Annotated in this window: 51 protein-coding genes, 1 tRNA gene and 1 pseudogene (2 of these 53 cut by a window edge); 9 read left to right on the forward strand and 44 right to left on the reverse strand. The window is 37.1% G+C overall.

Features of this window, described 5'->3' with window-relative positions:
- From H344_RS0100210 to H344_RS0100235, 6 genes are all read right to left on the reverse strand, one after another.
- On the reverse strand, positions 1–360 hold the 5' portion of the coding sequence (locus H344_RS0100210; protein ID WP_026808437.1) for an efflux RND transporter permease subunit. 3,441 nt of this gene lie to the left of the window's left edge; 360 of the gene's 3,801 nt are visible here — the first part of the coding sequence; its start codon is at positions 358–360; its stop codon lies off the left edge, out of view.
- Positions 361–506: 146 nt separating this feature from the next.
- Positions 507–923: an HYC_CC_PP family protein gene (locus H344_RS0100215; protein ID WP_026808438.1), complete on the reverse strand. Its 417-nt coding sequence runs from the start codon at positions 921–923 to the stop codon at positions 507–509.
- A gap of 139 nt (positions 924–1,062) precedes the next feature.
- A complete protein-coding gene (locus H344_RS19450; RefSeq protein ID WP_026808439.1) occupies positions 1,063–2,169 on the reverse strand; it encodes an ABC transporter ATP-binding protein in 1,107 nt (368 codons plus the stop codon).
- Positions 2,170–2,285: 116 nt separating this feature from the next.
- Entirely contained in the window at positions 2,286–3,911 is a 1,626-nt protein-coding gene (locus H344_RS0100225; RefSeq protein ID WP_026808440.1) for an ABC transporter permease, read from the reverse strand.
- Positions 3,912–4,061: 150 nt separating this feature from the next.
- Complete coding sequence (locus H344_RS0100230) at positions 4,062–5,099, reverse strand: Fe(3+) ABC transporter substrate-binding protein (protein WP_026808441.1); 1,038 nt, start codon at positions 5,097–5,099, stop codon at positions 4,062–4,064.
- A 251-nt stretch (positions 5,100–5,350) separates the two neighbouring features.
- Positions 5,351–6,247, reverse strand: a complete 897-nt coding sequence (locus H344_RS0100235; protein ID WP_026808442.1) for an EamA family transporter — start codon at positions 6,245–6,247, stop codon at positions 5,351–5,353.
- Positions 6,248–6,630: 383 nt separating this feature from the next.
- On the opposite strand from H344_RS0100235, the gene H344_RS19455 reads away from it, so the two are divergent.
- Positions 6,631–8,172 (forward strand): pyruvate kinase, encoded by a 1,542-nt coding sequence (locus tag H344_RS19455; RefSeq protein WP_051253973.1) that lies wholly within the window; start codon positions 6,631–6,633, stop codon positions 8,170–8,172.
- A gap of 14 nt (positions 8,173–8,186) precedes the next feature.
- On the opposite strand, the gene H344_RS0100245 is transcribed toward H344_RS19455, so the two are convergent.
- Positions 8,187–8,759, reverse strand: coding sequence for a sugar O-acetyltransferase (locus tag H344_RS0100245; RefSeq protein WP_026808443.1), 573 nt, complete (start codon positions 8,757–8,759; stop codon positions 8,187–8,189).
- Between the two features lie 481 nt (positions 8,760–9,240).
- On the opposite strand from H344_RS0100245, the gene H344_RS19460 reads away from it, so the two are divergent.
- Both H344_RS19460 and H344_RS0100255 read left to right on the forward strand, forming a co-directional pair.
- Complete coding sequence (locus tag H344_RS19460; RefSeq protein ID WP_051253975.1) at positions 9,241–12,252, forward strand: SusC/RagA family TonB-linked outer membrane protein; 3,012 nt, start codon at positions 9,241–9,243, stop codon at positions 12,250–12,252.
- Positions 12,253–12,267: 15 nt separating this feature from the next.
- Positions 12,268–13,863: a RagB/SusD family nutrient uptake outer membrane protein gene (locus tag H344_RS0100255; protein ID WP_026808444.1), complete on the forward strand. Its 1,596-nt coding sequence runs from the start codon at positions 12,268–12,270 to the stop codon at positions 13,861–13,863.
- A 1,178-nt stretch (positions 13,864–15,041) separates the two neighbouring features.
- Here the strand turns inward: H344_RS0100255 and H344_RS0100270 are convergent.
- The 15 genes from H344_RS0100270 to mraZ form a co-directional block, all read right to left on the reverse strand.
- A tRNA-Arg gene (locus H344_RS0100270) sits at positions 15,042–15,115 on the reverse strand.
- A 34-nt stretch (positions 15,116–15,149) separates the two neighbouring features.
- Positions 15,150–15,602 (reverse strand): GatB/YqeY domain-containing protein, encoded by a 453-nt coding sequence (locus H344_RS0100275; RefSeq protein ID WP_026808447.1) that lies wholly within the window; start codon positions 15,600–15,602, stop codon positions 15,150–15,152.
- Between the two features lie 92 nt (positions 15,603–15,694).
- A complete protein-coding gene (gene ftsZ / locus H344_RS0100280; RefSeq protein ID WP_026808448.1) occupies positions 15,695–17,827 on the reverse strand; it encodes a cell division protein FtsZ in 2,133 nt (710 codons plus the stop codon).
- Positions 17,828–17,873: 46 nt separating this feature from the next.
- Positions 17,874–19,211, reverse strand: coding sequence for a cell division protein FtsA (gene ftsA, locus H344_RS0100285; RefSeq protein WP_026808449.1), 1,338 nt, complete (start codon positions 19,209–19,211; stop codon positions 17,874–17,876).
- Between the two features lie 3 nt (positions 19,212–19,214).
- Positions 19,215–19,934 (reverse strand): cell division protein FtsQ/DivIB, encoded by a 720-nt coding sequence (locus H344_RS0100290; protein WP_026808450.1) that lies wholly within the window; start codon positions 19,932–19,934, stop codon positions 19,215–19,217.
- Positions 19,931–21,274 (reverse strand): UDP-N-acetylmuramate--L-alanine ligase, encoded by a 1,344-nt coding sequence (gene murC, locus H344_RS0100295; protein ID WP_026808451.1) that lies wholly within the window; start codon positions 21,272–21,274, stop codon positions 19,931–19,933. Before murC ends, H344_RS0100290 begins: the two co-directional genes overlap by 4 nt.
- A 30-nt stretch (positions 21,275–21,304) precedes the next feature.
- Positions 21,305–22,399 carry an undecaprenyldiphospho-muramoylpentapeptide beta-N-acetylglucosaminyltransferase gene (gene murG / locus H344_RS0100300; protein ID WP_026808452.1) on the reverse strand — a complete coding sequence of 365 codons (1,095 nt, stop codon included), beginning with the start codon at positions 22,397–22,399 and terminating at the stop codon, positions 21,305–21,307.
- A complete protein-coding gene (locus H344_RS0100305) occupies positions 22,386–23,579 on the reverse strand; it encodes an FtsW/RodA/SpoVE family cell cycle protein (RefSeq protein WP_026808453.1) in 1,194 nt (397 codons plus the stop codon). The genes murG and H344_RS0100305 overlap by 14 nt, the downstream gene beginning before the upstream one ends.
- 3 nt (positions 23,580–23,582) lie before the next feature.
- On the reverse strand, positions 23,583–24,917 hold the full coding sequence (gene murD / locus H344_RS0100310; protein WP_026808454.1) for a UDP-N-acetylmuramoyl-L-alanine--D-glutamate ligase: 1,335 nt from the start codon (positions 24,915–24,917) through the stop codon (positions 23,583–23,585).
- 1 nt (position 24,918) lies between these two features.
- Complete coding sequence (gene mraY, locus H344_RS0100315; RefSeq protein ID WP_026808455.1) at positions 24,919–26,139, reverse strand: phospho-N-acetylmuramoyl-pentapeptide-transferase; 1,221 nt, start codon at positions 26,137–26,139, stop codon at positions 24,919–24,921.
- 91 nt (positions 26,140–26,230) lie between these two features.
- Positions 26,231–27,694, reverse strand: coding sequence for a UDP-N-acetylmuramoyl-L-alanyl-D-glutamate--2,6-diaminopimelate ligase (locus tag H344_RS0100320; RefSeq protein WP_026808456.1), 1,464 nt, complete (start codon positions 27,692–27,694; stop codon positions 26,231–26,233).
- Positions 27,691–29,697, reverse strand: coding sequence for a penicillin-binding protein (locus H344_RS0100325; RefSeq protein ID WP_026808457.1), 2,007 nt, complete (start codon positions 29,695–29,697; stop codon positions 27,691–27,693). The genes H344_RS0100320 and H344_RS0100325 overlap by 4 nt, the downstream gene beginning before the upstream one ends.
- A complete protein-coding gene (locus tag H344_RS0100330) occupies positions 29,697–30,020 on the reverse strand; it encodes an FtsL-like putative cell division protein (protein ID WP_026808458.1) in 324 nt (107 codons plus the stop codon). Before H344_RS0100330 ends, H344_RS0100325 begins: the two co-directional genes overlap by 1 nt.
- A gap of 80 nt (positions 30,021–30,100) precedes the next feature.
- Entirely contained in the window at positions 30,101–30,997 is an 897-nt protein-coding gene (rsmH, locus tag H344_RS0100335; protein WP_026808459.1) for a 16S rRNA (cytosine(1402)-N(4))-methyltransferase RsmH, read from the reverse strand.
- Positions 30,984–31,448, reverse strand: a complete 465-nt coding sequence (mraZ, locus tag H344_RS0100340) for a division/cell wall cluster transcriptional repressor MraZ (RefSeq protein WP_026808460.1) — start codon at positions 31,446–31,448, stop codon at positions 30,984–30,986. Before mraZ ends, rsmH begins: the two co-directional genes overlap by 14 nt.
- 262 nt (positions 31,449–31,710) lie before the next feature.
- Here mraZ and H344_RS0100350 point away from each other — a divergent pair, with 262 nt between their 5' ends.
- Positions 31,711–32,475: an alpha/beta fold hydrolase gene (locus tag H344_RS0100350; RefSeq protein ID WP_026808461.1), complete on the forward strand. Its 765-nt coding sequence runs from the start codon at positions 31,711–31,713 to the stop codon at positions 32,473–32,475.
- 77 nt (positions 32,476–32,552) lie between these two features.
- Positions 32,553–33,167: a ribosome biogenesis GTP-binding protein YihA/YsxC gene (gene yihA / locus H344_RS0100355; protein WP_026808462.1), complete on the forward strand. Its 615-nt coding sequence runs from the start codon at positions 32,553–32,555 to the stop codon at positions 33,165–33,167.
- An 82-nt stretch (positions 33,168–33,249) separates the two neighbouring features.
- On the opposite strand, the gene H344_RS0100360 is transcribed toward yihA, so the two are convergent.
- The 3 genes from H344_RS0100360 to gldB form a co-directional block, all read right to left on the reverse strand.
- Positions 33,250–33,639: a hypothetical protein gene (locus tag H344_RS0100360; protein ID WP_026808463.1), complete on the reverse strand. Its 390-nt coding sequence runs from the start codon at positions 33,637–33,639 to the stop codon at positions 33,250–33,252.
- 205 nt (positions 33,640–33,844) lie between these two features.
- Entirely contained in the window at positions 33,845–34,180 is a 336-nt protein-coding gene (gene gldC, locus H344_RS0100365) for a gliding motility protein GldC (RefSeq protein ID WP_026808464.1), read from the reverse strand.
- Between the two features lie 29 nt (positions 34,181–34,209).
- The gene (gene gldB, locus H344_RS0100370) at positions 34,210–35,178 is read right to left on the reverse strand and encodes a gliding motility lipoprotein GldB (protein WP_026808465.1); all 969 of its coding nucleotides are present in this window, start codon (positions 35,176–35,178) and stop codon (positions 34,210–34,212) included.
- A 93-nt stretch (positions 35,179–35,271) separates the two neighbouring features.
- Between gldB and nadE the strand changes: the two genes are divergently transcribed.
- Together nadE and H344_RS0100380 are read left to right on the forward strand one after the other, a co-directional pair.
- Positions 35,272–36,060 carry an NAD(+) synthase gene (gene nadE, locus H344_RS0100375; protein ID WP_026808466.1) on the forward strand — a complete coding sequence of 263 codons (789 nt, stop codon included), beginning with the start codon at positions 35,272–35,274 and terminating at the stop codon, positions 36,058–36,060.
- A 167-nt stretch (positions 36,061–36,227) separates the two neighbouring features.
- Positions 36,228–36,857: a response regulator gene (locus tag H344_RS0100380; RefSeq protein ID WP_026808467.1), complete on the forward strand. Its 630-nt coding sequence runs from the start codon at positions 36,228–36,230 to the stop codon at positions 36,855–36,857.
- A gap of 48 nt (positions 36,858–36,905) precedes the next feature.
- Here the strand turns inward: H344_RS0100380 and dnaG are convergent, their stop codons facing one another.
- The gene (gene dnaG, locus H344_RS0100385) at positions 36,906–38,882 is read right to left on the reverse strand and encodes a DNA primase (RefSeq protein ID WP_026808468.1); all 1,977 of its coding nucleotides are present in this window, start codon (positions 38,880–38,882) and stop codon (positions 36,906–36,908) included.
- Between the two features lie 113 nt (positions 38,883–38,995).
- On the opposite strand from dnaG, the gene H344_RS19465 reads away from it, so the two are divergent.
- Positions 38,996–39,274 (forward strand): zinc-ribbon domain-containing protein, encoded by a 279-nt coding sequence (locus tag H344_RS19465; protein ID WP_051253977.1) that lies wholly within the window; start codon positions 38,996–38,998, stop codon positions 39,272–39,274.
- A gap of 17 nt (positions 39,275–39,291) precedes the next feature.
- Here the strand turns inward: H344_RS19465 and H344_RS0100395 are convergent, their stop codons facing one another.
- The 12 genes from H344_RS0100395 to H344_RS0100450 form a co-directional block, all read right to left on the reverse strand.
- Positions 39,292–40,227, reverse strand: a complete 936-nt coding sequence (locus H344_RS0100395) for a polyprenyl synthetase family protein (RefSeq protein WP_051253980.1) — start codon at positions 40,225–40,227, stop codon at positions 39,292–39,294.
- Between the two features lie 190 nt (positions 40,228–40,417).
- Positions 40,418–41,458, reverse strand: a complete 1,041-nt coding sequence (gene rlmN, locus H344_RS0100400) for a 23S rRNA (adenine(2503)-C(2))-methyltransferase RlmN (RefSeq protein WP_205667105.1) — start codon at positions 41,456–41,458, stop codon at positions 40,418–40,420.
- Positions 41,459–41,553: 95 nt separating this feature from the next.
- Complete coding sequence (gene queA / locus H344_RS0100405; RefSeq protein WP_026808471.1) at positions 41,554–42,603, reverse strand: tRNA preQ1(34) S-adenosylmethionine ribosyltransferase-isomerase QueA; 1,050 nt, start codon at positions 42,601–42,603, stop codon at positions 41,554–41,556.
- A gap of 99 nt (positions 42,604–42,702) precedes the next feature.
- Positions 42,703–43,929 carry a 3-phosphoshikimate 1-carboxyvinyltransferase gene (locus H344_RS0100410; protein ID WP_026808472.1) on the reverse strand — a complete coding sequence of 409 codons (1,227 nt, stop codon included), beginning with the start codon at positions 43,927–43,929 and terminating at the stop codon, positions 42,703–42,705.
- Between the two features lie 80 nt (positions 43,930–44,009).
- A complete protein-coding gene (locus tag H344_RS0100415) occupies positions 44,010–44,336 on the reverse strand; it encodes a nucleotide pyrophosphohydrolase (RefSeq protein ID WP_026808473.1) in 327 nt (108 codons plus the stop codon).
- A 70-nt stretch (positions 44,337–44,406) separates the two neighbouring features.
- Positions 44,407–44,859: a D-aminoacyl-tRNA deacylase gene (dtd, locus tag H344_RS0100420; protein ID WP_026808474.1), complete on the reverse strand. Its 453-nt coding sequence runs from the start codon at positions 44,857–44,859 to the stop codon at positions 44,407–44,409.
- Positions 44,856–45,809: a ribosome small subunit-dependent GTPase A gene (rsgA, locus tag H344_RS0100425; RefSeq protein ID WP_026808475.1), complete on the reverse strand. Its 954-nt coding sequence runs from the start codon at positions 45,807–45,809 to the stop codon at positions 44,856–44,858. Before rsgA ends, dtd begins: the two co-directional genes overlap by 4 nt.
- 331 nt (positions 45,810–46,140) lie before the next feature.
- A complete protein-coding gene (locus tag H344_RS0100430) occupies positions 46,141–46,821 on the reverse strand; it encodes a head GIN domain-containing protein (protein WP_034255906.1) in 681 nt (226 codons plus the stop codon).
- 299 nt (positions 46,822–47,120) lie between these two features.
- The gene (locus H344_RS0100435) at positions 47,121–48,203 is read right to left on the reverse strand and encodes a bifunctional 3-deoxy-7-phosphoheptulonate synthase/chorismate mutase type II (protein WP_026808477.1); all 1,083 of its coding nucleotides are present in this window, start codon (positions 48,201–48,203) and stop codon (positions 47,121–47,123) included.
- A gap of 11 nt (positions 48,204–48,214) precedes the next feature.
- Positions 48,215–49,072 (reverse strand): prephenate dehydrogenase, encoded by an 858-nt coding sequence (locus H344_RS0100440; protein ID WP_026808478.1) that lies wholly within the window; start codon positions 49,070–49,072, stop codon positions 48,215–48,217.
- An 85-nt stretch (positions 49,073–49,157) separates the two neighbouring features.
- Positions 49,158–50,300, reverse strand: coding sequence for a pyridoxal phosphate-dependent aminotransferase (locus H344_RS0100445; protein WP_026808479.1), 1,143 nt, complete (start codon positions 50,298–50,300; stop codon positions 49,158–49,160).
- Positions 50,297–51,127, reverse strand: coding sequence for a prephenate dehydratase (locus tag H344_RS0100450; RefSeq protein WP_026808480.1), 831 nt, complete (start codon positions 51,125–51,127; stop codon positions 50,297–50,299). The genes H344_RS0100445 and H344_RS0100450 overlap by 4 nt, the downstream gene beginning before the upstream one ends.
- Before the next feature lie 436 nt (positions 51,128–51,563).
- Here H344_RS0100450 and gldA point away from each other — a divergent pair, with 436 nt between their 5' ends.
- Positions 51,564–52,460 carry a gliding motility-associated ABC transporter ATP-binding subunit GldA gene (gene gldA, locus H344_RS0100460; RefSeq protein ID WP_026808481.1) on the forward strand — a complete coding sequence of 299 codons (897 nt, stop codon included), beginning with the start codon at positions 51,564–51,566 and terminating at the stop codon, positions 52,458–52,460.
- Between the two features lie 92 nt (positions 52,461–52,552).
- Here the strand turns inward: gldA and H344_RS20930 are convergent, their stop codons facing one another.
- The 6 genes and pseudogenes from H344_RS20930 to H344_RS0100490 all read right to left on the reverse strand — a co-directional run.
- Positions 52,553–52,984, reverse strand: a complete 432-nt coding sequence (locus tag H344_RS20930; RefSeq protein WP_051253982.1) for a BLUF domain-containing protein — start codon at positions 52,982–52,984, stop codon at positions 52,553–52,555.
- A 182-nt stretch (positions 52,985–53,166) separates the two neighbouring features.
- Complete coding sequence (locus H344_RS0100470) at positions 53,167–54,504, reverse strand: Gfo/Idh/MocA family protein (protein WP_026808482.1); 1,338 nt, start codon at positions 54,502–54,504, stop codon at positions 53,167–53,169.
- A gap of 113 nt (positions 54,505–54,617) precedes the next feature.
- The gene (locus H344_RS0100475) at positions 54,618–55,427 is read right to left on the reverse strand and encodes a 3-keto-disaccharide hydrolase (protein WP_026808483.1); all 810 of its coding nucleotides are present in this window, start codon (positions 55,425–55,427) and stop codon (positions 54,618–54,620) included.
- 152 nt (positions 55,428–55,579) lie between these two features.
- Entirely contained in the window at positions 55,580–56,092 is a 513-nt protein-coding gene (locus H344_RS0100480) for a hypothetical protein (protein WP_026808484.1), read from the reverse strand.
- Between the two features lie 203 nt (positions 56,093–56,295).
- Positions 56,296–57,366: pseudogene (locus tag H344_RS19475) on the reverse strand (serine hydrolase domain-containing protein).
- 154 nt (positions 57,367–57,520) lie between these two features.
- On the reverse strand, positions 57,521–57,671 hold the 3' portion of the coding sequence (locus H344_RS0100490) for a head GIN domain-containing protein (protein WP_051253984.1). The gene runs 629 nt beyond the window's last position; only the last 151 of its 780 coding nucleotides appear in the window; its start codon lies off the right edge, out of view — the gene reads right to left on this strand; the stop codon is at positions 57,521–57,523.

Raw genomic sequence — 57,671 nt, forward strand, 5'->3', positions numbered from 1 at the left:
TCGACTACGACTCCAGTAGAATTCCACATCCTCCTCAAAAATGATATAGATACTAGAAAAACCAAACATAGAAGAGCTACGAATAGTCTTCACACCTGGAATTCCCAATAAAGTGGTGGTTAGCGGATAGCTAATTTGATCTTCTATATCTTGTGGAGAACGGCCTTCCCACTGGGTATAAACGATTTGTTGATTTTCACCAATATCGGGAATGGCATCAACAGCCACTGGGTTGGTAGGGAGAAAACCTGTATCCCAATTAAAAGGTGCATTTACAACACCCCAACCTACGAATAGAACGAGCATTAATACTGCTACCAGTTTATTCTCTATGAGAAATTTTATGCTTTTATTTAGCATTTGTATTGATTGTTAAACAGTGAAACATTGAATAAAATTCTGATAACATCAGAAAATTAAAGACAACGAAATAAACCCAGAATGGTAGTTACCATAGGGCATAATTCTCCGGCCCGATGACTATCGGAAACGGAAACTGTTTAAAATCAAATTAAATAAGTCTCGTGAAGCTTCTGTATATCACGTATGAGAAAAGGAGGTTTATAATTCCTAAAAGGAACTATATTTTCATCCAGATCGTCAAAGAGGTTTATATAAGTATAGAAAAAAGTGGCAACAAAGACTTGTTGCTCAAAAGATAATTTATCAAATGATAACTTAAGATTATCCTGCCCTTCAACAACTATTTGTTTATCTGAACAGCAAGATTGCTCGGGGACCACAGTTTCGCAATCATTGTTAGATTGTGGCACTTCCATCCCGCAGGTATGCGCGTTTTGAGCCAAAGAGAAATCTACTAAAGTTTCTCCACAATAATGCATATCCAATGTAAACGACATAGTGGTAAATAACACTAAGGTCGCCATAACTGCGGATAACATTTTATGGAAAAATGATTTCATGACGTTGCAAAGCTATAAAATATATCCATAGGTAGCTGATTTTGCATTTAAAACCAATGAATTTTATCGATTTTTTGGGAATAACTGTTAAAAAACTAGTAAAAACAACCTTCTAGTATACTTTAATAATTGTCCATACCTAAAGTAGTTCCTCAGAATCGGTTTCTTTTACTTTAAAGTTTTTAAGTTTAAAGCGCACTATATCTCCTGGCTTCCATGTTTGCACCGAAGACCTTAATAAAATACGTTGGGTATCTTCCACAGCTCCTTTTTCACAATCATTTGCACAACTAGTACAACGGTTACAACAAACTTTTAATTGCATGTGATCTCCAAGGTACATACATTGCTCTACCATCCCACAAAGATGTGGTTCCTCAGCATTACAAAAATCAGTTTCCTCGGCCCTAAAAAATAAGTTCACCTTATCCTTATTAACAGACATAGGACAATCCTTTGGTCCTGTAACAAATCCGAAAGGTGTTTTAAACCCTCCCGGTTCTACAGTAGCCACAACATTGTTAGATTTTCCAAAAAGTTCTGCTACATAAGAAGAATTAGGGTCGTTATATAACGCATCAGGAGTATCTATCTGCAGTAATTTACCGTTAAGCATAACTGCAATTTTATCGGCAGTAGTAAAGGCATCTTTAGTATCATGGGTTACTAAAATAGCGGTAATCCCCATGGCTTTGATTATCTGTCTTACTTCCTCGCGTACTTGGTCTCGCAGAATAGTGTCTAGGTTACTAAATGGCTCATCCATCAATAGCAATTCTGGCCGTGGAGCAAGTGCTCTCGCTAGTGCAACTCGCTGTTGCTGTCCTCCAGAAAGTTGATGTGGGTATTTTTTAACATCCTCCTTTAATCCTGTAAGGTTAATAGTCTCATGCACCCTTTTCTCTACCTCTTTTTTATTAAGACCTTTTAAACCAAAGGCTACATTTTCAAAGATGGTTAAGTGTGGAAATAAGGCATAGTCCTGAAAGACCATTCCCGTTTGTCGTTTATTAGCTGGTAAAGATTTGCGACCGCTAACAATCACTTCTCCGTCCAATTTTATTATGCCCGAATTTGGATGCTCTAGTCCTGCAATTAAACGCAACAAAGTTGTTTTTCCTGAACCACTTTCCCCAACTAGCGCCAATATCTCCCCTTTCTCCAATGAAAAAGAAACATCCTCCACCGCACAAGTGTCGGCCTTCCGATATCGTTTACTAATATTGTTTAATTCAATAATCGCCATGTTCATTCGTTTTATCTGCTTTTATTTACTGATTACAAAGCATGATGGCTTTAAAAATCGTCTTACATAAAAGCTATTATCACTCTTTCTCCTCCAGTCAATCTTTCAACTCCTATTTATTCTTTTCTACTTATCATATTATTCAGCACTATAATTGGTATAACTCCTGTTAAAACCACAACAAGGGAAGCGTTTGCTGATTCCGCTATCATCTCATTTGTTGCCATATCAAAGGCTTTAGTCGCCAAGGTATGGAAATTAAAAGGACGCAAAATTAAAGTTAGGGGAAGCTCTTTTAATATATCTACAAAAGCTAATAACACCGCCCCCGCTATGCTATATTTTATCAAAGGTAAATCTATTTTCCACAAGGTCCTTGAAGAGGAAGCACCTAGAGATCTTGCCACCTCGTTTACGGAGGCCCCAGTTTTTTGAAAACCTGCGTCAATAGCATTATATCCCACGGCCATAAACCGTACTATATATGCAACAACTAAGATAAACAATGTTCCCGATAAAATCATCCCTACATTATCTGACAACAACCAGTTGATTTTCCTATCTAGACCCATCATAGGTATCATTACTCCTACTGCAATAACCGCACCAGGAATAGCATACCCCAAGGAAGCGGTTCGCGCAATATGTTTAGTCCACCACAAAGGACTTAGGCGAATGGTATATAATAAAAATATAGAGATAACTGCAATAGCCAGGGCAGAACCAATTGCCAATGAAAAACTCCTGAAAATTAAGATACCAAATTCAGAATCTACAACATTACGCCATGTTAGGGAAACCCAATAAAAAAGTTGTGACAGCGGGAAAATAAAGCTAATCAATAACACTATCATACAAAGTGCCGTATACAGCCATCTGGTGCTTTTATGTTTGGGCCAAATCCTAATTGCCGGTTTGGTATCTGCATTACCAGAATTCCAGTTGCGACTTCCTCTTTGGAAGTTCTCTAACCAAATTAAAATTAAAACTATAACGGTTAAAATTGCGGAGAGATAAATAGCAGTATTAATATCACCAAAAGAAAACCAAGCCCTAAATATCCCTGAGGTAAACGTATCTACTCCAAAATATTTAACCGTACCATAGTCATTTAAAACTTCCATACCTACCAAGGCTATACCCCCAGCTACAGCTGGTCTGGCCATAGGTAGCGCAATCTTTGTAAACATCTGCATGCGATTACTACCTAATAGAAAGGCTGCCTCTTGCATAGCACTAGATTGTCGCATAAAAGAGGCCCTACAGATTACATAAACATAGGGGAATAAACTTATAGAAAGAATAAATATGGCACCTGGCATATTCATTATATCAACTATAGGCCCCTTAAATTTTATATCGAAGTTATTCCGCAAAAATGCCTGTATTGGACCGGTATATTCCAAAATTCCCACATAGCTATATCCCATCATATAAGAAGGAAATGCTAGAGGAAGAATTAATAGCCATTCAAAATACTTACGCCCGGGAAAATTATACACCGAGACCAACCATGCCATACTTACTCCAATAACAAAGGTAACTACTCCTACCCCAAACAGTAATAGGAAAGAATTAATAAAGTAAGAAGGCAATAAAGTTGATGAAATATGCCTCCAATGTTCTCCCGGCTTATCGAAGAGCTTAAATAAAATGGTGAATATTGGAGTTAAGACCAAGAGCAATATCACTATTGCCCCAGCTGTCCATTTATTCCACCAATAGGTGGTTCTTTTTGCCATCTAATAACACATTTCATTGTTTTGGATTCGTTTACAAATCCAAAACATTTATACATATAGAATTAGAATAAGGGAGTGCTAAAAAATTAAATTGAAGAAATAAATTGGACCTTCTGCATCCTTTTCCTAGATCTAATTCCTATCAATCAATTATCTCCAACCCGCCTCATCAAAGATCATAACAGCTTTGCTATTATACTCTCCTAACTTATAAAGCTCTACGGAATCTGTCTTAAAATCGCCCCACGTTTTTAAAACGGAGGCTTTAGTTGCCTTCGGATTAATTGGGTATTCGTAATTTAAGTTTGCCAATGTCTGTTGCGATTTTTCTTCCGATAAGAACTCCATTAACTTCACTGCGTTATCCTTATTTGGGGCATATTTAGCCACACCAATACCACTCACATTTATATGGGTACCTCTTCCGTCCTGATTTGGGAAGATAATTCCAACGCTCTCTCCTGCCTTACGTTCCTCCACGTTTTCATCATTCAACAACAACCCAATATAATAGGTGTTAACCACTGCAATATCTCCTTCTCCTGAAGCTACTGCTTTAACTTGGTCACGATCACTTCCTTTTGGGTTTCTAGCCATATTGGCTACTACTCCCTCTGCCCACTCCTTGGCCTTTTCTTCACCATCGGCCAAAATTATGGAAGCCATCAAAGATTGGTTATAAACATTTTCGGAAGAACGGATTACTATTTTACCTTTCCATTTTGGATCTGCAAGATCTTCATAGGTCTTAATTTCTTCCGGATTCACTCGGTCTTTTGCATAGGCAATTATCCTTGCACGGTAGGTTAGTCCATACCAATGTCCTTCTTTCTCCCTAAATTCAGGGGCAATATTTGCTTCAAGAATCTTAGAGCTAACAGGCTGTAACAGGTCTTTTGACTGTGCACGATATAGTCTCCCTGCATCCACAGTAATTAGGATATCTGCTTTAGAATCTTTCCCTTCTGTTTCTAGTCGTTGGATAAGTTCATCGGCACTGGCATTAACAATATTAACCTTAATACCCGTCTCTTCAGTGAATTTGGTAAAAAGCTCATCATCGGCCTTATAATGTCTATGTGTATAAACATTCACCACTTCAGAGTTGGAAGATTTTGACGAATCCCCGCACGCCACGAATAAAGTTATCAAGCTCAGTACAAAACCAAGTTTTAAGGTATTTCTCATTTGTCTTAATTTTTAGAACTGCAAAGGTAGGCTTATTTAGACTTATTACAAACAAGAAATGGAGACATTAGGAGTATAGCAATAGCAGTATATAGAATTGATAATTAAAACAGTCGCTTTACAGAATCAATTAACCATCTAAACAATCTATATAAAACGATTTCGGAACAGTTTAAGTACTATTAAGCCTTACCTGATAGGCATTAATACTCATAAAAAATGAAAACACTCACTAGTTTGTAATTCTGATATTACTCACTTTCTTTTTTGAAATTTATCAATACTACTGCGAACAAAATAATTGCAATACCAATCCATTGCAAACTGCTAATTTGCTCATTTAAAATCCAATAAGCACTTAAAACGGATACCGGAATTTCTAAGGCAGCAATAATACTCCCGAGGCCCGTACCTATTTTTGGGAATCCCTTGTTGAATAAGAGTGGCGGAAGAATTGTACCAAAAAGGCCAAGAAAACTACCCCATTTAATAAAGACATTCCAGTTAAATTCCTGTAAAATTTGAAAATTCCAAAATAACACAATCACCAAAAACCCTCCGTACACTAAATATTGAGTACGCACAAGAATAGGGAGTTGCAAACCCACCCTACTGGTAGAAAACATTACCCCGGTAAAGCTTAAAGCGGCTAAAAGCCCATATCCAATCCCTTTTAAATGGAGTTCAACATTAGACTCAAAAACCTTCGCGGCCAAAAGGGTTCCTACAATAGCCACCAACGCTCCTATTACTTTTTCTTTATTGATTAGTTCACGGGCCATAAAATAATCTAACACCACTCCCATCCAAATCGTCTGCATTAAAAGTATAATCCCAACAGATACAGGCACGTATTGAATGGATAAATAATAAAAACTACTGGTAAGCCCTAAGAAGCTTCCAAATAATATTAGTTTCAGCTTAGCCTTTTTGTTTCTTCCCGCACTATCCGCTTCGGTAGTTCTATTTCTCTTTGAGAATAGGAAGGTGAGCATACTCAATAATAAAACCCCAAACAGATATTGAGCAAAAGCAAGTCCCCCAGTTCCTAAACCTTGGTTATTAGCATATTTAACAAAAGTGGCCAGTACTCCGTAACTAGAAGCACCAAGAGCGATATATAAAACACCTTTTAGATGCGTATTCATTCCTAATCGTATAAATAAATTTAACAGGTAATTTAGTTATGTGCAGCATACAGCGCAGCAAACATAAGCAATCCAACAAACACTGCTTTCCTATTTATTTCTCATCCTCTCCATTTATGGTAGGTAGCGTTCTATGACTTTTATAAAATTAAATAACGTTTATACATGAGATTACACCAAACTCCTTAAACCTAACATTACATGTTTTACAACCTTTTCAATAATAGTTCTATTTCATACTAGGCGCTTTGTTTATGGCGCAATTAATTCAATCTCATTTTCCATATTTATACATCGTTAATATTTGTAATTTTAGACCGAAATAAGAACTGAAATTATTCTTAGGGGAAACCCAATTGATAACTCGCAATACCATACTCATTATGGAACTAGAAAAACTAGAGAACCAATTAGAGGTAATATATAATACCCTTTTAGAAAACGAAAAGATTGCCGATGGCATTGCTTCTTCCGTTCACCCCCAATATAGGGTTAGTTCTAAAAACCTATATAGGTACTTACTACTACGCAGTACTGATATAAGGGAAATTCAGGAAGGATTATCGGAATTGGGAATTTCATCATTAGGCAGCGGGGCAGGATATGTATACGATAATGTTTCTGGGGCACTAAATCTCATAAAATTATTGAACGGTAAATCTTGGAAAAAAAATACCGACATGGAAGCCATTGGCTTTTCGGGAAGTAAAAAACTTTTGGTACAACACGCCAATACCCTATTTAAATCTGAAAGCGAATCCCGGGATACCGAAATTATGGTAACCATGCCAGACGAAGCTACTACTAACGAAAACCTAATAAAACGACTTCGACTAGCGGGGATGGGCATAGCCCGACTCAACTTAAGTCATGGCGAAGAAAAGCTATGGAAAAAGATATTAAAGAATATTAAAAGTATCGAAAAGGAGTTAGAATTACCGATCCACAAATATATGGACCTCCCAGGACCTAAAATACGGATTAATTCTATTTACGCTCAAGAACTTCCCGGACTACCTTTAGATTCCATGCCTTTTATAAAGGTAGATAAGAAATCTAGATTAATGCTTATTAAAGTAGACTCTCCATTATTATCTAAAAAAAAGCAGACCAAAGGAATTCCGTTAATTGAAGTCTCACTACCGCAAATTATTGATGATCTTAAAGTAGGACAGCGCGTATTTTTTGATGACGGCACTTTTGAAGCCAAGGTAGAAACACTGAAAAACGACACAGCCATCATAAAAATAAAAAAGGCGCATAAGAAAAAATTACGCAAAGGTAAGGGCATCAATTTACCTGACACTAACTTAAATCTTCCCTCTCTTACCCCTGAAGATCTCGACTTACTACCCTTTGTTACAAAACACGCAGATATGATTGGTTATTCCTTTGTAAGAACTGCGGATGATGTTTCTCTGCTTTATAAAGAGCTCGAAAAACTTGGTGATAAAGAAACCGGAGTTATCTTTAAAATAGAAAACAGTACTGCGTTTGATAACTTACCCGCTATTCTTTTTAGGGCGATGCAAAGACCAAAGATAGGGGTGATGATTGCTAGGGGCGATTTAGCAGTAGAGATCGGTTTTGAACGGATTTCAGAGGTGCAGAATGAAATACTCTGGTTATGTGAAGCTGCCCAAATTCCGGTTATATGGGCTACACAGGTATTGGATACCATGGCAAAAAAAGGAATGGCTACTAGAGCAGAAATTTCGGATGCCACAATAAGTGCCCAAGCAGAATGCGTAATGCTAAACAAAGGTCCATTTATTGTTGAGGCCACAAAAACCCTAAAAAATGTTTTAGGAAGAATGGAGGCACATTCCCAAAAATCTAAAAATACGTTAAGAGCTTTAAAAGTGGCCAAAAAAGGCCTGAAAAACATCCATAAACAATTTCCAGAATCCCTCAAAAATGAATAACACAAAGCGTTTTCCTACAGTTTTCTTTTAATTTCACAGGGATTCCCAAAGGCCAACACATTATCGGGAAGGTTTTTAGTTACCACGCTCCCCGCCCCAATCGTTACATTATCCCCAATAGTAACCCCAGGAAAAATAACTGAATTTCCGCCAATCCAAACATTATCACCAATAATGACTGGTTTGGCGGAAGTTAGATACCTATCCCCTTTTTTGGTACTTACTATTCTTTCTTTTGCTTTTATAGGATGATTTGCCGTATAAATTTGAACATAAGGAGCTATCAATCCGTTTTTACCAATGACTATTTTATGATTATCTAAAAACATACAATTGGTATTGATAAAAGTATTTTCACCAAGAGAAATGTTCTCACCATAGTCACAATAAAAGGGGGTTTCTATCCATACTCCAGCTCCTTTATAATGAAGCAATTCAGCTAATATACGCTCACGATCTACTAAAAGCCTTGAATCTAGATTATTGTATTCCTTTAATAAATTTCGAGCCTTATGATACATTTCTATCAGTTCAGCATCTCTAGAATCATAATAATCTCCACCAAGCATTTTTTCTTTTTCAGTCATCAAAAATATTTTTTGATTATTACCTACAAATTAGGCATAGGAATTTACATTTTCTTCATCTAATTAACTTAAATAAAATATAATTATTAAAAACTATCGAGTGGTATTTCATTTTAATTAAAAGACTCTAAAAAAATTAAATACACATAACATTAAATCCACTCAACCAATTGATTTTCAGTGTTATAAATCCAAAAAAAATAAGACTTCTCGAGAACGTCAATATGTTAAATTATTATTTGAATCTGAGGATCGTTTGATGACATTAGTAATCTTTGTAGGTTTGTGCTGACAGCAAAAAATCGTACAACACCGTAAGGTTTTTACTGCACTCAGGCTAGTTAACATAGCCATTATTCACATGAAGTTTAACCCTTAAAATTACAGCCTATTATTAGAAACGAGAAACCTAAATTTTATTTCAACATCAATTTAATTAACTAAAACTAAACAAACAACTTAAACTAAACATCCATCATTCATGAGAAAAATTTTCTTATTGTGTTTCCTCTTAGTAGGGAGCTTAAATGTTTTTGCCCAAAACGGGATTACCGTTTCGGGAACGGTCACAGAAAGTGGGACCGACATGCCCATTCCGGGAGCAAGTATTGTAGAAGTAGGCACCACCAATGGAGTAGTCAGTGATTTTGACGGAAACTACTCTATCACTGTCCCTGAAGACGCTGTATTAGAAATTAGTTTTCTAGGATATGCCAAACAACAGCTACCAGTAAACGGTCAAGCGATTATCAACATTTCATTATCCGAAGATGCTGAATTTTTAGACGAGGTGGTAGTAGTGGGATTTGGTACTCAGAAAAAGATAAACCTTACCGGGTCGGTTGCTACTGTAGATAGCAAAATGTTAGAGTCCAGACCTATTACTAGTGTATCTGCGGGACTTTCCGGATTATTACCTGGGGTGTACGTAAACCAAGCTTCAGGAGCACCTGGAAACGACGGAGGTTCCATTAGAATTAGAGGTACAGGTACACTAAACCAAGCTTCACCTATGGTGTTAATAGATGGCGTTGAAGGATCGTTAAATGACGTTCAGGCAAATGATATTGCAAACATTTCAGTATTAAAGGATGCTGCTTCCGCTGCTATATATGGTTCCAAAGCAGCTAATGGCGTTATTTTAGTTACTACTAAATCTGGAAAATCTGGAGAGCCTACTGTGACTTATACTGGAGATTTTGGGTGGCAAGACCCTACTGTACTTCCAGAATACCTAGGCTCTTACGACTACGCTGTATTGTATAATGAAGCCTTAGCTAACAGTGGCAAAGCACCTAGGTTCAGCGACAATGATTTAGAGCTTTTCCGTAATGGCAGTAGTCCTTTCACCCATCCTAATACGGATTGGCACGACCTATTATATCAAGGTTCAGGATTTGTAACCACCAATAACTTTGCTGTTTCAGGCGGATCTGACTACACCTCTTATCGTGCTTCCCTGAATTATCAGAATCAGGATGGAATTATAGAGCATACCGGTAAAAAAGATTATAATGCAAGGCTTAATTTAACCGTTACTCCTAATGATTGGATTACTACCAATCTAAACATGTCATATAGTCAAATGGATCGATACGAACCAAACAACGCCTATGTAGGTGGAGGTTTAGATCAGATTATAAGACAGGTTAATAGAATTGCCCCATGGATCCCCTATAAAAACGAAGATGGGACTTACGGAACCATATCAGATGGTAACCCAATTGCTTGGTTAGATATGGGACCACAAATTAATTACCAACGCAAAACTTTTGTCGGGATAGGTTCTATACAGTTTGATTTATTCGATGGCTTTAATATAAAAGCTACCGCATCGCATAGAAATGTCGATTCTGGAAATTCTGAATTAAACAAGGAGTTGCAATACAACCCTTCTAAATATCACGGACCAACAAAATTAACCGAAAGATTTATCAATAACACTCGTAATACTTTCGATTTAACGGCTAACTACTCCACCTCATTCAATGGAGAGCATAACTTAGACTTATTAGCAGGTTACCATGCCGAGTCTTACAATTACAAAAACACATCTGCTTATAGAGAAAACTTCCCTAGTAACGAACTTACAGATTTAGATGCTGGTTCTACTAGCGGCATGTCTAACTCTGGCTATACTCGTGAATTAAATATGGTGTCTTGGTTTGGTAGAGCTAACTATAATTACTTGGGTAAATATTTAGTTGAGGCCAATGTTAGAGCAGACGGTTCTTCTCGTTTTGCTGAAGACAATAGAGTAGGTGTTTTCCCTTCCTTCTCTGCAGGATGGCGTATCTCTGAAGAGAATTTCTTTGACGGATTTAAGGATACCATGAGCAATCTAAAACTAAGGGCTTCTTGGGGACAGTTAGGAAACCAAGATGCATTGGACGACTACTACCCTACAATTCCAACCCTTGCTTTAGGAATGGATTATCCGTTTAACAGCACCATTAATTCTGGAGCGGCTATTGTAAATGCTAAAAACGCTTCATTAATTTGGGAGAAAACAACTTCTTATGGACTTGGTTTTGATGCTACACTATTGAGAAAAATAGACATTACCATCGATTTGTACAAAAAACTAACCCAAGGTATTATCATGGAAGTACCTGCTCCTAACGAGTTTGCATTAGGAAAGTTCTTTGATAACGTTGGTAAGCTAGATAACAAAGGAGTTGAATTAAATGTAAATTACCGAGATCAATTTGGGGATTTCGATTTTCAGTTTGGAGGTAACATTGCATACAACGAGAACGAGCTAGTACAATTGGCCGGAACAGATCAAGTTATAAACGGCAGAAAAATTAGAAGACTAGGCACCCCTCTAGATTCTTGGTTTGGTTATAAAACAGATGGCCTATATCAAAGCGAAGCAGATATCACTTCATGGCCTACTAATACCATTTACGGGAGTCAATTACAACCAGGAGACCTTAGATATGTAGATACTAATGGTGATGGACAAGTAGACGCAGCTGATAGAGTGCTATTAGGTAAGTCCATACCTCCAATTAACTTTGGTTTTAATTTTAGTTTAGGATATAAAAACTTTGATTTCATGGCTCTTTTCCAAGGTGCTATGGGCGCTTATGGATATATGGATTCTGATGCTATAGGTGCAGTAAACGGAGATGCTCAAAAACCGCTGAAATTATTTATGGACCGTTGGACCCCAACAAATACTAATACAGACGTTCCTCGTCTTATAGATAATATTTACGGGCCAAGTATGCCACAAAACTCAACAACAAGCTATTGGTTGAAGAGCACCGACTTTTTGAGACTAAAAAACCTTCAACTAGGATACAATCTACCAACAGATATTTTGGAAGAATGGAACATATCTCGCTTAAGAGTTTATTATAGCGCACAAAACCTATTTACCCTTACTCCTTACACCAAAGGATGGGATCCTGAAGCTCCTTCAGGTAGAGGTAGCGGATACCCTGTGGTAATGACCAATTCTATAGGAATTAACTTAACATTTTAATTTGATATGCTCAAAATGAGAAAACTAATATATTTACTAGTAATAACTGTTGTATTTAGCGCATGTGACGATTCCTTTTTGGATACCGCTCCCAATGACGCTTTATCACCTTCCACTTTTTGGAAGACTAAAAAGGATCTAGATTTAGCCCTAACTGGTTGCTATAACGGATTTGAAAGCTCGGGAAACATATTCTATCGCGATGCTGGCTCAGACAACGCATACAATAACTTCCCATGGGAAGGATGGACCAATATTGGAAATGGTATTCTATCAGCAGCAGATCCAGGATCTTCTTACTATGACTTTAGCACTATAAACAAGTGTAATGAGTTTTTAGCAAATTGCGACCATGCAACTGCAGTCCCTGAAGCTGATAGAGCTATTTATAAAGCTCAGGTTCGCTTTCTTAGAGCTTATAAGTATTATACCCTTACCGTAAATTATGGTGATGTACCATTGATTCTAGAGAACTTTAACCATCCAGAAGAAGCTAAAGTTCCCAGAAATCCTCAATCTGAAATTCGCAAATTTATTGAGGATGAGTTAAAGGACATCATTGACATTCTCCCTGAATCTTATTCAGAAGCAGATCAGGGTAAAGCTACCAAAGGTGCGGCACAAGCATTATTGATGAGATATTACCTTTATTTTGGAGAACATGAAGAGGCATTAGCTACCGCAAAAAACATTACTGGATATTCCTTATTCCCTACTTTTGAAGGTCTTTTTGACCCATCAAATGAGCAGAATAATGAGGTGATTTTATCGGTACAATATACTCCTGACTTATACAATACTAATTACACTCCATATTTACCAAATAGTATTGGAGGATGGTCATCTGTAGTACCTACCCAATCTTTAGTAGATGCTTTTGAAATGATAGATGGGAAGACTATTGAGGAGGCAAAATTGGTAGGGGAATACGATCCAACTAACCCCTATGTTAATAGAGACCCTCGTCTAAGAGCTTCCATTATTTATCCAGGTCAAGTTTTTGCCGGTAACGTTTACCGTTCTATAGAAGAGGATAGCAACGATTACTTTAATAAAGCTGATAACGCTTCTAAAACAGGGTATAACTATAAAAAATATAATACGTTCTTGGATATAAATCCAGATGCCCCCTACTGGAATATGGGGAATGATGTATTTATTTTCCGTTATGCTGAGGTATTACTAACCATTGCAGAAGCCAAAGTAGAACTCAATGAAATAGACAATGAGCTATACGAAGCTTTAGACGCTGTTCGTGAAAGAGCCGGTATGCCAAAGGTCAATAGAGTTAAATATGCTACACAATCTAGCCTAAGGGAATTGGTAAGAAACGAAAGAAGAGTAGAGTTTGTTATGGAAGGTCTTCGTAGGGACGATATTATCCGATGGGAAATCGCTGAGGAAGTACTAAATGGCGACCTGATGGGTGCAAAAAGAGGTGTAGTGCTAGAAACCACGCAGCCTAATGGAGATTACAATGTTTCCATGACACAACCAGAGAACCTAATAGAGAGTCGCTCTTTTGAAGCTCCTAAAAACAATCTGTTGCCAATACCACAGAGCGCAATTGATAAGAATCCAAAGTTAGTACCTAATAATCCAGGGTACTAATTATTAATTTGGTATTGAATAATGCACTTACCCCAATGAGCTAACGTAATGACTCGGCACATTTAGTAAGTAGTAAAGAAATCCCGAAAATCAATTTTCGGGATTTCTTGTTTCTAATAACCTTCAAAATTAGCTACCCTTCAACAGATCTCATAAACTTCCTTCCATAATAAATTACCTTGTATTAGAACACCTAGCCAAGCCTTAGCACTTCTAATCGTTCAAATAACTATGCACAAACACCCCTTAAAAGTTTTAAAGCATGACTATAGCCTTCTTTATTTAAAATCTATTTCAAACTTTTATACCATCGCAACCGCTAAAAGGAATGAATTAGCAAGACCTCTTTTAAATAAAGATAATTGGAAGTTGGGACTCCTAATACCCAAACCAAGGAGTAATAAAAATTAGCATTGTCTATAGCATATTGACCCCTCCAATAAATTAAAGAAGTGAATGGCAGACTATAGTCTGTTTAATTTTGTAAATTACATAAAAGCAATTTTCAATTAAAGCAATGTTATACAAATCACTATTATTACAATTACCAATAGGCACACCAAACCCTGATGACAACAGCCCTCTAGATCTTACAGACCCTTTTGAGATTATTGTATTTATTGTCTTACCTATACTTATGATTGTGTTTTATATCCTTTGGAGGAGAATGAAGAAAAAAGACAAAAAATAAAATATTAGGACGCTTTTATAAGAACTGAAGACAAGCTTCAAAAAAGAAGCGAGCTGATCCTCCCTCTTAAAAAAAATTCAGAAAACAAGAATAAAGGGATTGGCTGCGCACTTCCCTACAAAGCTCCGCTTTGAAAACCACAAAAAGTTGTGCGAAGACAAGCTTAAAAAAAAAGAAGCGAGATGATCCTCTCCTTAATGAAAATTCAGAAAACAAGAATAAAGGGATTGGCTGCGCACTTCCCTACAAAGCTCCGCTTTGAAAACCACAAAAAGTTGTGCGAAGACAAGCTTAAAAAAAAAGAAGCGAGATGATCCTCTCCTTAATGAAAATTCAGAAAACAAGAATAAAGGGATTGGCTGCGCACTTCCCTACAAAGCTCCGCTTTGAAAACCACAAAAAATTGTGCGAAGACAAGCTTCAAAAAAAAGAAGCGAGCTTCTTTTTTGAAGCTCGCTTGCACAACCACTTTTTTGTGGTTTATTCGTGACCCCGGAGGGATTCAAACCCCCAACCCTCAGAGCCGAAATCTGATGCGCTATTCAGTTGCGCCACGGGGCCAAATAATTCGATCGGAAAGATCGCACTAATTTATTTAACTACTTAATTTTTTCTTTACTATATTGGAAATGGTCTTTCCATCTGCCTTACCTGCCATTTCCTTAGACGCTAATCCCATTACTTTACCCATATCCTTCATTCCTGTAGCTCCTTCTGCATCAATTATCTGAGCCACTACCATTTCTATATCCTCCTCTGACAACTGCTCGGGTAAGAACTTTTCAATAACAGCGGCTTGTGCCAATTCTGGCTCTGCCAAGTCCTCACGTCCTTGCTCGGTATAGATGACGGCGCTATCCTTACGCTGTTTAACCAATCGCTGTATCAACTTTATTTCTTCCTCTTCGGAAAGTTCAGTCCCAGAACCAGTTTCGGTCTGAGCTAGTAGTAAAGCGGATTTAATAGCGCGCAATGATTCTAATGCCACCGTATCCTTGGCTCTCATTGCCGCCTTCATTTCTTCCATTAAACGCTGCTGTAATCTCATAGCTTATTTTTTCGCCCTGCGAAGATAAAAAATAAACCCGAAAACTTATAGTGTTTTCGGGTTTAAACTTTGTACAAAATTGTTCTGATAACTTAATCTACATTGTCGTGTAAATAAGAGTTATTAGATCGTAATTGGATTTCATCATTACTGTCTTCTCCCAAACTCATTCTAGATACTTTATTTTGCCTTGGATTCTCATTTAAGTCAATCCCCTGACGTTTATAAGCAGGCTGTTTAGAAATCTCATCCAAATTACTTAGGCTATTTTGGAACTTATAATTAAAATCCTTCAATTTCCTACGACGTTCATCAGCACGCTCTTTTAATAGAGTCTCTAGTGGCGTATTTATAGGGTCTATTTCTTCTCGCTCTTCTCTAACAGGAGCGGGTGCTTCCCTTTCTACCGTCTTTGTACGGAATTGTAAAGAATCATCATTTTTAATTCCAGGATTTTGATTACTAGACTTAGATTTAGCTGTAGTAAGCTTATCCTCCAACTCCATATAATCATCTAAGCTATATCTTTTTTCACCCTCTTTATTATACTCTACAACAGGAACCACCTCCACATGGTCACGCACATTCATATCCTTTATCTCATCCTCTTCTAGGTCAAAGGTAATTGTATGCTGTACTTCCTCTTCTTCCTGTGGTTTATTAGCCAAAGGCATATCAAAACTCAACTCAAACTGATCGTCGGAAACATCTCTACTCGTAACCTCTCTTGGCTCCGATACTTCTATACCTCTAATTTCATCAGTAGAATTTATTATCACGAAATCATCATGGTTTTCTTCTGAAAGCACCTCCTCATAATACACATTAAAATTTTTAATGTAACTAGAAGTTGGTATAAGATCCATATTAGATTGTGGCTTATCTACCTCCCTATTTACAGGTGTAGGGTTAACCGGATTAGATTGCGGACGCTCTACTTCCCTACTAACAGGTGCAGGATTAACTACATTAGATTGTGGACGCTCTACCTCCCTATTCACAGGTGCAGGATTAACTACATTAGATTGCGGACGCTCTACCTCTCTATTAACAGGTGCAGGATTCATTGCATTAGATTGTGGACGCTCTACCTCTTTTTTATTAGGCACAGGTTTAACTTCTTCTTCCTCCACTAATTGATGAACAACTGGCTTTGAAACCAACACATGTTCTGCTTTTTGCTCATCTTCCAACGTATGGATAATCTTCTTGGATTCTGTGTTTACAATATCATCCTGTTGGTCTATATTAAATCCTGTTGCAATGACCGTTACAGCGATCGCCTCTCCTAAACTTTCATCTTCACCTACACCCATAATGATATTGGCCCCAAAACCAGCTTCATTCTGAATATGATCGTTGATCTCTCCAATCTCATCAATTGTAATCTCTTGTGAACCGGAAACAATTAGCAATAATACATTTTTCGCTCCACAGATCTTATTGTCATTCAATAATGGTGAGTCTAATGCCTTCATAATAGCCTCATTGGCTCTGTTAGAACCCGAGGAAGTAGCCGACCCCATAATAGCAGTACCACTATTAGAAAGAACGGTTTTAGCATCACGTAAATCTATATTTTGAGTATAATGGTGAGTAATTACCTCTGCAATACCACGAGCTGCAGTAGCCAAGACCTCATCTGCTTTAGAGAAACCAGCCTTAAACCCAAGGTTACCATATACCTCCCTTAATTTGTTATTGTTAATCACAATTAAGGAATCTACATTGGCACGTAATTTTTCTATACCTACCTGAGCTTGTTGGCACCGCATTTTACCTTCAAACAAGAAAGGCATAGTAACGATCCCTACAGTAAGTACATCCATTTCCTTAGCCAACTTGGCAATAACAGGGGCAGCACCAGTACCTGTTCCCCCGCCCATACCAGCAGTAATGAATATCATTTTGGTAGTTGTTTCCAACATACCCTTAATTTCCTCTAAGCTTTCCATGGCCGCTTGTTCCCCTACCTCTGGGTTGGCACCAGCCCCCAATCCTTCGGTCAAGGAAACTCCTAATTGTATTTTGTGAGGAACGGGGCTATTATCTAAAGCCTGGGAGTCTGTATTACAAATAATGAAATCTACCCCATTTATCCCGGCTTGGAACATGTGATTAATCGCATTACTCCCTCCGCCACCGACACCGATGACCTTTATTACGTTACTTTGATTCTTGGGCAAATCAAAGGATATATTTTCAAATTCAGTGTTATTGCTCATTGTTATTATTTTACTGGTTTACTTATCTGTGTTGCTAATCTATACGTTATTCTGCGTTATCCAAAAAATCCTTGAACCTCTCAAACCATTTATCAAAAATGGTGCTTCGTTCCCTTTTTACGATCGGTTTTTCCTTAACCTCCGTTTCTTCCTTATTATCTTCAGCAGGCTTGTTATCTACCTCCTTTTTATTACTTACCTCAATCTCCTCTAAAACCTTAGGTTTATTCTGAACAGAATTCATTAATAGACCTACTGCCGTTGCATACAAAGGACTGGCAATCTCTGCATCGGAATCTCCGGCGAGATGCTCATTTGGATATCCTATCCTAGTATCCATACCAGTGATATATTCTACCAATTGTTTTAAATGTTTCAATTGGCTACCTCCTCCGGTTAGAACAATACCTCCGATTAATTTTTTCTTTTGCTCTTCATGACCGTAATTTTTTATTTCCACATACGCCTGTTCCACAATTTCAACTACACGTGCATGGATAATCTTGGAGAGGTTTTTTAAAGTAATTTCCTTTGGTTCTCTACCTCTTAATCCAGGTATAGAAACAATTTCATTATCCTTATTTTCTCCAGGCCAAGCAGATCCAAATTTAATTTTAAGTAGTTCTGCTTGCTTTTCTATAATAGAACACCCTTCTTTAATGTCTTCAGTAATTACATTACCTCCAAATGGAATAACCGCTGTATGGCGAATAATTCCATCTTTAAAAATAGCAAGGTCTGTAGTTCCACCACCTATATCAATTAAAGCCACTCCAGCCTCTTTCTCCTCCTGACTTAAAACTGCATTGGCAGATGCTAACGGCTCCAAAGTAATATTGGCCAAATTAAGACCTGCACTTTTAATACATCTACCCACATTCCTAATAGAAGATACCTGACCAACTACTACATGGAAATTAGCTTCTAACCTACCGCCGTACATTCCCATAGGTTGTTTTATCTCTGCCTGCCCATCTACTTTAAACTCCTGAGGCAAAACATGGATAATTTCTTCTCCTGGTAACATTACCAGTTTGTACACCTGGTTACATAGCTTATCTACATCATGCTCATTAATTACATCCTCAGATTTTGGTCTTGTGATATAATCACTATGCTGTAAACTTCTTATGTGTTGACCGGCAATGCCTACCACCACAGAGCTAATCTTTAAGCCAGAATTGGCTTCTGCTTGCTCTACTGACTGCTGTATAGACTTTATAGTTTGAGTAATGTTATTGACTACACCACGATGTACGCCCAAACTTTTGGACCTACCAATACCCAAAACTTCTATCTTTCCGTATTCATTCTCCTTTCCAATAATGGCTACAATCTTTGTAGTCCCTATATCCAACCCAACTGAATAATTACCTTCTTCCATAACTTAATTTTTGGTACACACTACCTGGTTGTTAAACGCTAAACTCACTGTATGATAATCTTCCAAGGATTTATCCTTATACGCCTTTACATAAAAAGCCCTAAAATTACTGAACTTCTTATCTAAACCTTCTACATTTCCCAAATCCACCACAAAATCTTCCATCCTAAATTTTAACAGATATTTTCGCTCCCCTGTAATATGAATCCCAATTATATTCTTGGTTAGGAATTCATCTGTCTCACTATATTTTAAAATTTTATAGACATCTCCAAGGGAATTTTCATTTATTTCACCAGTTATCAATGGCACCCTTGCAGAGTGGTGTCTTGAAAAAGGCATAGACTTCCCATCCTCATCCAAGTAATATTTTTTATTCCCCTCTACTCGTGCAATCGGTTTTCGTTGTGTAACCTTAGCAACAAGGTCTCCATTAACCGTTAAGAAAACTTGGGCTTTTTTGACCATTTCATTGGCCTCAATAGCTTTTTCTATATTATTCAAAGCTATATGTTCTTTTGTCAAGTTTGTTAGATCACCATAATTATGTATCAACAATTTATTAACTGTTTCATGGGTCATATACAGGTTTTGATCCCCCTCAAATTTGATCTGAAGATTTTCTACTTTTTTATTGCTATTTCTCGCATTGGAAAAGGCATAAAGTCCCATTACAACTAGTAATAAGACTCCCATTTTTATGAAACTCCAATTAATTCTCATTGTAATTCTTTTTTAATTTTTTGCACTTCCAACCCTATATCTCCGGCCCCTATAGTTACAAGAACTTCAGGGTTTTGATTTTTTATTTCAGTAATTATCGATTCTTTATCGATTAACTTTTTATTTCCTCCATCAATCTTATCGAGCAACCATTGAGAAGTAACTCCCTCAATAGGCTTTTCCCTAGCTGGATAAATATCTAATAGCAATACACCATCAAACTGAGAAAGACTACGAGCAAAATCATCTATAAAATCCCTAGTTCTAGAAAAAAGATGTGGCTGAAAAACAGCTAAAACCTTTTTTCCAGGATGCATTTCTGATATTGCCTGATATACTGCATCGATTGCCGTAGGATGATGCGCATAATCATCGATATAAGCAAACTTATCTGTTCTTATTTGATAAGAAAATCGTCTTTGCACCCCTTTAAACGTCGCTAAAGCATCTGCCAGGGATTGCAAGGAAGCCTCTGATTGTGCTGCCATAGCGAAAGCCACTAAAGCATTCAATAAGTTATGATGCCCCGGCTTTCCAAATCGCACTTGTTTTAGTGTTGTTTCTGGAGTACGGATATCAAATTCGTAAACTCCGTCTTTAATTTTCAGGTTTACAATACAATAATCAGAGTCGTCCTCAATACCATAAGTAATCCCTTCTAATGGTAGGCCATTACATACAAACAACTTACCTCCCGGCTCTATTCTATCTATAAAATCGTGAAACGATTTTTCCAATTCTTCTTTATTCCCATAAATATCCAAATGATCAGCATCCATAGAAGTGACGCAAGCGATATTTGGAGACAACCTTAAAAAGGAGCGATCAAATTCGTCCGCCTCTACAACAGAATAGTCTGTTCCTTCTAATAAAAAATTGCTATTAAAATCTTCAGATATTCCTCCCAAGAAAGCGGTTATTGGCATTCCGGTCTCTTTTAAAATATGTGCCAATATACTAGAGACTGTGGTTTTACCATGGGTTCCAGCAACTGCAAAACAGAAACTATCCTTCGTAATCATCCCTAGTACCTCTGAGCGTTTTTTAACCTGAAAGCCATTGCTCACAAAATACGTGTACTCCTTATGATCCGATGGAACTGCTGGTGTATAAACCACCAATGTTTTATTTGGATCCCTATACTCTTTGGAAATAAGATCAAGATTATCCTCATAATGCACATGAATACCGTGAGCCATTAGATCTTGAGTTAGTGGTGTACTCGTTTTATCGTACCCAGAAACCTCCTTACCAATAAACTTAAAGTATCTGGCAAGAGCAGACATACCAATACCTCCTATACCAATAAAATAGACGTTATGTATATCTTTTATATTCATTATTTCCAACTGAATTTCTACAGTGAAATTCTATTCCTTTTTTAATAATTTTTCTATTTCGTTTACAATCTCCTTAGTAGCATTAGGCATCGCTAACTTTTTTATATTTCGACTAAGGATTTCCCTATATTCTTCCGATTTTACTAGCCTAGAAAACGCCGCATCAAACTCGGCTTCTAAATTCTCTTCTTTAATCAATATAGCCGCATCTTCCTTTGCAATTGCACTAGCATTTTTTGTTTGATGATCTTCTGCCACATTAGGCGAAGGGATAAACACCACAGGCTTACCCACTATACAAAGTTCAGAAACAGAACCTGCGCCTGCTCTAGATATAATCATATTCGCAGCACTATAAGCAAGATCCATTCTATTGATGTACGGATACACTTTTACCTCTTCTCCATCATGTTTTTTATACTCCTCGTAATACAGCTTTCCACATTGCCAAATTACTTGAATCCCTAAGTTTTTAAACAACGGCAACTTTTCTGCTATAAGCTGGTTTACACGCCTTGCCCCTAAGCTACCCCCTAATACTAATAAGGTATTTTTACCAGGCTGAAGCTTAAAAAATGACATCGCCTCGGTAGTGTTAGAGTTCAAAGAAACCAGGTCACTTCTTACTGGGTTTCCCGTTTTCACTAATTTCTGGGCAGGAAAAAACGCTTCCATCCCGTCGTAGGCTACACATATTTTGCTAACCCTACTTGCTAGCAACTTATTAGTAATCCCTGCATAAGAATTCTGCTCTTGCAATAGACAAGGAATTCCTCTTCCCGCAGCAACCCGCAATAAAGGACCACTGGCAAAACCGCCAGTTCCTACTACCGCATGAGGCTTAAACCTCTTCACTATTTTAGCTGCTTTCATCAAACTACTAACTACTTTTAAGGGAAACATTAAATTTTTAAGGGTAAGTTTCCTTTGTAACCCACTTATCCACAAACCTTCAATTTTGTATCCAGCCTGAGGCACTTTTTCCATCTCCATTCTATCTTTTGCTCCTACGAACAAAAACTCTGCATCTGGATAGCGGACTTTTAATTCATTAGCAATTGCAATTGCTGGATAAATATGTCCTCCAGTGCCTCCTCCAGAAAGTATAAATCTATAATTGCCCACTCAACACTTCTAAAGGGTTATCTTCATCTATTTCAACTGGTTCCTTGGGTGTTGTTTTATTGCTTGCACTCAAGATAATCCCAATGGCCAAACAAGTCATCCAACTCGAGGTTCCTCCACTACTTATTAATGGCAAGGTCTGCCCTGTTACCGGAAAAAGTTCTACTGCCACAGCCATATTTATCAAGGCCTGAAAAACAATAGGGAGTCCCACACCTAATACCAGTAATTTTCCAAAAACTGTGGAAGCACCGTTAGAAACCACCACAATCCTAAACAACAACAACATATAAAAAAACATCAGCACAAAGCCACCTATCAGCCCATATTCCTCTACTATAATTGCATAAATAAAATCTGAGGAACTCTGTGGTAAAAAATTCTTCATTACACTCTTTCCTGCACCATTACCAACAATCCCCCCAGTTGCAATTGCAATTTTCGCCCTTTCTATCTGATAATCTGCCTCCGTGTCTTCTGGGTTAGCAAAATTCTCTATCCTACTAATCCAAGTATCCACCCTGTTGGGAAATAAATCTGGCGCAGCCTTAGCCGTTAATACAAAAAGTGTTAATCCTAAAATACCCGCAACAACTATCCCTAATAAATATTTAAAGGGATATCCACCTAGAAAACATAACAACAACACCATAGAAAAAATAATTCCTGCGGTGGAGAAGTTTGCTGGTAAAATAAGCACCACTATTAAAAAGACAGGTAGCCATAAGGGGATAATACTTTCTTTAAATGTAATAGCCTTATCTTTTATTTTAGTAAGGTATCTTGCCACATATATCATTAGCACTACCGATGCCAAATTAGACGTCTGAAAGGTAAACCCCACTATGGGAATACGGATCCATCTACTAGCATTTGCTCCATCTATAACTGTTCCTTGAGCTAGAGTATAAAGCAATAAAAGCAGCACTATAGGCATTGCAATCAAAGACAGACCCTTAAAAAAATGAGTAGGAATTCGGTGCACTCCATATATTATACCGAACCCCATTAGCAATAAGATAGCATGCTTTACCAAATATCCCACAGCCGTCCCACTCCCAACTACATACACCAAGTTACTACTGGCACTATAGACAGGTAAAAAAGAAAATAGGGACAATAGGGCCACCACTGCCCATATAGCCTTATCTCCGTTTATTTTTTTTAAGAATCCTAGCACTTACTATAATTTTTTAATTGCTGCCTTAAATTGATTTCCTCTATCCTCGTAATTTTCAAAAAGATCGAAACTAGCACAAGCTGGTGATAATAAAACTGTATCTCCACGCTCAGCAACCTTATAAGCCATTTTCACAGCCTCTTCCATATTTTCGGTCTCCACCATTAAATCTACCACATTGCCAAAGGCATCTTTTATCTTAGAATTATCTTTCCCTAAGCATATGATAGCCTTCACTTTTTCGCGAACCAAAGACATCAATTGCTTATAATCATTTCCTTTATCTACCCCCCCTACTATCCATACCGTAGGAGACTTCATACTATCCAAAGCGTAGTAAGTTGCGTTAACATTAGTTGCCTTAGAATCATTAATATATTGCACATAATGAATCTTTAGTACCTTCTCCAATCGGTGCTCTACCCCCTGAAAAGTTTCTATACTCCGACGAATAGACTCTTTCCTAATACCAATTAAGGTAGCTGCCGAGGTAGCTGCCATGGTATTCTTTACATTGTGCCTACCTTCCAAGGCTAAAGTTTCTGTGCTCATTTCTATAGTGTTATTTTCTTTTTTCATAATTATCTTATTGTTCTCGATATATACCCCTTCCTCCAGTTTTTTCTCAAGAGAAAAAGGCACCAATTTAGATCGAACCGGGTTTCTCTTCAACCACTCTATAATCACCTCGTCGTCTGCATCGTATATTAAATAATCCTCCTCTGTTTGATTCTGGGCTATTCTAAATTTAGACGCTATATATTTTTCAAATTTATATTCATACCTATCTAAATGATCAGGTGTTATATTAGTAATGATAGCGATATGCGGTTTAAATTGAATAATATCATCCAATTGAAAACTACTTATCTCTAGCACATAGTGATCAAAACTATTTTCAGCCACCATTTTAGCATAGCTATCGCCAACATTTCCTGCCATTCCAACTTGCAGGCCAGATTCCTTTAGAATATGATGGGCTAACATAGTTGTAGTGGTTTTTCCATTACTCCCTGTAATTCCAATAATTGTAGCATTGGAATACCTAGAGGCAAATTCTATTTCCGAAACCACAGCTATTCTAGCATTCCTTATAGCAACCACCATTGGAACGGTATCTGGGATACCAGGACTTTTCATCACTAAGTCTGCATTCAGAATCTTAGATTCTGTATGCTGCTTCTCCTCCCAATCGATCTCAAAATGATTAAGAACATTTTTATATTTTTCTTTGATGCTTCCCTTATCTGAAACAAAAACATCAAAACCTTTCTTCTTCCCTAACACAGCAGTACCAACACCACTTTCTCCTCCGCCCAATATCACCAACCGCTCCATCTTATCTAAGCTTTAAAGTAACTATGGTTATTACTGCCAAAAGGATACCTACCACCCAAAATCGGGTAACAATTTTACTTTCGTGATATCCCATTTTCTGATAGTGATGATGAAGCGGAGCCATTAAAAACACTCGCCTCCCTTCTCCAAACTTTTTCTTGGTATATTTAAAATACCCTACCTGCAACATCACCGAAATAGACTCGGCAAAGAAAATTCCACATAAAACTGGGATAAGTAATTCCTTTCTAATAATAATGGCAATTACGGCTATTACCCCACCAATGGTAAGACTTCCCGTATCCCCCATAAAAACCGTAGCGGGGTAGGCATTATACCATAAAAACCCCACCAATGCTCCCGCAAAAGCTGCTGTAAATACTACCAGTTCACCCACTCTAGGAATAAACATGATATCCAGATAGTTAGAAAATATTATGTTCCCTGAAATCCACGTAAATATCATAAGGGTGACCACTATGATAGCAGAGGACCCTGCTGCTAATCCATCTATCCCATCGGTAAGGTTTGCACCATTGGAAACAGCGGTTACTATAATAATGATAATCGGTATAAATATTAGCCAGGCATAATCTTTAGCACCTTCTCCCATCCAAGAAATAAAACTGGTATAATCCAGTTCATTATTTTTAAAAAATGGCACTGTTGTTTTTATAGATTTTATTTCATCCCCAAGTTTAGGCACCACCTGCATGTTTTCTACCACCGCAGTTTGTGCTCTTTCCTTCATAGTAACTTCTGGATGAAAATAGAGGGTAGCTCCTACAATTAACCCTAGAACAACCTGACCTAAAACCTTAAATCTTCCTTTTAGCCCCTCCTTATCTTTCTTAAAGATTTTAATATAATCGTCTAAAAACCCAATCGCACCCATCCACAACATTGTAACGATTAGCAACTGCACATATACATTTCCTAGTTTAGCAAAAAGAAGTACCGGAATTAGGGTAGCTAAAATAATTATAAGCCCTCCCATGGTAGGGGTTCCGGTCTTTTGCTTCTGCCCCTCTAACCCTAAATCACGAATAGTTTCACCTATCTGCTGCTTCTGAAGAAACACTATTATTTTCTTCCCATAAACCGTTGCGATTAGCAAAGACAGTAATACCGCCAAAGCAGCGCGAAAGGAGAGGTACTGAAAGAGTCCCGCTCCTATTAGGTCGTGTTCTTTATCTAAATATTCGAACAAATAATACAACATTCTTTGGTCTGTGTTTTACTGATTTACGGTTCTATTTCTATCAAGTATTTCTACTACTGTCACTTTATTCAACTCTAATCTTCTACTTGGATTATTTTCCCATCTCATTTAAAAACTCTCCCACTATCTTAAAATCATCAAAATCTATTCTCACACCGTTGGTTTCCTGATACGTCTCGTGCCCTTTTCCAGCAATTAGGATTATATCATTGGCCCGCGCTAGTTGGCATGCCGTTTTTATAGCCTGCTTCCTATTCTCTATGGACAGTACTTTCTTAAAATTTTGGGCTTCCACCCCTGCCTCCATTTCCTCAATAATTTTAGATGGAGATTCTGTTCTAGGGTTATCTGAGGTAAAAATCACCGTATTACTTAAGGTAGTAGCGATATTCCCCATAAGAGGCCGTTTGGTTTTATCTCTGTCCCCTCCACAGCCTACAACGGTAAAAACATTCTCGTTACCGGTACGCAGTGTATTGATGGTATCTAGTACATTTTTAAGTGCATCTGGAGTATGAGCATAGTCAACTATTGCAGTTATTCCATCTTTAGATCTATAATATTGAAATCTCCCCTCTACATTCCCCAACTCACTCATCAACCTCAATATCTCCAATTTCTCTAAGCCTAATTGGTCTGCAGTAGCATAGATAGCGAGCAGATTATAAGCATTAAAATCCCCAATCAACTTAGACCAGAGCTCGTGGTCGCCTATTTTTAATAATTGCCCATCAAATCGGTTTTCCAATATTTGCGCCCTATAATCTGCATAAGATTTAAGAGCATAAGTAACCTTCTTTGCCTTGGTGTTCTGCAACATTATTAGGCCATTCTTATCATCTATATTGGTAAGCGCGAAAGCCTTTTTTGAAAGGCCATCGAACAATATTTTTTTGGTATCCCGATATGCAGAAAAAGTAGCGTGATAGTCTAAGTGATCATGAGAGAGATTGGTAAAAATAGCTCCCTGAAACACTAGTCCTTCCGTCCTTTTTTGATGAAGTCCATGCGAACTCACCTCCATAAAGCAAAATTCTACCCCAGCATCATTCATTAAACTCAAATGCTTATTAATGGTGAGAGAATCTGGTGTAGTAAGTGAGGTAGCATACTCCTCCTCGTCAACCATAATTCTTATAGTTGAGATAAGTCCCACCTTATATCCCGCTTTTTTAAACAAGCGATATAACAAACTACTAATTGTAGTCTTCCCATTGGTCCCTGTAACCCCTACTAACTTTAAATTTTTAGAAGGATTCCCATAATAATTAGCAGCCATAATAGACAGGGCCTTATTAGCATCATCTACCTCTACATAAGTAACTTCATCTACCATTTCCGCAGGAAGGGTCTCACAAACAATGGATGTTGCTCCAGAAGCAATGGCTTTTTCAATATACTGATGACCATCTACTAACACTCCTTTTATAGCCACAAACACATTATCTGCATCAACTTTTCTGGAATCGAAAGAGATAGCACTTACCAGCTGCGAAGTAGATCCACTAACCGCTGATAGGCCAACCCCGTACAATATGTCTTTTAAGGTTTTCACGATAGCTCTAATATTATTTTATCGACCTTTTTAAGATCTGTTCCTTTTGAAACGGATTGTCTTTTTACCTTTCCATTGCCTTTCACCTCTACAGTAATACCCAAATTTTCTAAGAGAGAAATGGCATCCATCCCACTCATCCCTTCTACATTAGGTATTTGGCTATATTTTTTACTAGACGCTGCATAAAAGCTCTGATACGATTCGTTTAAATTTTTATCTCCAGCCTCATTTAAATCCACTTCATCAACCACAGGAGAGCTAGCATATATTTTTTGAGCCACAGATTTAAAAACCGGACCAGATACATCAGCTCCATAATATCCTACACTTTTATTAGGCTCATGTATCACTACAATACAGGAGTACTTTGGTTCGTCTGCCGGGAAATAACCAGCAAAAGTCGATATATACCCAAGCTTATCAGGATCCTTAGAAGAGTAGTTCTTTTGAGTAGTTCCTGTTTTTCCTGCCATGGAGAAATTAGGGGAATACAACTTATGTCCTGTACCGTGCTTTTTCTCTACAACATTCTTTAGAAGCTTCCTTACCTTATCAACAGTTTCTTTAGAACAGATAGATGGATTTAAAACCTCTTTATCAAATTTTATAATAGTCTTATCCCACTCCCTCACCTCTTTTATTAGCCTAGGCTTTACTAGCTCCCCATCATTTGCTATCGCATTATAAAAGGCTAGTGTTTGCAAGGGGGTCAATGAAACCTCATAGCCGTATGACATCCATGCCAAAGAAACCCCAGACCAACCCTTATCTCCAGGATAACGAATTACCGGTGTTCCTTCTCCCTTTATAGGCAGTCCCAATTCGCGATGAACATTCATATTCATCAAGCGGTTAACAAATTTCTCGGGATTATCTTTATAATTATTATGAATAACCTTTGCAAAAGCGGTATTAGAGGAAATTTCAAATGCCCTACCCATCGATATCTTTCCATATCCTCCCCATTTAGAATCTCTTACTGTACGGTTATACACACGGAACAACCCATTTTCTGTATCTATAACAGAGCTAGTATCAATTACTTTATCCTCTAATGCCACCACCATGGACATTAACTTAAAAGTAGATCCTGGCTCATGAGACTCCCCTATTGCATAGTTTAAACGTTCATAATATTTCCCATCTGAAGTCCGACCCAAATTGGAAATCGCTTTCACCTCTCCCGTTTTGGTTTCCATCACAATTACACTTCCGTGTTCTGCCTCATATTTCTCTAACTGCCTCAATAAAGCGTGATGCGCAATATCTTGTATATTAATATCTATGGTAGAAACTACATCATACCCATCCTTAGGCTCCCTAATATTATCCCACCCGATAGGTTTCCACTGACCTTTAGCAATTTTTTGCTTTAAACGCTTTCCTTCTTCTCCTCTTAAATACTCACCAAAAGCACCTTCCAATCCCACTCTGGTGTAATATCCTTTCTCATCTACCCTCTCATAACCAACACTACGTTCTGCAATCTTCCCCAATGGGTGCTCACGAACAATTTTTTGTTCTATAATTAAACCACCTTTATATGGTCCTTTATTAAATAAAGGAAATTGCTTTATAGCCACATAATCCGAATAATCCAAATTACGAGCTACTAGAGCATACCGATTCTTATTTACTTTTGCTTTACGCAGTAACTGCTGATAATAAGAAGATGACTTCCCCAGTAATTTTGCCAAAGAGTCTGATAAAGGCTTAATATTTTCCTCAAAAGCTTTATTCTTCACCGTTTCCGCATCCCATCTAATAGTATATCTAGAAACCGATGTAGCCAATAAACTACCATCATCAGAATAGAGATTACCTCTTTTTGGAGCTATAGTAAAAACCTTTTCTGTACGATCCATCCCAAGCTTCCTGTACTTATCTCCATCTACCATCTGGATACTTACCAGTTTCACCAATACAGCAATAGCGAACAGAAAGAGACATCCCGCCACTACGTATAACCTGACTAATATGTTCTTTTCAGTTATCGCCACTATTTATGCTTTACGGTTTTAACTTTTATTTTTTTAGGAGGAGTTTCGGAGGGCAACAAGCCTTTATCTTCAACAGCTCTTAAAATAGTAGACTCCAACTTTAATTTTTGCATATCGGAACGAACATCTACAAACTCACTACGCAATTCTTTTACCTCTTCGTTTAAGGCCGCAATCCTATGAACTTTACTATCTGCATTATGAGAACTAGTAATCATAACGGTAGCCAGAAAAGAAATAAATATGATAAACATCCAGTTCTTAGGAGCTCCACCGCTCACTAAAAACTTTCCTCTCAACAAATCTAATATCCCTTTTTTCACAGTTTTTATACCTTATATATTATACCTCTCAACTCCTCTCTAAAAAACTCCTTCAATTGCACCGTTACCTTATTGGTAATTTAAATACGCTCTGCTATCCTCAGCTTAGCACTTCTAGCCCTATTATTCTCCTTTATCTCCCCTTTAGAAGGAACAATTAAACCACCCACCTTTTTAAACGGGACATCTATATTCCCATAAAAATCCTTTTCCGGTTCTCCCTCAAACTTACCTGCTCTTATAAATCGCTTTACCAACCTATCTTCCAAGGAGTGATAACTAATAACACTTAGCCTACCTCCCACATCCATTATTTGCGGCACTTGTTCCAAGAATTCTTTTATCACTTGAATTTCTTGGTTTACTTCTATCCTAATAGCCTGATATATCTGCGCCAAGATCTTATGCTCTCTATGTTTAGGCAAGTAACTAGCTAACACCTCTTTTAACTGAACCGTTGTTTTAATAGGCTCTGTCTCCCTAAATGCCAAAATTGTCTTTGCCATAGCATTGGCATTTCTTAAATCTCCATACTCAAACAACACTTTTCTTAATTCGTCATAATCGTAGGCATTTACCACATCATAAGCAGAAAGTGCATTAGACTTACTCATCCTCATATCTAAGTCTGCATCAAAACGAGTAGAGAATCCTCTTTCAGCCTTATCAAACTGATGAGAAGAAACACCAAAATCTGCCAACACCCCATCTATTTTAGTTACACCATAAAATTTCAAGAACTGCCTTATGTATCTAAAATTCTGATTTATCAATAAAAATCTATCATCAGCAATAGTATTCTCCAAAGCATCTTCATCCTGATCAAAAGCCAATAACCTACCTTTTTCACCTAATCGCTTTAAAATCTCCCTAGAATGCCCCCCACCTCCAAAGGTCACATCCACATAAACACCATCTGGCTTTATAGCCAAACCGTCTACGGACTCTTTTAACAAAACTGCATTATGATAGCTCATAGTCATCTTCTCCCATTACTTCTTCTGCCAAACTTGCAAAATCCTCGGCCGTGTCATCCAACACTTTTTCATAACCGTCCTTATCCCAGATCTCAATTATATTAATTGCAGAACTCAATACCACTTCCTTGTTTATCCCCGCTATTTCAACCAAATTTTTAGGTATTAACAGCCTTCCCGCAGAATCAATTTCCACTACCTTTACCCCAGCTGAAAATCTTCGAATAAAATCATTGTTCTTTTTCTTGAACCGGTTCATTTTATTCATCTTTTGCATCAATAAATTCCACTCTGCCATAGGATATAATTCCAAACAAGGCTGAAAAACTGATCGCTTAAGTACAAATCCGTCGTTAAGCAACGGCGACATTTGGTTTTTTAGCGCCACCGGAAGCTTCACCCTACCTTTGGTATCTGCCTTACAATCATATGTTCCGATGAAATTTATCACGTAGAAGACGGGTTATATTTTAATAACTCAAATATATAGAAATTATTACCACTTTTTACCACAAAATACCACTTTGTTGATAAAATCTGACATACAAGTCCACTTGAAAGGAAAATGAGGCCGAATTCCCCAATTAGAAATGGCTCAAAAACTAAAAAAAAGCAAGAAAAAAATAAAAGTTTGGCTTTTATGAAATTTTGGTCACCTTTGCGTAATGATGAATTGCATATATTTGTCATCATAAGATTACAAGCATTCGTGCATGGAAAAAAAAATTAATAAAGAGGGAAAGTACCGTTACATAGAAATAGGCGAAGGAACGCCAATCATAATTCTTCATGGACTCATGGGCGGTTTAAGTAATTTCAACGGCGTAATGGACCACTTCCCCGCCAAGGGTTATAAGGTTATTGTACCCGAACTTCCCATCTATGATATGCCCTTACTTAAAACCAATGTAAAGAACTTTGCTAAGTTTTTAGATGGATTTATCAACTATAAAGGCTTAAGCAATGTTATCCTTTTAGGAAATTCATTAGGTGGACATATAGGACTTTTATACACCAAACTATTCCCCAAAACGGTAAAAGGATTGATCATTACTGGCAGCTCTGGACTTTACGAAAGTGCCATGGGTGATGGATATCCTAAAAGAGGGGACTACGAATTTATCAAGAAAAAGGCTGAGGATGTATTTTATGATCCTGCTGTAGCTACAAAAGAGATCGTAGATGAAGTTTACGCTACGGTAAACGACAGAATGAAATTGGTGAAAACCCTGGCAATTGCCAAAAGTGCAATACGCCACAACATGTCCAAAGACCTTCCGCATATGCATACTCCAACTTGTATAATCTGGGGGAAGGATGACAAAGTTACTCCGCCAAATGTTGCAGAAGAATTTAACACACTACTCCCTGATTCTGATTTGAACTGGATAAGCGAATGCGGACATGCACCAATGATGGAGCATCCTGACGAGTTTAATCGTATTTTGGAAACATGGTTGACAAAACGGAATTTTTAATTCCTACAATTCTTCAATTTTAACCATTCAGGCCTAATTTGTTATTGGAAGAAAGCTTGAATTAAAACATACACACCATGAAAATAAAGTCGGCCGACTTTGTTATGAGCAATTCCAACGTAACAAACTGTCCAAAGGACCGTCTACCGGAATATGCCTTTATAGGCCGCTCCAATGTAGGCAAATCGTCCTTAATCAATATGTTAACACAAAGAAAGGGACTCGCCAAAACATCAGGGAGGCCTGGAAAGACCCAATTAATTAATCATTTTAAAATTAATGAAAATTGGTTTTTGGTAGATTTACCTGGGTATGGATATGCACGTGTTTCCAAAAAAGATAAAAAGACCTTTCAAAAGTATATTACCGATTATTTTTTGGAGAGGATTCAGTTGGTATGTGCCTTTGTTTTGATTGATATTAGGCACGAACCTCAGAAAGTGGACCTAGAATTTATGGAGTGGATGGGAGAAAATCAGATTCCTTTTTGCATAGTATTTACTAAGGCGGATAAATTACGACCAAAAGCGATTGAAAACCACGTAAACGATTACCTCAATAAACTATTAGAAGGCATTTGGGAGCAGGCTCCTTTACATTTTATCACCTCATCTAGCAGTGGAATGGGCCAAGAAGAACTGCTTGATTATATAGACGGACTTAATGAAAGTTTTTTCAAGGAAACACTCTAGTCTACTAATAGAAGTTACAATTTCATAAAACTTCGTAGAAAATACAGAAGGATAAACACACTAGTTTTAATCAATAATACATTTAACTGCCACTAGAATTGTAACGTTCTTTAATGGCACGGATTAGCGATTCCTGACCCTCCATAGCATCGATACTTTCCTTACCTAAAACCACCCGAAAATTCTCTTTATCTACCTCAAAAATTACGGGAAATTGAATCTCGCTACTTACCTTACCAGGATACTGCTTAATAAACTGATTCTTATATAAAAATTCCATTGAAAGACCAGATTGCTCTCTAAACTCTCTCCATCGCTTATATTCTGAAAATGCTCCATGAGTAATTGCACACAAGGAACAAGAATAACTTTTTGGATCAAGAATTTTATGAGCCCCGTCTAGGATTGAATTTCCAAGGCCCGATTTAGCGTTGTAAACAAAAATTAATCTTTTACCCAATTTATCCTCCATGACAACTGTAGTATCTACTATTTATCTATCAGTCGAGCAAATTAGGCAAAACTTCCATTGATTAACATAATTTACCTACCCATCCCTACGGCAAAAGTATGCCCTCAGAACTTAGAGCAGGAAAACAGCTAACTAATCCACAAACGTGTTACTAGAAAAGATAGGGGCGTTTGCGCGCGCCCTTACCTACCTTAATAAGTTCAGCCTACTTTTTAAGCTCTAATTTTTCGGCAAAATAGTCGCAAAAATCCTTCATAGTAGCTGTCATTTTCTCATCTTGGGTTGCTTTATAAAAGGTATCAGAAAGAGATACTAAAGTCTGATGAAAGAAAATTCGCATCTCATCTACTGGCATATCCTTGGTCCACAAATCTATTTTTAAGGATTCTTTATTTTTACTATCCCATACGGACAACAACATAGCTTTAGCCTCTTCATTGGAGATACCTCCATCTTCCGCAGACCAATTTAATTTTTCCGGAACTCGGTTTTCATCTAACGTTACTTGTAAATTAATTTCGGATGTATGTAATTTCGACATGCTTTTACTTTTTATAAATTCAAAATAATTTAATCTACTTTCCTAGGCTTAAATTTGGACATTTTAAACAACTCCTCCTCTGGCATTTTTAGCATTTCTTGCAGACTAACCTCATTAGTATCCATAAATGCTTTTACAATTTGCCATCCAATATATCGTCCTAGTCTCCCAGGCGACTCATTATCTAATTCCAATTGAAACTTTGAAAAAGGAGCCGGATCTAAAAATCTAGGTTCCAACTTATTGTCCGTACTATACAATAGTTCTCGTTCAATAAAATACCTCCAAATCTGCTCCTCATTTAGAGAAGCCCACTCCAATTCTTCAGGATGATATCCTATTATCAAATCTTCAGTTGACTGGGGCAACAATGCCTGTTTTAAATATAATTCCTTCCCATAATAAACCATTTTAGACAAGAACGATCTATCTTTAGGCGAAGGGATAACTTTTTTAGCAAAGGCACTAGCTACATCGGCAGGTAAAAACTTCTTATCAAGGCCATTAGCTACATATTTCGGTATTACGCTATAAAACTCATGAGAAGGGCCCAAATAATTATCCAAGCCTATAAGCAATAAAGTATCTGTTAAGATCACCCTATTATTATAATCTACATCCGAGGTTACGGTTACCACCTTGGGTAATGTAGTGTTGGGATAATAATATTTTATGTGCTGGAACAGGGATTCTAGCGCTTTCAATTGCACATCAAACTTAGGAAACACGGATTGCACCTCTTTTAAAAGCTCTACCTGCAACGTATCTTGCACTTTAGCCACCCAAACACTATCAGGATAACTCTTAGGAAAAAGGTAAGGATAATTTTTCTTTAACTTTGGAATATCGTCTGGCGTAGCATCAGCAAACTCTTTATCAAACCTAGACACTTTTAATTCCACATCTATTTTCGCTACTTCTTCCGCTGTCTTATCTGTTTCTTTACAACCATAAAAGGCTATTAAGAGCAAACTTAGCATCCATATTGTACTTCGCATTCTCAACAAATTTGCTTAATGTTTTATTTTCTTGACCTTAGGTGGTATTTTTACTGAGCAAAGTTAAGTTTTTAAACCTTATAAACCTTTTAGATGCAGACCGAAAAAGTTATAGACCATATTGTTTCCTGGTTAAAGAATTATGCCGAAAAGGCTAAAATGGAAGGATTTATCATCGGCATCTCTGGTGGTATAGATTCTGCCGTAACATCTACCTTGTGCGCCAAGACTGGACTAAAGCTAGTATGCTTAGAAATGCCCATACATCAAATGGCCAATCAGGAAGCTCGCGCCGCAAACCATATTACCTGGCTAAAAGAGAACTACAATCAAGTTAGCAGCAACAATATAAACCTTACCCCCGTCTTCGATAGTTTTGTAGAAGCTGTACCGGATGTAGAAAACGAAGCAGACCAATCGCTATCTCTAGCCAATACTAGAGCGCGATTACGAATGACCACTCTTTATTATTTTGCAGCATTAGACCGTTTACTAGTTGCAGGAACAGGTAACAAAGTAGAAGATTTTGGTGTTGGTTTTTACACTAAATACGGGGATGGTGGGGTAGATCTTAGTCCGATAGCCGACCTTTTAAAATCTGAAGTTTACGAGATTGCAGAAGCATTGGGAATTAATCCCGAAATTATCAATGCCGCTCCTACAGATGGACTGTTTGGTGACGATCGCACAGACGAGGATCAACTAGGCGCCTCTTATCCAGAACTAGAGTGGGCTATGGAGATGACAGAAAAAGGTAAGACAGAAAATGATTTTTATGACAGAAAAAAGGAAGTTTTCCGTATCTTTAATAAATTGAATAAGGCAAATAAGCATAAAATGGTTCCAATCCCCGTATGTGAAATACCAAATCACCTTAAATAGACATCTCAACTAAGAACCAAGTATTTAAAACGAATATAATTGCCAAAATTTTTGATTTACATTTAAAAAGGTGAGCTTTGAATAACAACCAGGAGTGTTTAATCTTACAATAAAAGCAAGTAAAGCATCGTTATTGTAAAAATGGCCATCTACAAAACCAATTTAACATGATCAAAATTTTAATTGCAGATAATCATCCCGTTGTTAGAGTGGGAATTAAACAAGTCTTAGATCCAATTGCTGATATTCAGGTGATTGGAGACGTGTCTAATACCACAGAACTCTTTGACCAATTAGAAAGTAGTTCTCCAGACATCATCTTATTAGAGATGGATATCCCAGAAATTAATGGTATTGCAACACTCAGAAAGATCAAAAAAGAATACCCCGGCGTAAGAGTGCTTATATACAGTGGACAGTCTGAGGATGTTTACGCTTTAAGTACAATCCGTGCAGGTGCTTTTGGCTATCTATCCAAGTCGTCTGACACAGACTATATCGTTAGCGCCATCAGAAAAGTAAGCGAAGGCAATATGTTTATAACCAACGAATTAGCCCAAAGACTAGCATTTGATGAAGGCACCCAAAAACCAAGAAGGTTTTTCAGAAAACTCTCTACAAGAGAAGTAGAAGTGCTAAAATTATTAGCTAGCGGAAAACGAAATAAGGAAGTTGCATTAGAGCTGAGCTTAAACGAGAAAACAGTAAGCACCTACAAAGCGCGATTGATGCGTAAATTAAATGTAGACAACCTTGTAGATTTACTACAACAAGCCAAGGCACTAGAACTATACTAGTCCTTTTTAAAAGAAGGTCTAAAAAATAATTTTTAGACCTTCTTTTAATTAAGAGAAAACCCTATTTAATTTTTTATTAAGTAGTACGTTTAATTGAATATAATTCATAATTTCTTCTAGAACATCTGCGCTCGCAGACGCACTATCCAAAGTATTTTTTTGTAACGCCCCAATCCTTTTCTTAATCAGGTAACACCTTAATGTTAGAATAGTTTCACTAACCAACTGAGACACCCCCACCTCTTTATCCTTAGGATATATATCTTTCCTACCCCATTGATGTAGAGTATACTTCTCCTCCTCCATTAAAATGGATGAAATTTCAGAGGCCAAGTCCTGATCTAAACCAGCCATAAAAGAGGTAATGGAAAAATTCTCCTTCCCATTTAAATCCTCAATAATTTTATAGTAAATATCACGAAACCTCTCATTTGCAAGTTCAATTTCATCATCCTGCAAATCCAAAAATATCTTTTCAAAAACCTTAGCTCCCAAAACCTCTGGTTCTAGTTCCAAATCTCCAGTCTCATTTTCCTTTAAGACCAAATCTTCAAATTCTATTTCCATGGTACCATACAGCAACAAAATCTCGATAATCTTTCGTTCCAGTTCATATTGAACATCTAGTTTTTGCTGCGGTTCAGATTTTACAACATCGAAGGACTTGCGTTCTTGTTTTGCTTTTTTAAGGGCATCTGCATTATCTTTTTTCCCAATCTGAGCTAGCGTATTAAAAAGCACCGCTTCAGAAACATTCATAATTTGAGAACACTCCTGAATATAAATTTCCCTTTGGATTCTATCAGGAATTTTTGCAATACTATTTACAATATCCCTTACGGTATCCGCTCTTTTTATAGGGTCATTTGCAGCCTCATCCACCAATAGAGAGGCTTTAAACTGTATAAAATCTTTAGAATACTCATTAAGGTATTCAACTACCTCCTCATATTCATTGTTCTTAGAAAAACTATCTGGATCCTCACCAGCTGGAAAGGAACAAACTTTTACGTTCATCCCTTGTTCTAGTATGAGGTCTATTCCCTTTAATGACGCCCTTAATCCTGCTGCATCACCATCAAATAAAACAGTAATATTCTTAGTTAGCCTATTAATTAACCTAATTTGATCTGAAGTCAAGGCAGTACCACTAGATGCCACCACATTATGTATTCCGCGTTGATGCATCTGAATCACATCAGTATACCCCTCTACTAAATAACAATTATCTTCCTTAGCTATTGCCTGTTTTGCATGATAAATACCATACAATACTTTACTCTTATGATAGATATCACTTTCTGGCGAGTTTAAATATTTAGCAGCCCTCTTATCACTAATTAATATTCGGCCTCCAAACCCCAACACCCTTCCACTCATACTATGGATAGGGAAAAGCACTCTCCCTTTAAACCGATCAAAAGTCCTTTTATTATTAGGGTTACTAGGGTCTACCTTTACTATGGTTAGCCCCGTCTTTTCTAGAAATTCTAATTTATAACCTTTATCTAGAGCTGTTTTAGTAAAGCTATCCCACTGATCTAGACAATAGCCTAAATCAAATTTTCTAATGGTTTCGTCTGTAAAGCCCCGTTCTTTAAAATAACTCAACCCAATGGCTTTCCCCTGCTCTCTTTCCCATAATATTTCGGAAAAATAATCCTTAGCATACTCGGAAACCAAGTACATGCTTTCCCGCTCATTTAGCTTCTCCTTCTCCTCATCTGTCTGCTGGGTTTCTTCAATTTCTATATTGTACTTTTTAGCAAGATACTTTATAGCTTCAGGATAGGTAAAATGCTCGTGCTCCATTAAAAAAGCCACCACGTTCCCCCCTTTTCCACTACTAAAATCCTTCCAAATCTGTTTTACAGGTGAAACCATAAAACTTGGTGAACGTTCATCACTAAACGGACTAAGCCCCTTAAAATTGGCTCCCGATTTTTTTAATTGAACAAACTCTCCAATCACCTCCTCTACTCTGGCGGCTTCATAAACTTGATCTATAGTAGCTTTCGAAATCAACTTACTCTATTTTTTTTAAAGGATAAAGATACTACTTCAAAAAGAGGAAAACCATGCATTTACTAATCAAAATGTCTAACTTTAGCATTCCCTTAAAACTTTAGAAGTAAACGATGATTTTATTTTTAGGAACCAAACCAGGAAAAGCTTCTTCCAAACAAGTCAATAATGTTTCTTGTCCTTTTTGTGAACAACGAAACACTTTAACAGCGGTATCTAGTAGCACCTATTTTCATCTCTTTTGGATATCTCTTTTCAGAATTAGCAGCTCAACAATCATTAGTTGTTCGCATTGCAAAAAAAGCTATTATGAAGATGAATTTACTGAAGTCTTACAGCAGCAAGGATTTAGTCCAGAGAAAATTCGCTTAACGCTAAAGAGTGATTCCTAAAATAAATATATAGTGAATTATTTTTTTCTGTCTACCACGTAATTCACCATTAAAATCAGTGAATTTTTATAGTCAGAATCTGGATAAGGTTCCAATAAGGCTAACGCCTCTTCCTTATAGGCCAACATTTTCTTTACCGCGTATTCCAAGCCTCCGTTTTCTTTTACAAATGCGATTACCTGTTTCACTCGTTTTTTATCCTTGTTGTGATTTTTAACGGAGTTGATCAACCATTTTCTTTCCTCTTTAGAGCAGTGATTGAGCACATATATTAAAGGCAGCGTCATTTTCTGCTCTTTTATATCAATACCAGTAGGCTTCCCTATTCGCTCTTCTCCATAATCGAACAAATCATCCTTAATCTGAAAAGCCATTCCAATAAGCTCTCCAAACTTCCTAAAGGTTTCCACATCTGAAGAATCGGGCTTAACAGCACATGCTCCTAAACTGCAACAAGCAGCAATAAGAGTAGCCGTTTTTTGCCTGATGATATCGTAATAAATGTCTTCAGTAATATCTAGACGTCTTGCTTTTTCTATCTGCAACAATTCCCCTTCGCTCATTTCACGAACAGCAACGGAAATAATCCGTAACAAGTCAAAGTCACCATGATCTATAGACAGCAACAATCCTTTAGATAAGAGATAATCCCCAACCAATACGGCTATCTTGTTTTTCCACAATGCATTTATAGAGAAAAACCCCCTGCGCTTATTACTATCATCTACCACATCGTCATGAACGAGAGTAGCTGTATGTATTAACTCTATAACTGCAGCACCCCTGTAAGTCCTTTCATTTACCTCCCCGTTGTTTAGCATCTTTGCTGTTAGAAATACAAACATGGGGCGCATTTGCTTTCCCTTACGGTTAACAATATAATAGGTTATCCTATTAAGCAATGCCACTTTAGAGGACATGGATTCATAGAACTTTTTCTCAAAAAGTTCCATTTCCGCATTTATCGGTTCCTTTATCTTGGATACAATTTTTAACGGGTAGATAGGGCTATAATTTTTTGGTGATTTAGAGCAGTAAAATTAGGGAAAAAAAATAGTAAAAGGTAGTCCTTTCCCAATATAAGAGTATAATATACCTTGTTTTTGTAATTTTAAAACCACTTTCCTAAAATTACAATACCCTTTAGGATTTATTGGCTAATTGCCCGCAGGCTGCATCTATATCCTTACCGCGAGATCTACGAACGGTAACTATTATCCCATTTCTCTCTAGAATATTCACATACAAGTCTATGGCACTATTACTGGCTTGTCTAAATTCACCGTCATCAATAGGGTTATACTCTATTAAATTGACTTTAGAAGGAGCAAACTTGCAAAAATTAACTAAAGCATCAACATCTTTTTGCTTGTCATTAATCCCTTCCCAAACCACATACTCATACGTAATTCTACTTTTAGTTTTCTCGTACCAATACTCCAATGCGGCCCTCAGATCAGTTAGAGTGAAAGTAGCATTAAAAGGCATTATAGAGGTTCTTATCTCATCTATTGCAGAGTGCAAGGATACCGCAAGATTAAACCTAACCTCTTCATCGGCCATTTTTCTAATCATTTTAGGGACACCAGAGGTAGAAACTGTTATCCTTTTAGGAGACATCCCTAAGCCTTCTGGGGAAGTAATTTTATCTATGGCCTTTAATACATTTTTATAATTCATTAAAGGCTCTCCCATCCCCATAAAAACAATATTGGTTAAAGGCCTATCAAAATACAACCTACTTTCATTGTCTATAGCTACCACCTGATCGTAGATTTCATCCGGATTAAGATTCCTCATACGTTTAAGGCGAGAAGTGGCACAAAACCTACAGTCTAGACTACACCCGACCTGGCTAGACACACAAGCTGTAGTCCTTGTTTTAGTGGGTATCAATACCGATTCTACAACAAGGTTATCATGAAGGCGAACAGCATTCTTAATAGTTCCATCACTACTACGTTGCATCTGATCTACCTTAATGTGATTAATCACAAAATTATCTTCCAGCAACTGTCTAGTTTCTTTAGATATATTGGTCATTTCCTCAAAACTATGAGCAGATTTTTGCCAAAGCCATTCATAGACCTGATTGCCTCTAAAAGCCTGATCGCCTTGAGAGGTGAAAAATTCTCTGAGCTGTTCTTTAGTAAACGCTCTTATATCTTTTTTGTTCTTAGCTATTTCCACAGCACAAAGGTAATTGATTAAATAAAAGAATCCCGCCAATCCAGATAATTCTGCATTTGGACGGGATTCCAGAATAATTTAAATGCCTGTTATATAATCAGCATGGCATCCCCATAGGAATAAAACTTATATCCTTCCTTAACAGCCTCTTTATACGCTTCTTTCATCAGGTCGTGTCCCATAAAGGCAGATACCATCATTAAAAGTGTAGATTTTGGCAAGTGAAAATTGGTCACCATTGCATTGGCAATACTAAAATCGTATGGTGGGAAAATAAATTTGTTAGTCCAACCATTAAACGTATTCAGTGTCTGCTGTGTAGAAACAGCACTTTCCAATCCACGCATAGCGGTAGTACCTACAGCACAAACTCTACGTTTTTGAAGTTTAGCATTGTTTACAATCTCAGTAGCCTTCTCATCAATAACTAGCTCCTCACTATCCATCTTATGCTTAGAAAGGTCCTCTACTTCTACAGGGTTAAAGGTACCTAACCCTACATGTAGCGTAAGCTCAGCGAAATCTATTCCTTTAATTTCTAATCTTTTTAACAAGTGCTTAGAGAAATGCAAGCCAGCAGTTGGCGCCGCTACAGCCCCTTCATGCTTAGCATAAATGGTCTGGTAACGCTTTGCATCTTCAGGCTCCACCATTCTCTTAATATATTTTGGCAATGGGGTTTCTCCCAATTCCTTTAGTTTTCCTCTAAAATCGAAATAGGAACCGTCATATAAGAATCTCAATGTTCTTCCTCTAGAGGTGGTATTATCGATTACCTCTGCTACCAAAGATTCATCCTCCCCAAAGTACAACTTATTACCAATTCTAATTTTACGAGCAGGATCTACTAAAACATCCCATAGTCTTTGCTCTTCATTTAACTCTCGCAATAAGAAAACCTCTATCCTAGCGCCAGTTTTTTCCTTGTTTCCGTATAATCTTGCAGGAAATACTTTGGTGTTGTTGAGCACCATTACATCGCCCTCATCAAAATAATCTATTAGGTCTTTAAATAGCTTATGCTCTATTTTACCAGTTTCTCTATGTACCACCATTAATTTGGACTCGTCCCTGTTCTCTGCAGGATACTCAGCCAATAATTCACTTGGAAGATCAAAATTGAAGTGCGATAATTTCATTTAGTATTTACCTTATTTAAAGTTAAACTTTTTGCGGATGCAAATATACGAAGTTGACATAGCGGTTGTCAAGTAAATCGGCATTTAAATCATAATCAGCTACTTGTTCACTTGAAAATTTAAGTTTTCCATATCCTTCCAAAAATCTGGATACGATTTAGAAACCACCTCCGCATCATTAATAAATAGGGAGGTTTTCAATGCTAAAGGAGCAAATGCCATAGCCATTCTATGGTCATTATAGGTGTCAATGGCGATATTTTTATTTATTTGATTTGACGGCCTAAGTGTTAAGGTCTTATCGGTAACCGAAATAGGCGCCCCTAATTTTGTTAACTCCGTCTTTAATGCTTCCAATCTATCTGTTTCCTTAATTTTAAGCGTATGCAGACCTGTTAGATGACACCCTATACCTAGGCCAAAACAGCTCACTACTATAGTCTGAGCAATATCTGGGGCATTAGCAAGGTCTATTTCAATTTCTTTGTTGGCAACTGCTGTGGTTTTGCGAAGTATTACTTCATGCCCATTAAAGGTAGTCTCCACACCAAAATTGGTATAAATGTCAGCTAGCACACTATCTCCTTGTAGACTATCTTTACGATAGGAAGACAATGTAATTTCTGTTCCTACATCACAAAGCGAAACTATACTGTAAAAGTAAGACGCGGAACTCCAATCCGATTCCACTACTTGGGTGGAACTTGGAATTGATTCTTGCGGTAGCACTTTAATAGTATTACCCTCAAAGGAGCTTTCTACACCAATCTGAGAAAGCAGTCCCAAAGTCATCTTTATATAAGGCACAGAAGTAATTTTCCCTACCAACTCTAGTTCTATCCCATTCTCTAAACTAGGCGCTACCAACAACAAGGCAGATATATACTGACTACTAATATTGGCAGGTAAGCTTACCTTATTTTTTACTATTTTTTTCCCTTTCACCTTTATTGGAGGGTAGCCTTCGTTATTTTCATAACTAATATCTGCCCCCAATTCTTTTAAAGCATCTACCAATACCTTTATAGGTCTTTCGGTCATCCGTTTAGAACCCGTCAATACCACTTCTTTATTCTCTTGTGATGCAAAATAGGCTGTCAAAAATCGCATTGCCGTTCCTGCATGGTGGATATCTACTATTCCATTTTCTATCTGAAGGCCTTTTTCCATTACCTCAGCATCATCGGAGTTAGAAAGGTTTTCTATAGAAATAGTTGGATAAAGGGCCTGTAATAGTAATAGCCGATTAGATTCACTTTTAGAACCCGTTATTTTTACTGTAGCTTTTAGCAATGAGCTAGACGGGGCGGATAAATGTAGTTTCAAATTCTATGGGATTTTTATAATAGTACCAATTTTCTCGTTTTTTGGAGCGTATCCAAAAAGCATAAGCTACAAATATACTATTATTTCAGCTTTTCATTACTGTGATGACGCTCATGATCTCTAGTTGCCTTTAGATCTAATTTTTTGTCAAAAGACTCTTGTAGATTGATGCCGGTTTGATTTGCCAAACATAGCACCACAAAAAGTACGTCTGCCAATTCTTCCCCTAAATCTTTATCCTTATCCGATTCTTTTTCACTTTGCTCTCCGTACCTCCTAGCAATGATACGAGCCACTTCTCCGACCTCTTCAGTGAGTTGAGCCATATTGGTAAGCTCGTTAAAATAACGTACCCCATGGGCCTTAATCCAATTATCTACAGCTAACTGTGCGTCTTTTATATTCATTATTTAGATTTTTTTACTAAAACTACATTATCGCTCAAAATTAATTACTCTGAATAGCGAATGCAGTTCCTTATTCTTTATTCTTTGTATCTATCTGTATGGTTACTGGCCCATCATTTATCAAAGCCACTTTCATATCTGCACCAAAGACTCCCGTCCCTACTTTTTTTCCTAAGTCTTTTTCTATTTGAGCTATAAAGCCCTCATATAATGGGACAGCAGTATCTGGCTTGGCTGCCTTAAGATAACTAGGTCTGTTTCCCTTTTTAGTAGAAGCATGAAGGGTAAACTGACTAACTACAATTAACTCTCCATCTTGTTGTAATAAGGATTGATTCATAACTCCTTCCTCATCATTAAAAATCCTTAGGTTGGCTATTTTCTTAGACAACCAAACAATATCTTCCTCTCCATCTGTTTCTTCAATCCCTAAAAGGACTAAAAGCCCATTAGATATCTCTGATATTAATTCTCCTTCCACGGTAACACTCGCTTGTGCTACTCTTTGTATTACTGCTCTCATTTTTTTTCTCCGTAAATATCTGTTCTGTAATTCTCGTCCTCTCCCGAGATCATTTGCAAATAACTTTTATACCTACTCCAAGCTACCAGATCCTTTTCTAAGGCTTCCTTCACAGCACATTGAGGCTCATCTACATGCAAGCAATTATTAAACCTACATTCACCTTGCAGCTTAAAGAATTCTGGGAAATAACCGCCTATCTCTTCCTTTTCCATATCTACTATCCCAAAACCTTTAATTCCGGGAGTATCTATTATTTGTGCTCCCATACTTAGATCGAACATTTCTGCAAAAGTAGTGGTATGTTGACCCTGTAAGTGTTGAGTGGATATATCTTTAGTTTTTAAATTTAACTCTGGCTCAATAGCATTGACCAAAGTAGATTTACCCACCCCAGAATGTCCAGAGAACATACTAGTCTTACCTAACATCAATTCTTTAACCTGATCCACATTTTTACCGCTAGCAGCAGATATACCTATACATTTATACCCAATATCCCTATAAAGAGCCGCCAAATACCTTATTTCATCTAGCTCTTCGGAACTATAGGTGTCAATTTTATTGAAAAGTAAAATCACTGGGATGTTATAAGCCTCTGCTGTAACCAAAAAACGATCTATAAAAGTGGTGAAAGTAGTAGGGTTATTAAGGGTTACCATTAGGAACACCTGGTCTAAATTACTCGCTATAATATGAGTCTGCTTGGAAAGATTAACCGATTTTCTAATAATATAATTCTTCCTATCCTTTATGTCGGTAATTACCCCTTGCGCCTCCTCAGCAGAAGGATCCTCCTCAAAAATCACCACATCCCCTACCGCAATAGGATTTGTACTCTTTATTCCTTTTAGTCGGAATCTTCCTTTAATCCTACAGTTATAGAATACTCCTTCTTTGGTCTTTACAATATACCAACTGCCAGTAGATTTATAAACGGTTCCCTCCATGTATACATTCGTCTTTTGTTTTGCAAAGAAACAACTTTAGTTTAACAAATCCACTTGCTACTATATAACGATCAGCACCTTAAACCCCAATTTATATAAGCACATAAGTTTTTAAATCTATTTATCGTCAGATATACAAAATGATGATTTAAAGTATTTAATCAATGTGACTTCTTAATTATGGTTTTTAAGAATCCTAAATTCACCTTTGCAAACTACAATCACAGCTAAAAATTAAATAAGAAAACCCCAAGAAATTGGGGTTTTAGTAATAATATTATTCTAAAATCTATAGCGTTAACGCTAAGTACTTTCAGACTATATAATTGTTTTAGTCCATCACTTTCACTCTCCCACCTGCAAAAGTATTCTGTTTCACCTCTTTTGGATTACCATAAATAAGCACATCACCACCTATTCTCATGTGTACATCTACAATTTCAGAAGCATAGACCTCAGCCTCACCTGCAGCGGTAATTTTTACGTTAGCATCCTCGCTTTTCAGTAGCCTGCCACCGAAAATCCCACCCGTAGTAAGCACTACATTAAGATTTTTCGTGACCCCTGAAGCTTCTATAATACCACCAGTCACCGCTCTAGAATCTACTCTTCTTACATCTAACTCCACCTTTATATTGGCACCTTCCTGAGCCTTTAAGGTTATAGAATTTTGAGCGAAGATTCCATCTGATGTAATTCTAGCGCCTTCATTAGCATCAATCACATCTAACTCCTTATAATAAACCTCAACAAAGGTATTTTCACCATGGAATTTTTTATTGATTGCCATTTTCACCCTAAGCGTTCCGTTTCTATTTACCACCTGTAAATCGTCCACGTTATCGCCTTTAACTATTACTTTATTTTCATCAGATTTAACCAGTTTCACCTCAATTAAATCGTACACTTTTATTTCATTAAAATCTCCAACAGCTCTTTCAGATGTTTGCTGAGACATCATTGTAAATGACACTAACAAGGCTACAAGAGCAACTACATTTTTTAAATTCATATTGTTCTTTTATCAGTTATAAAATTATTATTAGACAGGCTATGTTCTTAATATTTTCATTAAAGATGACATAAAACCTAGTTTATTACACTTGATTAAGGAAAAATTTAACTTTTTCAAAAGAATTACAACCCTTACCCGCAGCAGATTCCTTGTCAAACTACCAAGAAAAGTCCTCCCTATCTTCTTAAGATAACCGCACTTTCTATCACAGAAAGACTCACTTTAAACTAAAAACAAATAACAATAAAACCCGCATAAAGCGGGTTTTATTGAATATAAATTTTACAATTATAGCATTATCCGTTAATAATCTTCTCTTGATGGTTGATAGATTCTTGGTGGATAGCTTTAAACATTTTTAGAATAAACTCTTCGCTCAATCCTCTAGCTTCTCCTTCTAATATCATATTCCCTAGAATAGCATTCCATCTGTTACTTTGTAACACAGCAACGTTCTTTTGCTTTTTCAGGGCTCCAATGCTATCAGAAACCTTCATTCTTTTTCCTAGAATATCGATCACCTGATTATCAATTATATCTATCTGAGCTCTTAGATTACTCAGGTCGTTCTGGTATTCCAATTCTTCGTTAGACTCCTTTCTAATCTTAAGGTCTCTCATAATCTGGATTAATCTTGCTGGTGTAACTTGCTGAGCAGCATCACTCCAAGCATTATCTGGATCAAAGTGTGTTTCAATCATCAACCCATCAAAATTAAGATCCAATGCGGTTTGAGAAACATCAAAAATCATATCTCTATTACCAGTAATATGAGAAGGATCGTTGATTATTGGCAGGTCTGGAAATTTAGTCTGCAGTTCAATAGCCATTTGCCATTCTGGGATATTTCTGTATTTAGATTTCTCATAAGTAGAGAACCCTCTATGAATTACCCCTAAATTTTTAATATTAGCGGAATGTAAACGCTCTACAGCACCTAACCATAACGCTAAATCTGGGTTTACTGGGTTTTTAATTAATACTATTTTATCTGTTCCTTCCAAAGCATCCGCAATTTCCTGAACGATAAATGGACTCACGGTAGAACGTGCTCCAATCCATAGTAAATCTACATCATGCTCCAAAGCCAATTCTACATGAGCTCTGTTAGCCACTTCGGTAGCGGTCTTTAAACCGGTTTCCTCTTTAACTTTTTGCAACCATTTTAGCCCTAGTGCGCCTACCCCCTCAAACATACCAGGTCTAGTCCTTGGCTTCCATATTCCAGCCCTAAAGTAATTTACATCGGTGTCCTTTAACTCATTTGCAATTCTCATTACTTGCTCTTCCGTCTCCGCACTACAAGGTCCGGCAATCACTAATGGATGGTCCAATTTCATATCGTCCAACCAAGTTCTCATTTGTTTTGAATTTTCCATTTCTATACTCATTATTTATTTAGTGGTATTCCGTTTAATATTCCCTTAATTTTATTGGTATTATTCATTTCGTCATAAATGCCTTCGTAGTTATCTTTTTCTAGCATTTGTTTAAAAGTTTCAAGATTCCCTATGTATTCACTCAAGGTTTCAATAACATTCTCCTTGTTCTGTTTAAAAATTGGTGTCCACATGGCCGGCGAGCTTTTTGCCAATCGCACCGTGCTTTCAAATCCACTCCCTGCCATGTCAAAAATATCACGTTCATTTCTTTCTTTATCTATAACCGTCTTTCCTAACATAAAAGAACTGATATGTGATAAATGGGAAACATAAGCAATATGTTTGTCATGCGCCTCTGGATTCATATATCTAATTCGCATTCCCAACTGCTGAAACAGATCTAATGCGCGCTCCTGTAATTTAAAAGCTGTCTTCTCTATCTCACAAATAATATTTGTTTTCCCTTTGTACAAACCTTCAATTGCCGCAGAGGGCCCAGAGAATTCAGTTCCCGCAATGGGGTGACAAGCTAGAAAATTCCGTCTTTTATCATGATTCTCCAAAGTTTTACAGATTAACGATTTTGTAGACCCCGCATCCATTACGATAGCCTCATCATGAACAGCATCTAAAATAAGTGGCAGCTCCCTAGCCATTACGTCCACAGGAATACTTACAATTACTAGGTCTGCTTGTGAAAGCTGACTATAATCTGCTTTCTCATCAATTATGGAAAGAGACAAGGCCTCTTCCAAATGATTAGGATTGGCGTCTATTCCAAAAATACGACTATTGGGCAGCACCTTTTTTATGTCTCTCGCGAAAGAGCCTCCGATTAATCCTATCCCTATTATAAATACATTCATAATTATACTACTTATATACTCAACAAAATAAACTGGAACTCCATCACCCTACTTTTACAAACCAGTCTTATCTATTTTTATTATTTTAAAATCTTTCTATAGCCTCTTTTATTTTATCGGCCTTTACGCAAAGGGAAAACCTAATATATCCCTCCCCATTACTACCAAATATGGTTCCTGGGGTAATAAATATATTTTTATCGTAAAGCACCTCATCAATAAACTTTTCTGCAGAAGATATCCCGTTTGGCAGTTTAGCCCAAACAAACATTCCTACGGCATTCCTATCGTATTCACAATTCAATTTATCCGCCAACTCGTATATGAGTTCTCTTCTCTTGCTATACACCCTACTGAGCTCCTGAAACCATGCATCATCACTATTTAAAGCAGCTATAGCTCCTTTTTGGATTCCGTAGAACATTCCAGAATCCATATTGCTTTTCACTTTTAATATAGCGTCAATATGTTCTGCATTCCCAAGTACCATACCTACTCTCCAACCCGCCATATTAAAGGTCTTACTAAGGGAGTTTAATTCTAGGGCTACATCTTTTGCACCATCTATTCCCAAAATACTGATAGGATTTTCGTTAAGGACAAAACTATAAGGGTTATCGTTTACCAATAGAATTTGATTTCTTTTTGCAAAGGCAACCAACTCCTCCAATTGAGCAACAGTTGCTGTAGCTCCTGTTGGCATATGAGGATAACTAGTCCACATTATTTTTACCTTAGATAGATCTTGCTCCTCTAATGCCTCAATATTTGGAAACCATCCATTAGTTTCTTTAAGGTCATAATACCTAGGTACCGCCTCTACCAATTTGGTCACCGAAGTATAGGTAGGATAACCAGGGTTAGGAATTAATGCTTCATCACCCTTATTTAAAAAAGCCATACTTATGTGCATGATGCCTTCTTTAGATCCCATTAAGGGCAAAACTTCGGTCTGTGAATTTATAGTCACATTAAACCTACTCTTATAAAATTGAGTGAAAGCTTCCCTTAGTTCGGGCAACCCCTGATAACTTTGATACTGGTGCGCACCATCATGGGCTATTGCCTCCGTAACAGCATTTAAAACTTCTTGGGAAGGTGCCATATCCGGACTCCCTATTCCCATGTTAATTACTGGTCTCCCTTCTGCCATTAATCCCCTTACTTCCCTCAATTTTTTAGAGAAGTAGTATTCTTCCACCGTACTTAATCTATCTGCAATTTTCATATTCTTTTGGCTTTTTTATACTCCCCCAATACTTTAAATTCTTCTGCCATGATTCCAAGGAGGGATTTTGCTTTTTCAAAATGTTGATACTCTTCAAAGGTTACATCCACAAAAAAGGAGTATTTCCAAGGCATTTCTATAACCGGCAAGGATTGAATCTTGGTCAGGTTTAAATTACAATCGCTCATTACATTTAAGACTGTGGCCAAGCTACCTCTCTTATGATCTGTAAGAAAACGAATGGATGCTTTGTTAATCTCTTCCTTAGGCCATACTTTATTCTGTGTTTTAACAATAATAAACCGCGTAGAATTATCCTTAATAGTTTGAATATTACTGTGAATAATATCTAAACTATAGAGCTCTGCAGCTACCTTTGGTGCAATTGCAGCAATACCTGTTAATTGATTTTCTTGGATTCTTTTGGCGGTTTCAGCTGTATCAACATCTTCTACCAATTTAATATGACTATAATCCTTAAAGAATTCCTTACACTGTAACAAAGCCATTGGGTGAGAATGCACCTCTTTAACATCATCCATAGTCTGGCCTTTTAAAACCATTAAATTATGGTGAATGTTTAGGTATTGCTCCCCTATAATATGCAAGTTATTACTGTAAACAAGTGCATAATTAGGGATAATAGATCCTGCAATGGAATTTTCAATAGCCATCACCCCAGTATCGGCGGTTTTCTGCAGTAATTGATCTACTAAATAATCAAAGGAATGACATTCCAAGTACGTTACATCATCACCAAAATAGTTCTTTGCCACCTGATGATGATTGGAACCCTTTATACCTTGTATTGCTATTTTTAACTCCATTTATTTAATTCTCCTAGAGCGATTTATCTCAATTTTATCCAAAAAAAAAGCCCCATTTTACACGGGACTTTTATCTATATATACATTTAAAATATGCTAGAACAGCCCCATGCCTCTTTGAAAAAAGAAGTAAAAATAGAAACCGTTCCAGAAATATTGCTTTGTCATTTTATTTAAAACTTGGGCTAATGTAATAATTAATTCCAAAACTTCCCCTAAAAATTATTATTTTTTTATAATCTGTAATTTCACACTGATCAATTTAAAGAATCAACCCATAAACCTCAACTAGATTACGAATATCTTACCCACAAAGTACTGTTAGTCATAAGCTTCCCTTCTCCCTACACCGATTTTAATAAGAATTTGACTCATCTAAAAGGAACAATAAAAGACAGATTACCTAATTTACCTTATTTTTGATAAAAAGTTACCTATGTCCATTGTTGCAAAAAATATTATAAAATCCTTTGGTGATCAAACCGTATTACAGAATGTCTCATTTACTATAAACAAAGGAGAGGTTGTGGGATTTTTAGGCCCCAATGGCGCTGGTAAATCCACCTTGATGAAAATTCTAACCACTTACTACACACCAGATCAAGGTGATGCAGAGGTGAATTCCTACAATGTATTGGAAGACCCTAAAAAGGTGCAAAAAAGCATAGGGTACCTTCCTGAGCACAATCCGCTTTATCTAGATATGTACGTAAAGGAATATCTGGGATTTAATGCCTCTGTATACAAGGTGGGTAAAGAAAGAATTGCAAAAGTTATTGAACAAACCGGATTAACACCAGAAGCCCATAAAAAAATAGGACAACTCTCCAAAGGATACCGCCAAAGGGTAGGCTTAGCAGCGGCATTATTACACGACCCTGAGGTACTTATATTAGATGAACCTACCACAGGTCTAGATCCTAACCAATTGTTAGATATTAGAAATCTAATAAGGGAAATAGGCAAGGATAAAACCATTCTATTATCTACTCATATTATGAAAGAGGTAGAAGCCGTATGCGATAGAGTTTTAATTATTAATAAAGGAAATATTGTTGCCGATAAAACACTTGCAGAACTGCGAAAGGAAGAAAAGCAAGTCTTGGTGGTTGAGTTCGATTTCAGGGTAGAAGAAGCCTTCCTAAAGAATTTGGATCACGCTACAGTCGTAAAAAACACAGGTGGGTTTGTATATGAAATTACCTTTGACACTCAGAAGGATATGCGATCAACAGTATTCGATTTTGCCTACGACAACCAATTAAAAACATTGCAACTCAGCAGAAAAAATAAAAATTTAGAAAGCCTTTTTACCGAACTAACACAAGGTTAGACACTATTAAAATTATGACTGTTAATTAACTATTCTTAAGAATTATAGTAGCTGCATACAAAGAGGTATTAAAACTAAAAAACTACTTAGGGTTAACATCCACCCCCTAACATCAGTTTTCTTACCCTTACCCAAAACATACTCACAGTCGCTGAAGAAGATTGTGAAAGTTCCGAAAGCATTATTAAATTTTGCTCAAATACCTTTACATCTGCACTATTTGCACCTTCATTAGTAGAATCATAATACCCCATACTCCAATCATTAAAACCTCGCTCTTCAACTTTTCCTTTCCATAGCAACTTAACATTGCAATGTCTTTTGTCTCCTTTTATATCCTGGAATACAGATTTCACATGTTTCTTTTTGCCCTCGAGAATTTGAACAAAGCAGGAATTATGAAAGACTAAACAACCAGTTATACCTAATTCTTTGTTCCGCTTTCTTGCGGTTTCTAATATAGATTGAATATCACCCGATGAAATAGATTCATTAGCATTAGACTGATAGGAGAGTTGATACATCGATTTTATTTCCTGTAATTTACAATAATAAATTTTATAGATTTCTAAATTTCGCTATCAGCTCACATTTTGAATATTAAACATTTCCCTTTACTCACCATTATCACCTAAAATTAAAAAGCCTGGCAGACTCCCTTTTAAGGAACATACCAAGCTTTTGAGATTTATTTTCATACTAACTTCTAAAAATCCCGATAAGGAGCATCTAGATATTGATTAGCCTCTTCTTCCGAGAATTTAGCAGCCTTACTATCCCAATGTAAAGTTTTATTTGGGAAACGACCGGCTATTACCCCCAACAATATCGTTTCTGTAAGTCGGGCTGAATAGTCAAAAGGCGCACTACACTCTGCCTTTCCTAAGCAAGCATCTACAAATTCATGATAATGCTTTTCTCCTTCTTCGTCATAACTCTTAACAGGTTCTCCCAAATTATCAGATTCCTTAATAACAGAAAGATCGAGTTCCTGATATTTCCCATCTACAATATGCCTTGGAAGTTCCATAAAGTGAGGCAGTAATAACCTACCTTTTTCACCTATAAACATTGCTCCTTGTTCTGGCAATTTTTCGTTATTAGGCAGTTCAAGATCCTTATGTTTTTCTGGAGCACCTACACCATCATACCAAACCCATTTTAAAGTTTCAGTAGTATATGGAGTTTCCGGGAAGGTATAAGTAACCGTATTTTTCTCTGGGAAACCAAATCCATTAGGTTTCCTACATTTATTGGTAATGGTCATGGGAACATCCAATTGCAACGCATTGTAAGGGGTGTCAAAAATATGCACTCCCATATCTCCCAAGGTACCACAACCGTAATCTAGTAATTTTCTCCAATTTCCTGGGTGGTAGTACCCTTCTTTGTAAGGTCGTTCTGCAGAAGTCCCTAACCACAGGTTCCAATCTAAATTCTCAGGAACTGGATCTGAGCCTTTTGGTTCTGGACCATCATATCCCCAGTTTTTTGGGGACCAAGCCCTAACCGTACTTACTTTTCCAATGATTCCAGATTGTATTAACAAGGTCGCCAATTTATAGTCGTAAAAAGAATGTACCTGAATCCCCATTTGGGTTACTAGATTCTTCTCTTTCGCCTTTTTGCGCATAGCTCTAGCTTCTACCACGTGATGGGTTAAAGGTTTCTGACAGTAAACAGGTTTACCCATATCCATAGCCATCATAGAAGCTGGAGCGTGGGTATGATCTGGAGTAGATACAATAACCGCATCAATACCACTCTTCATCTCTTTTAACATCACCCTATAGTCCTTATAGGTAGCTGCATTAGGATGTAATTTTTTGGCCTGTGCAAGTGCATTAGAATCCACATCACATAAGGCAACTACATCTACTAACGGATGTGAAGAAATAGCAGCTAAATCTGCTCCTCCCATATTGCTTACCCCTATATGAGCTGTCCGTAATCGACCATTTTTAGACATGGCCCAAATTGAAGTTGGTAAAAGGGCGGTTAATCCCAATGCCGCAGTACTTTTTAGAAAGTCTCTTTTTTTCATTTCTTGTTTTAATTATTGGCTTTTCATAATAGTCTAAACCTATGCCTCTATTCCAATTTCTTTGAATTAGCTAAACATAGGTTTAGGCTATTTGGAAGAACCTAAAGTGGTAGTTATAATTTTTTAATTTTTATATTCTTAAACCATATAGGGCTAGAGTGATCTTGTAAACCTATATAGCCGGTTTTAAAACGACCATAGTTTTCGGCATCTTTCCATTTCCCTGAATTTTTTCTCTCGTACCAATCATCGGACCAGGGAACAAAAGACAATACTTTCTGACCGTTAAGCCAATGCTCTACTTTCTCTGGAGTAAATACTATTTTGGTAGTGTTCCATTCCCCTACAGGGTTCAATACTTTTTTTGAAGGGTCTGCAGCGTGCATTGCATAATCTGAAGCAGTCTGCTGTAACGGTTGTAACTTTTCTGGATTTTCGGTATTCCCCAAGCTTAAATTGTATTCAGTAAGATCGTGAATGGAGGCATAGTTCTCATCATCAATTAACTGATATTCAGGCGAAATAGTTGCTGGCCCTTCGTTAGGCATATTTTCCTTTAAGTGATAAAAGATTCCACTATTCCCGCCTTTTGGTAGTTTCCATTCCAAATACAATTCAAAATTGTCAAATTCTTCCGCACCATAGATAATATCAGTACCCCCAGTATAATCCTGTTCCATTCCCAACTCGGTATCGAAGGTTAAGGTACTATCTTTAATGGTCCAACCAGGAGGTAATGCATCACCATTATAGGCACGCCATCCCTCAGTAGAGGTCCCGTCAAAAAGATAAATCCATTCCTCGGCATCGGTTGTTGCTGTAGATTTTTCTGAATCGGTTACTTTTTCCGCATCTGATTTCTGATTCATTTTACATGAAGTCATCGCAAGTGCGAAGACAAAAAGAGCAATAGTTTTTTTCATTTTTTCTTTTAATTTAACTAAGCTATGAAGATAAATAATTTACCCCAAAAACCTAACCTATGTTTTGGTTAAAATTATTTTTAATGGCGATACACCGTTCCACACCAATAAAAGGCGAAATATTGTCATATTAGTTATCTAACTAACTACTATTAAAAAGTGTCTTCCATCCCCGTTAATCCAGCATTGGATATTATTACATCCTGGTCTTCCGACCCGCCAGAAAACGAAACCAAAATATAGCCCGAAGCCACTTTCTTTATAAGGCCACCGCGCCATCCAGTTTCACCAATAAGAGGTTTTCTTATTGTACTACCACTGTGTGTAAGAGTAGTTGTCATTTCTGCAATCTTAGAATTGGCAACCGCTAAATAATTTATACGATCATTAGCTAGAGCCCCCACAACTTTCATTTTAGAGACTATACTTTTTATCTCTTCTCCCGGAACAAATGCCATTACCGCTACTCCTTTTACCTGCAATTCTTTCGCTGCTTTCTCCATCATTAAAAGACTACGATCTACTTGAGCGAGAAACTTAACTTCTCCCTTCTGAGTTGTAATTTCATCTGCATTTAATTTCTGCGAAAAGTTTTCTTGTGCAACCAACGTTTTAGTACCAAAAAGCATTAACACCAATAAGATATAGGTAAGCGTATTTTTCATTTAGTTTGTTTTAAGCGGCCAAGAATTTATATAGTAGCATTAAAGCTAATAAATTTAGGGAAGTTCTAAAAGGCAACTTCTCACATCTTCTATTTTACTCTCACAACACTTAATTTTATTTAAACATGCCCCATATTAAAAAGTGATTACATCGGAGTTATGATGATTCTAAGGAAGAAAAATGCATGGGGGATATTTTAACATTACTTACCTCCAATCAACAGAGATACCACTTCTTCCAATGTTTCTTGAATTCTTGGGTTAGTACAGTTTGCAAGAATAGAAAAGACCATATTTTCTTTTGGGTACACATAAAACACGGCATAACCACCTACCCCATTTCCAATATGACCAAAATAAGGCCTACCCAATTTATCTTCGCTTACCTCCCAGCCCAAACCATAATAGGTAGAATTACCTCCGATAACAGATGACGCAAGGAACTGGGACATATCTGGAACTACAGCTTCAGCCGGATCCAAAAAAGCTTGACCAAAATTTGCGATATCATCCGCTGTTGACAGATAGCCACCTCCAGCCAATTTATAACGATTATCTACGGGGATAGCCTCCCTAAACCCTGATTTGCCCCTAGAATAGAAGCTCGATAAATTAGGTATATCTTCCCCAGGAACTTCTGGAAGAGTATTCTTTAACCCAAAAGGCGTTAGCACCTTTTCCTGCACATATTCTGCAAAAGGAACCCCACTAATTTCTTCTATTGCCATAGAAATTAAAACCCAATCATAACTAGTATAAAGGTATTGGGTTCCTGGCTTATAAACTAAGGGGTCATCTTTAAATATCTTTAAACTCTCTTTAATTCCCATGGGAATATTTAATCCGTATTCTATTCCCTTATAGCCTCTAATTCCAGCGGTGTGACCCGCCAATTGACGAATTGTAAAATCATATTTTTTAATGGGGTAATAGGGAATATATTTGTAAAAAGAAGCATCCAAATCTATTTACCCTTCCCCTACCATAACTGCCAAGGCAGTAGCTGCAATTGGTTTAGAAACACTAGCCACCCTAAAAATAGTTTCCTGAGGATGTACAGGTATCTGTTGCTCCACATTAGAAAACCCATACCCTTTTAGAAAATATACTTGGTTATTCTTACGGACACTAATTGCCAAGCCCGGAACCCTTTTATTATCGATCAACTGTTGTAATAATTGATCTGCTTTCAACATCCCAGATAATTGCTCATCTTTACCTACCACCCTACGGGAAGCTAATAAATCTTGCATGTATTTAAGAATGGGTTTCATTGGCAACAGATACTTTATTCGATAATCTCAGACTCATCTACCAAAATTAAAGTGGCAATATTTTAAATCAGACTTCTTAATTCCATGCAAGAGTAGTTCTAAACAACAATCATAAAACAAGGACTAGTCAAGGTTTACATCACTTACCCCTATCTCATTCCATAAAGATAAGCCTTCCTTTATACAATTGCTCCACATCTACAATAGCTGGTCTATTAAAACTAACAACATCTCCAGTGCCACGCAACACCCCTTTTAAAGAGGCTTGGGGATTAATTCGCATATCATTAGAACCTCTATGATTA

The sequence above is a fragment of the Arenibacter latericius DSM 15913 genome (genome assembly GCF_000424985.1).
Taxonomy (GTDB): domain Bacteria; phylum Bacteroidota; class Bacteroidia; order Flavobacteriales; family Flavobacteriaceae; genus Arenibacter; species Arenibacter latericius.

Excerpts from the sequence above, each read along its gene's own strand:
- H344_RS0100215 (WP_026808438.1), bottom strand. The coding sequence starts at position 923 with ATGAAATCATTTTTCCATAAAATGTTATCCGCAGTTATGGCGACCTTA.
- H344_RS19450 (WP_026808439.1), bottom strand. The coding sequence starts at position 2,169 with ATGGCGATTATTGAATTAAACAATATTAGTAAACGATATCGGAAGGCC.
- H344_RS0100225 (WP_026808440.1), bottom strand. The coding sequence starts at position 3,911 with ATGGCAAAAAGAACCACCTATTGGTGGAATAAATGGACAGCTGGGGCA.
- H344_RS0100230 (WP_026808441.1), bottom strand. The coding sequence starts at position 5,099 with ATGAGAAATACCTTAAAACTTGGTTTTGTACTGAGCTTGATAACTTTA.
- H344_RS0100235 (WP_026808442.1), bottom strand. The coding sequence starts at position 6,247 with ATGAATACGCATCTAAAAGGTGTTTTATATATCGCTCTTGGTGCTTCT.
- H344_RS19455 (WP_051253973.1), top strand. The coding sequence starts at position 6,631 with ATGGAACTAGAAAAACTAGAGAACCAATTAGAGGTAATATATAATACC.
- H344_RS0100245 (WP_026808443.1), bottom strand. The coding sequence starts at position 8,759 with ATGACTGAAAAAGAAAAAATGCTTGGTGGAGATTATTATGATTCTAGA.
- H344_RS19460 (WP_051253975.1), top strand. The coding sequence starts at position 9,241 with ATGAGAAAAATTTTCTTATTGTGTTTCCTCTTAGTAGGGAGCTTAAAT.
- H344_RS0100255 (WP_026808444.1), top strand. The coding sequence starts at position 12,268 with ATGAGAAAACTAATATATTTACTAGTAATAACTGTTGTATTTAGCGCA.
- H344_RS0100275 (WP_026808447.1), bottom strand. The coding sequence starts at position 15,602 with ATGAGATTACAGCAGCGTTTAATGGAAGAAATGAAGGCGGCAATGAGA.
- ftsZ (WP_026808448.1), bottom strand. The coding sequence starts at position 17,827 with ATGAGCAATAACACTGAATTTGAAAATATATCCTTTGATTTGCCCAAG.
- ftsA (WP_026808449.1), bottom strand. The coding sequence starts at position 19,211 with ATGGAAGAAGGTAATTATTCAGTTGGGTTGGATATAGGGACTACAAAG.
- H344_RS0100290 (WP_026808450.1), bottom strand. The coding sequence starts at position 19,934 with ATGAGAATTAATTGGAGTTTCATAAAAATGGGAGTCTTATTACTAGTT.
- murC (WP_026808451.1), bottom strand. The coding sequence starts at position 21,274 with ATGAATATAAAAGATATACATAACGTCTATTTTATTGGTATAGGAGGT.
- murD (WP_026808454.1), bottom strand. The coding sequence starts at position 24,917 with ATGGAGCGGTTGGTGATATTGGGCGGAGGAGAAAGTGGTGTTGGTACT.
- mraY (WP_026808455.1), bottom strand. The coding sequence starts at position 26,139 with ATGTTGTATTATTTGTTCGAATATTTAGATAAAGAACACGACCTAATA.
- rsmH (WP_026808459.1), bottom strand. The coding sequence starts at position 30,997 with ATGAGCTATCATAATGCAGTTTTGTTAAAAGAGTCCGTAGACGGTTTG.
- H344_RS0100350 (WP_026808461.1), top strand. The coding sequence starts at position 31,711 with ATGGAAAAAAAAATTAATAAAGAGGGAAAGTACCGTTACATAGAAATA.
- yihA (WP_026808462.1), top strand. The coding sequence starts at position 32,553 with ATGAAAATAAAGTCGGCCGACTTTGTTATGAGCAATTCCAACGTAACA.
- H344_RS0100360 (WP_026808463.1), bottom strand. The coding sequence starts at position 33,639 with ATGGAGGATAAATTGGGTAAAAGATTAATTTTTGTTTACAACGCTAAA.
- gldC (WP_026808464.1), bottom strand. The coding sequence starts at position 34,180 with ATGTCGAAATTACATACATCCGAAATTAATTTACAAGTAACGTTAGAT.
- gldB (WP_026808465.1), bottom strand. The coding sequence starts at position 35,178 with ATGCGAAGTACAATATGGATGCTAAGTTTGCTCTTAATAGCCTTTTAT.
- nadE (WP_026808466.1), top strand. The coding sequence starts at position 35,272 with ATGCAGACCGAAAAAGTTATAGACCATATTGTTTCCTGGTTAAAGAAT.
- H344_RS0100380 (WP_026808467.1), top strand. The coding sequence starts at position 36,228 with ATGATCAAAATTTTAATTGCAGATAATCATCCCGTTGTTAGAGTGGGA.
- H344_RS19465 (WP_051253977.1), top strand. The coding sequence starts at position 38,996 with ATGATTTTATTTTTAGGAACCAAACCAGGAAAAGCTTCTTCCAAACAA.
- H344_RS0100395 (WP_051253980.1), bottom strand. The coding sequence starts at position 40,227 with ATGGAACTTTTTGAGAAAAAGTTCTATGAATCCATGTCCTCTAAAGTG.
- queA (WP_026808471.1), bottom strand. The coding sequence starts at position 42,603 with ATGAAATTATCGCACTTCAATTTTGATCTTCCAAGTGAATTATTGGCT.
- H344_RS0100415 (WP_026808473.1), bottom strand. The coding sequence starts at position 44,336 with ATGAATATAAAAGACGCACAGTTAGCTGTAGATAATTGGATTAAGGCC.
- dtd (WP_026808474.1), bottom strand. The coding sequence starts at position 44,859 with ATGAGAGCAGTAATACAAAGAGTAGCACAAGCGAGTGTTACCGTGGAA.
- rsgA (WP_026808475.1), bottom strand. The coding sequence starts at position 45,809 with ATGGAGGGAACCGTTTATAAATCTACTGGCAGTTGGTATATTGTAAAG.
- H344_RS0100430 (WP_034255906.1), bottom strand. The coding sequence starts at position 46,821 with ATGAATTTAAAAAATGTAGTTGCTCTTGTAGCCTTGTTAGTGTCATTT.
- H344_RS0100435 (WP_026808477.1), bottom strand. The coding sequence starts at position 48,203 with ATGGAAAATTCAAAACAAATGAGAACTTGGTTGGACGATATGAAATTG.
- H344_RS0100440 (WP_026808478.1), bottom strand. The coding sequence starts at position 49,072 with ATGAATGTATTTATAATAGGGATAGGATTAATCGGAGGCTCTTTCGCG.
- H344_RS0100445 (WP_026808479.1), bottom strand. The coding sequence starts at position 50,300 with ATGAAAATTGCAGATAGATTAAGTACGGTGGAAGAATACTACTTCTCT.
- H344_RS0100450 (WP_026808480.1), bottom strand. The coding sequence starts at position 51,127 with ATGGAGTTAAAAATAGCAATACAAGGTATAAAGGGTTCCAATCATCAT.
- gldA (WP_026808481.1), top strand. The coding sequence starts at position 51,564 with ATGTCCATTGTTGCAAAAAATATTATAAAATCCTTTGGTGATCAAACC.
- H344_RS20930 (WP_051253982.1), bottom strand. The coding sequence starts at position 52,984 with ATGTATCAACTCTCCTATCAGTCTAATGCTAATGAATCTATTTCATCG.
- H344_RS0100470 (WP_026808482.1), bottom strand. The coding sequence starts at position 54,504 with ATGAAAAAAAGAGACTTTCTAAAAAGTACTGCGGCATTGGGATTAACC.
- H344_RS0100475 (WP_026808483.1), bottom strand. The coding sequence starts at position 55,427 with ATGAAAAAAACTATTGCTCTTTTTGTCTTCGCACTTGCGATGACTTCA.
- H344_RS0100480 (WP_026808484.1), bottom strand. The coding sequence starts at position 56,092 with ATGAAAAATACGCTTACCTATATCTTATTGGTGTTAATGCTTTTTGGT.